This window comes from Hyphomonadaceae bacterium BL14 (assembly GCA_027627705.1).
In the GTDB taxonomy this organism is placed as follows: Bacteria; Pseudomonadota; Alphaproteobacteria; order Caulobacterales; family Maricaulaceae; genus Oceanicaulis.
Genome location: CP091242.1, coordinates 115,343 through 172,468 on the forward strand (window position 1 = coordinate 115,343; position 57,126 = coordinate 172,468).

The following is a 57,126-nucleotide window of genomic DNA, read 5'->3' on the forward strand; positions in this document are numbered from 1 at the left end:
TGAAGACGGCGGGCTGGAGCATGTGAAGTTCGGGACGGTCAATGGCCCGGACGGCAAGCGCCTGCGTACCCGCGATGGCGGCACGTTCCGCCTGGCTGACCTGATCGGTCAGGCCCGCGAGCGCGCCCGCGCCCGTCTGACCGAGGCGGGGCTGGGAACCGAACTGCCGGCCGAGGCTTTCGAGGATGTGGCGCGCAAGGTCGCCAATGCGGCGATCAAATTCTCCGACCTGCAGAACGTGCGCACCACCAATTACGTCTTTGATCTGGACCGGTTCGTCAGCTTTGAGGGCAAGACCGGTCCGTACTTGCTGTATCAGGCCGTGCGCATTGGCTCGCTCTTGCGCAAGGCCGCAGGCGAGGGTCTGAAAGATGGCCCGGTGCAGATCAGCCATGACGCCGAGGCCGCGCTGGTGCGCCGGCTGGACGGATTCGATGCGGCGGTGCAACGGGCCGAAAGCGGGCGTGCGCCGCACATATTGTGCGAGCACGCCTTCAACCTCGCCCAGGCGTTTTCCGCCTTCTACACCCAGTGCCCGATCCTGCCGGAGAAGGACGAAGCGGTTCGCGCCGCCCGCCTGACCCTGGCGCGTACCACACTGACCCAGTTGCGCACCGTGCTGGACCTGATCGGCCTGGATGTGCCGGAGCGGATGTAGGCGCGCCTTCCCGATTGACTCGACTCTGCGTCTGGCTAGTTTGGCGCGTCGGTTGCGAGCGCCGGGAGGCGGACGGGATCGGGTATGCATGAAGGCCCCCTGCGGGAGAGACCGGCCAAAGACGCCGGCGCCGAAGGCGCAACCGCCCCGGAAACGCTCAGGCGACAGGACCGCAGGATGATGGCCGACGCTGGAAAGCGGGCGCGGGTGCATGGCATCCGCCGCCCCACCGAAGGAGCAATGCGCCGCAGGCCCGGGGTCTGTGGACGCAGGAATCTCTCAGGTCTCGGGACAGCGGGGGCGCATACGGTACCGGCTCACGCCGGATCGTAGCCGCCAACCCGCGCTTGAGGATTCCGACGAGATGGCCGACGACGCAAGCCTTCACAAGACCCCGCTTTACGACCTCCATGTTGAGCTCGGCGCGCGCATGGTGCCGTTCGCGGGCTATGCCATGCCGGTTCAGTATGACGGCGTCATGGCCGAACACAACCATACCCGCGCCGCCGCGGGGCTGTTTGACGTGTCCCATATGGGTCAGGCGCGCGTGTCGGGTGACGAAGCCGCCTTCGAGGCGCTGATCACCGCCGATCTCGGCGCGCTGGGCGTGGGCGAGCAGAAATACACCCTCCTGCTCAATGACCAGGGCGGGATCATGGACGATCTGATGATCTCGCGGCCGGACGACGGCGATCTGTTCATGGTGGTCAACGCTGCGTGCAAGGACAGCGACTTCGCCCACATGCGTTCGCGCTTCGGCTCGCGCGCCGGGCTTCACGAACTGAACGACCGCGCATTGCTGGCTCTGCAGGGGCCGCAGGCGGGCGCGGTGATGGCCGATCTGTGCCCGGATGCGGCCAAGCTGGTGTTCATGCAGGCGAGTGCGGTCACGCTGGACGGTATGGACTTGCTGGTGTCGCGCTCGGGTTATACCGGCGAGGACGGGTTCGAGATTTCGGTGGCCGCCCATCAGGCCGACGCGCTGGCACGCCGTCTCCTGAGCGATGAGCGGGTCAAGCCCATTGGCCTGGGCGCGCGTGATTCGCTGCGGCTGGAGGCCGGCCTGTGCCTCTATGGCCATGACATGGACGAGACGATCACGCCGGTGGAGGCGAGCCTAGTCTGGGCGCTCGCCAAGTCGCGCCGCGAGCGGGGTGATTTCCCCGGCTCCGCGCGCATCCTGGCCCAGCTGGAGGCTGGCGCAGAGAAGAAGCGTGTCGGCATTCTGCCCGGCGACCGCGCCCCGGCCCGCGAGGGTACGCAGATTGTCGTGGGCGGTGAAACCGTTGGGGTGATCACCTCGGGCGGGTTCGGCCCGACCGTGGGCGGGCCTGTCGCCATGGGCTATGTCCGCACGGATCTGGCCAAACCCGGCCAGCCCGTCGAGCTGATGGTGCGCGGCAAATCGCGCCCGGCCGAAATCGCCAAAACCCCATTTGCGCCGCACCGCTTCTATCGCGGCTGATCTGATTGTCTGGAGGAGACGCACCATGACCACCCGTTACACCAAGGACCATGAATGGATACGCATCGATGGCGATTTCGCTGTTGTGGGGATCACCGCCTACGCCGCCGAGCAGCTGGGCGATGTGGTGTTCGTCGAGCTGCCCGAAATCGGCAAAACCCTGTCCCAGGGCGATGAAATGGCCGTGGTCGAGAGCGTCAAGGCGGCCTCGGAGGTTTACGCCCCGGCCTCGGGCGAAGTGGTCGCGGTCAATGACGCGCTGGAAGGCACGCCGGCCATGGTCAACGAGGCACCGGACGGGGAGGGCTGGTTCGTCAAGCTCAAGCTGTCCGACCCTGCCCAGCTTGAGGCCATGATGGATGACGCTGCCTACAAGGCGCACACGAGTTAGAAGGGCTGATCGCGCGATGAGCTGGCCGCCGCACGCCTTTGCTGTCACCGACCGGGCCGAAGCGGCGTCTGTGATCGCGGCCTGGCCCTTCGCTACGATCGTGGTGAATGGCCCGGACGGCCTGGTGGCGGCGCGCACGCCAGTGGCGCTGGAGCACGCCGCAGATGGCGGGCTGGAGGCGCTGGTGGGCCATGTATCGCGGGCCAACCCGATCTGGTGCGCTATAGGCGAGGGCGCTCCGGCGATGGCATTGTTTTCCGGGCCGCACGCCTATGTCAGTGCCTCGGCCTACCCGTCCAAGGCGGTGCATCGACGCGCGGTGCCAACCTGGAATTACGTTGCCGCCGAAGCCCATGGCGATGCGGTTGTGTTCGAGGACGAGGCGCAGCTGCACGCGCTGGTCGAGGCGCTGACGCAGCGCTTTGAATCGGGCCGCGCGCAGCCCTGGTCTGTCGCCGACGCGCCGGCGGACTATGTGTCGGCGCTCATGAAAGGAATTGTGGGCCTGCGCCTGACAGTGCGCGAGGTCCATGCGACGAAAAAGCTCAGCCAGAACAAGGCGGGCGCAGACTTTGACGGGGTGAAGGCGTTTCTGAACGCCGAACCTGAACCGGGCGCCCGCCAGACGGCGGCGCTGATGAGCGAACTGGAGCGAGGCTGATGCGCTATCTGCCGCTGACACCTGAAGACCGCAAAGACATGCTGGAGACGATCGGGGCACCCAGCGTGGACGCGCTGTTCGCCGACGTGCCCGAAGCGGCGCGGCTGAAAGGCCCCGTGGACCTGCCGCGCAGGGCCACCGAGCTGGAAGTGGAGCGCGCCTTCACCGCAATGGCGGGACGAAACCTGAGCGCCTCCACCGCGCCGTTCTTCGTGGGCGCGGGCGCTTACAAGCACCATGTGCCCGCGACGGTGGATCATCTGATCCAGCGCTCGGAGTTTCTGACCAGCTACACGCCCTACCAGCCTGAAATCAGCCAGGGCACGCTGCAGACGCTGTTCGAATTCCAGACCCAGGTGGCGCTGCTGACCGGGACCGATGTGGCCAATGCGTCCATGTATGACGGGTCCACAGCCTGCGCCGAGGCGGTGCTGATGGCCTGCCGCATCACCAAGCGCCAGCGCGCCGTGCTCAGCGGCAATCTGCATCCCCATTATGCAGAAGCCACGCGCACGCTGGCCAAATACATGGATATCGAGATCGAGGCGGCGGCACCGGTGCCCGGCGGGCTCGACGCGGTCAGCGACGCGCTGACCGACGATGTCGCCTGCGTGGTGGTGCAGAACCCGGACGTGTTCGGCCAGGTTCATGACCTGCGGCCGCTGGCCGAAGCCGCCCATGCCAAAGGTGCGCTGCTGATTGCCGTGTTCACAGAAGTGGTGTCGCTGGGCCTGATCGAAAGCCCCGGGGCCATGGGTGCCGACATCGTGGTGGGCGAGGGCCAGTCGCTGGGCGTGGGCCTGCAGTTTGGCGGGCCGTATGTGGGCCTGTTCGCCTGCCGCGACGACCGCAATTTCATCCGCAACCTGCCCGGCCGCCTGGCCGGTGAGACGGTGGATGCCGACGGGCGGCGCGGCTTTGTGCTGACCCTGTCAACGCGCGAGCAGCACATCCGGCGCGACAAGGCGACGTCGAATATCTGCACCAACTCCGGGCTGATGGCGCTGGCCTTTACCATCCACATGACGTTGCTGGGCGAGACGGGCCTGCGCACGCTGGCCCGTCTGAACCATGAGCGCGCGTGCGAGATGGCTGACCGGCTCGCCGCCCTGCCGGGCGTGGAGGTGCTCAACAGCGCCTTCTTCAACGAGATCACTGTCCGCCTGCCCAAACCCGCCGCGGGCGTCGTGGAGGCGCTGGCCGCCAAGGGGATACTGGCAGGCGTGCCCGCCAGCCGGTTGTTCCCCAAAGGCGGACTGGACGATCTTCTGATGCTGGCCGCGACCGAAACCACTACCCAAGCCGACCTCGACGCGCTCGAGGCGGGCCTGAAAGAGGTGCTGTAATGAGCATGAACGCACAAGGCCGCCCCTCCCGTCCGCTCCACGCCCATGATGCGGGTGCGTATCAGGACACGTTCTCCGGCTCGCGCGGGTTGGACCAGGCCGAGCCGCTGATCTTTGAGCGCGGGCGTGTGGACGTGACGGGTGTGGATCTGCCCGACCCGACCGGCGCGCCATCGCGCATTGGCGGACTGGAGCGCAAGGCCGAGATTGGCCTGCCGGGTCTGGCCGAGCCTGAAACCATGCGCCATTACGTGCGGCTGAGCCGGAAGAATTACGCCATCGATCTGGGGCTTTATCCGCTGGGTTCGTGCACCATGAAGCACAATCCGCGCCTGAATGAGAAAATGGCGCGCCTGCCGGGCTTTGGCGATATCCACCCGCTGCAGCCCCAGTCCACAGTTCAGGGCGCGCTGGAGCTGATCGGTGAGCTGGCACACTGGCTGATGGTCCTGACCAACACGCCGTGCGTGGCGATGAGCCCGAAGGCCGGTGCCCATGGCGAGTTGTGCGGCATGATGGCGATCCGTGCGGCGCTGGACGCGCGCGGCGAAACCGGACGCCGGCGTGTGCTGGTGCCCGAAAGCGCCCATGGCACCAACCCGGCCACCGCCGTGCAGTGCGGCTTCTTCTGCGACGAGATTCCCGCCGACACTACGGGCCGCGTGGACATGGAGGCGTTCAAGGCCAAGCTGGGGCCTGACGTGGCCGCCATCATGCTGACCAATCCCAACACGTGCGGATTGTTCGAGCGCGATATCAAGGAAATCGCCGACCTGATCCATGAGGCGGGCGGGTATTTCTATTGCGACGGCGCGAACTTCAACGCCATCGTGGGCCGCGTGCGGCCGGGCGATCTGGGCATCGATGCGATGCACATCAATCTGCACAAGACCTTCTCGACTCCCCATGGCGGCGGCGGTCCGGGCTCGGGTCCCACCGTGTTTTCGCAGGCGCTCGCGCCCTTCGTGCCCGTGCCTTTCGTGGTGCGTGAGGGCGAAACCTGGCACCTGGTGGAGCACGAGCACGAAGCCGAGGGTCAGCCCTTCGGCCGCATGGTCGCCTTCCACGGCCAGATGGGCATGTTCACGCGGGCGCTGAGCTACATGATGAGCCACGGCTCGGACGGCCTCAGACAGGCCGCCGAGGATGCGGTATTGAACGCCAACTACGTGCTGGCGCGCCTGCGCCATGTGATGACGGCGGCGTTCGACGGTACCTGCATGCACGAAGCCCTGTTCGATGACCGCTTCCTGAAAGGCACGGGCGTGTCCACCCTGGATTTCGCCAAGGCGATGATCGACGAGGGCTATCACCCGATGACCATGTACTTCCCGCTGGTGGTCCACGGTGCCATGCTGATCGAGCCGACCGAAACCGAAAGCAAGGCCTCGCTGGACCGGTTTTGCGATACGCTGGAAGGACTTGCCCTGGCCGCCAAGGCCGGCGAGGCCGAGCGCTTCACCGCTGCGCCGCGCCATGCGCCGGCCAAGCGCCTGGACGAGACACGCGCTGCGCGCAGCCCGGTCCTGCGCTGGAGTCCGCCGGCGCAAACGCCGCAGGCGGCCGAGTAACGGGCGCGGCGCCAGAGACACGGCGCCACAAATTCGCCCCGCGATCCGTTCACTGACTGCACAAACCGGCCCGGCCCCCTTGGTCAGGCCGGGTTTGGCGCTCTAGATTGATGTCCCTCCCGTCAGTGACCGGCCGGGACGCGGGAGCTGGAATGTGGTGGCGATGAACGATCATCTCAACGGCTGGGGGAAAAACGGGGTTGTGCAGATCGTCCAGGCGGTGCTGCGCGCTATTGGCGTGGCCTTGGGCCTGTTCATGTTGGCCATTGCCATACCGTTGTTTTTCCTGCCTATTCCGCTCGGGCTGCCGCTCGCGATCCTGGCGCTGATCCTGTTGGCAGCCACCTCCAAGACCGCCCACCGCGCGATCACGGGCTGGTTGCGCCGCCATCCGAAAGTCTGGGAGAAGGTCAAGCATTTGTTTGACCGAGGCGAAAAGGACTGAATTTCGCCGGTCAGAAATTTAATTTAAGATCCAAGGGGTTCGCCCATGACAATCATCCTGCACCATCTCGGTCAGTCGCGTTCCGAGCGCATTGTCTGGCTGCTGGAGGAGCTGGGGACCCCCTATGAGCTGGTCCGCCACAGCCGTGACCCGCAGACCCGTCTGGCACCCGCGGCGCTGGGGGATATCCATCCGCTGGGCAAGGCCCCGGTTCTGGTGTTCGACGATGGGCGCACGCTCGCCGAAACAGGTGCTATTGCGCAGTATTTACTGGAGAAATTCGATCTGGCGAACCGGCTTCATCCGGTTCCGGGCAGCGCGGCCTGGCCGGTATTTCTCGAATGGATGCACGCCAGCGAGGGCGCGGTCTTCCTGCCCTTCCTGATGAACGCGTATCTGCGCCCCAGCGGGCTGATGGAGAGCCCGCTGGGGCAGTTCATGGCGGCCGAGCGGGCCAAGGTGCTGCGCCATGTGGAGGCTCACCTCAAACGCCATAGCTGGTTTGCTGGCGAGGCGTTCAGCGCGGCGGACTGCCTGATGGGATTCCAGCTGGAAGCAGCAGAAAAAGCCGGTGTGATTTCAGAAGGTTCGTCCGTTCACGACTGGCTGACCCGCGCCCGCGCCCGGCCCGCCCACCAGGCGATGCGTCAGGTGACGGCGCAGGACTGATTGACGGCTCCGCCTATCCCCACCCCACACCCTCACTTGTCCCCTTCCCGTGGGGTCGTCTGGCACCTCTTTTCGGGTCGAAAACCGGCCTCTGAATGTCCAGAACCGGCCCTGAGGGGTTCAAAACGGCCATTTTCGGGTTCAAGCGCACCGGACGCCCTCACCTCACCCCATCGCTTCGCTGGCGAGCGCCGCGCTGGCGTCTTCCAGGATGGCGTCGCCGGCCTCGCCGAACACCGCCTCGCGCCCGACCTCGAGCATGACGGGGACGGCCAGCGGCGAGATTTTGGCGAGCGCCATGTGATCGACCCGGCCCGCGACTTTGGCGAGCCGGTCGGCGAGGCGGCGGATGTCCAGAAGGCCGGACGCGGCGTCCTGCCAGGCCGCTTCGAGCAGGATGTGGCCCGGCTCATGCTCGCGCAGGACCTTGTAAATGAGGTCGGCGGAAAACGTGACCTGACGGCCGGTTTTCTCCTGACCGGGCAGGCGGCGCTCGATCAGGCCGGCGATCAGGGCGCAGTTGCGGAAGGTGCGCTGCATCAGCGCGCTTTCAGCCAGCCAGGCGTCGAGATCGTCGCCCAGCATGTCTTCGCTGAACAGGGCCGCCATATCGCAATCGGCCATGTCGGACAGGCCCCAGACCGCCAGCGCATATTCATTGGCGACAAAGCCCAGAGGCCGCTTGCGTGCCCGCTCCAGCCGGCGGGTCAGCAGCATGCCCAGGGTCTGGTGAGCCAGGCGGCCCTCGAACGGATAGCAGACCAGATAGAATTTGCCGCCGCGCGGGAAGGTCTCCACCAGCAGCCGGTCAGGCTCGGGCAGGCGCGAGCGCTCTTTCTGCAGGGCCAGCCACTCGCGCACCTGGGCGGGCAGGCCGTCCCAGGCGTCGGGCGTGTGGACCAGCTCGCGCACCCGCTCGGCCAGGAAGGTGGTGTAGGGAAATTTGCCGCCCTGCCAGCTGGGGATTTTCGGGTCGGTGCCGCTGGCGCGGCTGACCAGGCATTCGGTTCCGCTGACCCCTTCAAAGCGCAGCATCTGGCCGGCGAACAGGAAGGTGTCGCCGGGGGTGAGCTGGTCGGCAAACCATTCCTCCACCTGACCCAGGCGCGGGCCGCCGCCGCGCAGGGCAGGCGTGCGGGCGATTCCAGAAGCGGCGGGCAGGGGTGCCCCGGCGGCGTAGGACGGCGGGGCGGTGAGGCGCGCGGGCGCGGCGCGCTGGCTGAGGCTGGCGGTCTGCGGTGGAGGCGCTGGCGTGGTGGCACCCTTGCGCCCGGCGGCCAGGCGCACGTCCAGCATCGGGCTTTCGATGATCACGCCGATATTGAGCCGGTGGCGCTGGGCGGTGTCGCGATTGCGGGCGCGCCAGAGCCCGTCGCGCCCCTTCACGATGCGCCGGAACCGGTCATAGGAGCCCAGCGCATAGCCGCCCGTGGCCACGAACGCCAGCACCCGGTCAAACACATCGCGCTGAAGGCCCGCATAGGGCGCGGCCCGGCGCACCTCGTCATACAGCGCATCAGCCTCGAACGGATCACCGCAGGCGCGGCCCATGACATGCTGGGCCAGCACGTCCAGCGCGCCGTCGCGCAAGGGTTCCCCGTCCAGCGCGCCGGCGTTCACCGCGTCGCGCGCGCAGGCGCATTCGAGGTGCTCGAACCGGTTGGTGGGGACCAGCACGGCACGCGAGGGCGCATCGAGCCGGTGATTGGCCCGGCCCAGGCGCTGCATCAGGCGCGCGGCACCCTTGGGCGCGCCCATCTGGATGACCAGGTCCACATCGCCCCAGTCAATGCCGAGATCGAGGGTGGAGGTGCACACCACCGCGCGCAGTTTTCCCGCCGCCATGGCCGCCTCCACCTTGCGGCGCTGCTCCACCGACAGCGACCCGTGGTGCAGGGCGATGGGCAGGGCGTCCTCATTCACGCCCCACAGCATCTGGAACACGAACTCGGCCTGGGAGCGGGTGTTGACGAAGACCAGCGTCAGGCGCGCGTCGCGGATGCGGGCATAGACATCGTCAATGGCGTGGCGGCCCGAATGGCCCGCCCAGGGGATGCGCGCCGCGTCGGGGGTCATGATCTCGACCACCGGCGCGGCACCCGGCGCGCCCCGGATGATGCGGGCCTGACGGCTTTCGCTTGGGCTTTGACGCGCCAGCCAGCTTGCATGGCCCGCCTCATCCATCACGGTGGCCGACAGCCCCACCCGGCGCGCGTGCGGCGCGTAGGTGGACAGCGCCGCCAGACCCAGCGCCAGCAGATCGCCGCGCTTGCCCGGTGCCAGCGCATGCACCTCGTCAATGATCACGGCCCTGAGGTCGGCAAAGAACGCCGCACCGTTTTCCTGTGCACAGAACAGGGCGAGCTGTTCGGGCGTGGTCAGCAGCATGTCGGGCGGGGAGGCGCGCTGGCGGGTGCGGCGCGATGGCGGCGTATCGCCGGTGCGCGTCTCGATGCGCAGGTTCAAACCCATCTCCGCCACCGGATTGGTGAGATTGCGCGCCACATCATAGGACAGCGCCTTGAGCGGCGAGACATAAAGCGTGTGCAGGCGGTGCGGCCGGTCCGCGCCCGCGCCCTCGGTCAGGTCGGCCAGCTCGGTGAGGCTGCCCAGAAACCCGCCCAGCGTCTTGCCCGCGCCGGTGGGCGCGATCAGCAGCGCATCCTCGCCCGCCTGCGCCGCCGCCAGCATGTCCAGCTGATGGGCCCGCGGCGCCCAGCCACGCGCGTCGAACCAGGCTTCAAAACGGGCGGGCAGGGCGCTCATGGGACATGAGATAGCGCAAGGGGCGGGGAAAGGGGATGGGGGAGGAAGACTGATCAGACACCCTCACGCCGGTTTTCCCGGAAGCCGCGACGCGGCGGTCCGGGACCCATCCCGCTGTGTTTGAACCGCCGCGACGGCGGACAAGATCGGTGGATGGGTCCCGGCTCTCCCCCGGATCAAGTCCGGGGTCGGCCGGGACGGCAGTGTTGGAGACCCACCGCTGCACCTGCCCGCCCGGCCTGACTTGAAGGGGCGGGTGCGGGGCTCCACTTGTGTCTGCACACGAAGCGGGCGACGCTGGCCCGCATGGCATGATGGCGCCCGGACGCGTATCGTCACGGGCGCGGAGAACCAAGCTGATGACCGAGACCCGGACCCTTCCCCTTCTGCCGCTGCGCGATATCGTGGTGTTTCCGCACATGATCGTGCCCCTGTTTGTGGGCCGCGAGAAATCCGTGCGCGCGCTGGAAGAAGTCATGCGCGGCGACAAGCAGATCCTGCTGGCCACCCAATTGAGCGCGGCGGACGATGACCCGTCGTCCGAGGCGATTTATGGCCAGGGCGTGATCGCCTCTGTGCTGCAGCTTCTGAAACTGCCTGACGGCACGGTGAAGGTTCTGGTCGAGGGCGGGCGGCGCATGGACGTGCTGCGCTATCTCGACAACCAGGCCTATTTCGAGGCCGAGGCGCGCCTGGTTGATGAAACCGGCGGCGATGCGGCCGAGATGGAAGCGCTGATGCGCGCGGCCGGCGACAAGTTTGAAGACTACGTCAAGCTCAACAAGAAAGTGCCGCCCGAGGCGCTGGCCGCGGTGGGCGAGATCGCCGATCCGGCCAAGATGGCCGACACGATCGCCGCGCATCTGGCGGTGAAGATCACCGACAAGCAGGAGCTGCTCGGCAATCCGGACGTGGCCCAGCGGCTGGAGAAGGTGTTTGCGCTGATGGAGGGGGAGATTTCCGTCCTCCAGGTTGAGACCAAGATCCGCAACCGCGTGAAGCGGCAGATGGAGAAGACCCAGCGCGAATATTATCTCAACGAACAGATGAAGGCGATCCAGCGCGAGCTGGGCGAGGGCGATGACGGCCGCGAGGAAATGGCCGAGCTCGAAGAGCGCATCGAGGCGACCAAGCTGTCGAAAGAAGCCCGCGCCAAGGTCGATGCGGAGATGAAAAAGCTGCGCCAGATGAGCCCCATGTCGGCCGAGGCCACCGTGGTGCGCAATTATCTCGACTGGATCCTGTCCATCCCGTGGAACAAGCGCAAGAAGGTCCGCAATGACCTGAAAAAGGCCGAGGACACGCTCGAGCGTGACCATTACGGGCTGGAGAAGGTCAAGGAGCGCATTATCGAGCACCTGGCCGTTCAGGCGCGCACCCGCAAGCTGCGCGGGCCGATCCTGTGCCTGGTCGGACCGCCGGGCGTGGGCAAGACGTCGCTCGGCCGTTCCATCGCCGAAGCCACGGGGCGCGAGTTCGTGCGCATGTCGCTGGGCGGCGTGCGTGACGAGGCCGAGATTCGCGGCCACCGGCGCACCTATATCGGCTCCATGCCGGGCCGGGTGATCCAGTCGATGAAGAAGGCCAAGAGTTCCAACCCGCTCTTCCTGCTCGACGAGATCGACAAGCTGGGTGCCGATTACCGCGGCGACCCGTCTGCGGCCCTGCTCGAAGTGCTCGACCCTGAACAGAACAGCTCGTTCAACGACCATTATCTGGAGGTCGATTACGATCTGTCGGACGTGATGTTCATCACCACGGCCAACACGCTCAACATGCCCCAGCCGCTTCTGGACCGCATGGAGATCATCCGGATCGCGGGTTACACCGAGGACGAGAAGCTGGAGATCGCGCGCCGCCACCTCATTCCCAAAGTGATGAAGGCGCACGCCCTCAAAGGCGATGACTGGGTCGTGGAAGATGGCGCGCTGCGCGATCTCATCCGCTATTACACGCGCGAATCCGGCGTGCGCAATCTGGAGCGGGAAATCTCGCGCCTGGCCCGCAAGGCGGTGCGCAAGCTGGTGGGCGGCGAGGCCGAAACCATCACGGTGACCAGCGAGAATCTGGCCGACTTTGCCGGCGTGCGCAAACACCGCTTTGGCGAGACCGAGCTGGAGGACCGCGTGGGTCTGGTCACGGGTCTGGCCTGGACCGAGGTGGGCGGCGATTTGCTGACCATCGAGGCGGTCAAGATGCCCGGACGCGGCAAGATGACGGTCACCGGCAATCTGCGCGATGTGATGAAGGAATCCATCTCGGCGGCCAATTCCTACGTGCAGTCACGCGCGCCCGCCCTGGGCGTGAAGCCGCCGGTGTTTCGCACCACCGACATTCACGTGCACGTGCCTGAAGGCGCCACGCCCAAGGACGGCCCGTCAGCGGGCGGTGCCATGATCACGGCCATTGTCTCGGCGCTCACCGGCATTCCGGTGCGCAAGGACGTGGCCATGACCGGCGAGATCACGCTGCGCGGCCGGGTGCTGCCGATTGGCGGCCTGAAAGAGAAGCTGCTGGCGGCGCTGCGCGGCGGGGTCAAGACGGTGCTGATCCCCAAGGACAATGAAAAGGATCTCGCCGAGATCCCGGACAATGTGAAACAGGGCCTGCACATCATCCCGGTGGAAACCGTGGACCAGGTGCTCGAACACGCCCTGGCCGGCAAGGTCCAGCCGGTGGAATGGAGCGAAGCCGACGAAGCCGCGTTTGCGGCGGCGGCAAGGGCGGAAGCGGCGCCGGGCGAAGCGCGGGCGCATTAGGCCGGGCTTCCCCGTAACGGCAGTCATCTCATGGTGCCGTCCCGGACGCCCCGGCCTTGAGCCGGGGTGATCCGGGTGCCGCCGCCCCCTAATCGCGTCCGGCTCTCGCCGCCTCGATCCGTTCGCGGCGCTGGGCGAGCCAGATCTCGCGCAGCAGGACATAGGGGTCTTGCGCCGTCCCGGCCTCGCGCTCGTCCGTGCCATCTTGCGCCATGCGCTCGAACGTTTCCTCCAACTCCAGCCGGATCTCGCCCACGCGCAGGACCCGTTCGGTCCAGCGTATGGCGTCATCGGGCTCGTGGGTGCTCCAGTTGAACGGGTGGGCGTAGCGGTCGGCGACGCGCCCGCCGGTATCACGCACCGTGGACGGCCCCAGGAAGGGCAGGACCACATAAGGGCCCTCGCCCACGCCCCAGACCGCCATCGTCTCGCCGAAATCGGCGTCGTGGCGTGGAACGCCTTCGCCGCCGGCCACATCGAACAGCCCGCCCAGACCCACCGTGGTATTGGCGGCGAAGCGGAAGGCGCTGTCGGCGGCGGGGCCGGGCTGGCCCTGCAGGATCAGATTGGCGAACACTACCGGCTCACGCAGGTTTCGCAGCACATTGCCGATACCGGCGCGCACAAAGCCCGGCGTGTAGTCGCGATAGGCGCGCGCCGCCGGGCCGACCACGGCACGGTCGGCCGCGACATTGAAGCCCAGCGTGGCGCGGTTGACCGGCTCGAACGGGTCATTGGCGTGGCCGGGTGCGCCATCGGGGGTGCCGGCGCAGGCCGACAGGCTCAAGGCGGTGGCAAGGGCGAGCATCAAAGCGGGCAGGGCGGGGCGCATGGCGTCTCCGGTTGAAAAGGGTCGCGGACGGACAATCGGTCGCAGGTGGACATGGATCATATAAGACGCCGGTCAAGCTTTCGCTGATGCAGCGCATGTTCACCATCGTGTGCGCGGCGTGCCCGTTGAACCTGGACGGATAATCGCATAAAGATATCTTTATATGGACCGGCCTGCGCCGGGGAGTCTGACCGGAGCCGATCATGTCTCAAGGGGATGTTGCAAATTCAGGCGCGCCGCGCGTTTCGTTCGAGTTCTTCCCGCCGAAGACCGAGGACATGGAGACGCGGCTGTGGGAGTCCATTGGGCGGCTGGCGCCGCTGGGCCCGGCCTTCGTGTCGGTGACCTATGGCGCGGGCGGCTCGACGCGCGAGCGCACCCACCGCACGGTCAAGCGTATCGTGGAGGAAACCGATCTCCTGCCCGCGGCGCACCTGACCTGCGTCAGCGCCACCAGGGCCGAGATCAATGACGTCATCCAGAGCTACTGGGATGCGGGCGTGCGCCATATCGTGTCGCTGCGCGGCGATCCGCCCGAGGGCATTGGTGAACGCTATGCGCCCCATCCGGGCGGCTATGAAAACGCGGCCGACCTGAGCGCGGGCATCCGCGCCATCGGCGATTTCGAGATCTCCGTGGGCTGCTATCCGGAAAAGCACCCGGAAAGCGCCAGCCTGCAGGCCGATATCGATCACCTGAAACGCAAGATCGACAATGGCGCGACCCGCGCGATCAGCCAGTTCTTCTTCGATGCCGGCGTGTTCCTGCGCTATGTGGATACGGTGCGCGCGGCGGGCATCACCATCCCCATCGTGCCGGGCATCATGCTGCAGCCCAATTTCAAGGGCCTCAAGCGCATGGCCAGGCTGTGCGGTGCCTCGATCCCCCAGCGTCTGGATGCTGTGTTCGACGGCATGGAGGGGGACGAGAAAACCCGCGAGCTGGTCACCGCCCATATCGCCGCTGATCTGTGCCATGCGCTCAAGGCAGGCGGCGTAGAGCAGTTCCATTTCTACACGCTCAACCGCGCCGAGCTGGCGCTGGCGACCTGCGCGCTGCTGGGCGTCAAACCCGAACCGGCGAAGGCGGCCTGAACACATGACACGGCAAGATCGCATCAAGGCGCTCGAAGCGCTGGCACGGGACCGTATTCTGGTGCTCGACGGGGCCATGGGCACCATGATCCAGCGCCTGAAGCTGTCGGAAGAGGATTATCGCGGCGCGCGCTTTGCCGGCTGGAAGACGGCGGTGCAGGGCAATAACGATCTGCTCAATCTGAGCCGGCCCGACGCCATTCGCGACATCCACGCGGCCTATTTCGCGTCCGGATCGGACCTGGTGGAGACCAATACGTTTTCGGCCACCACCATCGCCCAGGCCGATTACCATATGGAAGATATCGCCGCCGAAATTGCGAGCGAGGGCGCGCGCCTGGCGCGCGAGGCCGCTGACGCCGCCGAGGCCGAAACCGGCCAGCCCAAGGCCGTTCTGGGTGCCATCGGGCCGACCAACCGCACGCTCTCGCTGTCGCCCGACGTGGAGGATCCCGGCTATCGCGCCGTGACCTTTGACGAGGTGCGCGAAACCTATGCCGAGCAGGCGAAAGCCATGGCGCCGTTCGTGGATTTCTTCCTGATCGAGACGATTTTTGACACCCTCAACGCCAAGGCGGCGATCAAGGCGCTTCTGGACCTGCGCGCCGAGGGCGGAGTGGACGCCGATATTCCGATCATGCTGTCAGGTACCATCACCGACGCGTCGGGCCGCACCCTGTCGGGCCAGACCACCGAAGCCTTCTACAACTCCGTGCGTCATGCCCGGCCCTGGGCCATCGGGCTCAATTGCGCGCTGGGTGCCGACCAGCTGCGTCCCTATTTGGCCGAGATGAGCCGCATCGCCGAGACACGCGTCATCGCCTATCCCAATGCGGGCCTGCCCAACGCGTTCGGTGAATATGACGAGACGCCCGAAGAGACCGCCGGCTTCATCGGTGACTGGGCGCAATCGGGGCTGGTGAACATTGTCGGCGGGTGCTGCGGCACCACGCCTGAGCACATCGCCCGCATCGCCAGAGCCGCCTTCGCAGGCCGCCCGCGCGAGATCGCCAAACGCCCGCCCGCCATGCGGCTGTCGGGCCTAGAACCGTTTGAACTGGCATAATCGATGACCGAGAAATCCCCCTCCCGCGCTGTGTTCGTCAATGTGGGCGAGCGCACCAATGTCACCGGATCGGCAAAGTTCCGAAACCTGATCCGCGAGGGCGATTACGCGACTGCGCTGGATGTGGCCCGCCAGCAGGTGGAAAGCGGCGCACAGATCATTGACGTGAACATGGATGAGGGTCTGCTCGACTCCAAACAGGCCATGGTCACCTTCCTCAATCTGATCGCGGCCGAGCCTGACATCGCGCGTGTGCCGCTGATGATCGACAGCTCCAAGTGGGAGGTGATCGAGGCGGGCCTGAAATGCGTGCAGGGCAAGGCCATCGTCAATTCCATCAGCCTGAAGGAAGGCGAGGACCAGTTCCTGGAGCAGGCGCGGGCGTGCCTGGCCTATGGGGCCGCCGTGGTGGTGATGGCGTTCGACGAGGGCGGCCAGGCCGAGACGGCCCAGCACAAGTTTGACATCTGCAAGCGCGCCTATGATTTGCTGGTCGACACGGTCGGGTTTGATCCCAACGATATTATCTTCGATCCGAACATTTTCGCGGTCGCCACCGGGATCGAAGAGCATAACGACTACGCCGTCGCCTTTATCGACGCGACGCGGCGCATCCGCGCCGAGCTGCCCGGTGCCCATGTGTCGGGCGGGCTGTCCAACATCTCCTTCAGCTTCCGCGGCAATGAGCCGGTGCGCCGGGCCATGCACTCGGTCTTCCTCTATCACGCCATCAAGGCAGGGATGGACATGGGGATCGTCAATGCCGGCCAGCTCGACATTTATGACGAGATTGATCCCGAGCTGCGTGAGCTGGCCGAGGACGTAATCCTCAACCGGCGCGACGATTCAACCGAGCGCCTCTTGCAGGCCGCCGACCGCTTCAAAGGCGATGGTGTGGTTGCGAAGAAGGAGGACGCCGAATGGCGCTCGCGCCCCGTCGCCGAGCGTCTGAAACATGCCCTCGTGAAGGGCATTGACGAGTTTGTCGTCGAGGACACCGAGGAAGCGCGCCAGCAGTTCGACCGCCCGCTGCACGTCATCGAAGGCCCGCTGATGGACGGGATGAACGTGGTCGGCGATCTGTTCGGCGAGGGCAAGATGTTCCTGCCCCAGGTGGTGAAATCGGCGCGCGTGATGAAAAAGGCCGTGGCCCATCTGATCCCGTACATGGAGGCTGAACGCGCCGCCAGCGGCGAGGAGAAGCAGTCGGCCGGGCGCGTGGTGATGGCCACGGTGAAGGGCGATGTCCACGATATCGGCAAGAATATTGTCGGCGTGGTGCTGCAATGTAACGGCTATGACGTCATCGATCTGGGCGTGATGGTGCCGGCGGAGAAAATCCTGGAGACCGCGCGCAAGGAGAACGCCCATATCATCGGCCTGTCCGGCCTGATCACGCCATCACTGGACGAGATGGTGCATGTGGCCGCCGAGATGCAGCGTCTGGGCCTGGACCTGCCGCTGATGATTGGCGGCGCCACCACCAGCCCGGCGCACACGGCGGTGAAGATCGAGCCCGCTTACGGCCGCGCGCCGGTGGTGCATGTCCATGACGCCAGCCGGGCGGTGGGCGTGGTGTCGCGCCTGATGTCGCCCGAACAGCGTGCGCCGTACTGGGACGATTTGAAAGCCGCCCACGAAAAGACCCGCATCACCCGCGCCCGCACCCAGGCCAGCCGTGACCGCGTGCCTTTGAAAGATGCCCGCGAAAAGGCATTTGATGCGGATGCGAACGATTATACGCCGGTGACCCCGAAACGGCCCGGTCTGACCACCATCGACGATGTGCGTCTGGCGGATTTGGCCCCCTATATCGACTGGACGCCCTTCTTCATGGCCTGGGACATCAAGGGCGTGTATCCGAAAATCCTGGACGATCCCAAACGCGGCGAGGCGGCGCGGGCCTTGTTCGCCGATGCCCAGGCCATGCTGAAAACAATGATCGCCGAAGACTGGCTGCAGCCGCGCGGTGTGGTCGGCCTGTGGCCGGCCCGGCGCGAGGGCGATGACGTGATCGTCTACACCGACGAGAGCCGCCAGAGCGAGGCCGGGCGTTTTTACGGCCTGCGCCAGCAGCTGCGCAAGGAAGGCGACAAGCCGCATTACAATATCTGCGACTTCATCAGCGCCACCAAGCCGGACTGGATCGGCGGCTTCGCCGTCACGGCCGGGTCTGCCGAGGGCGAGATTGCGGAGCGTTTCCGCAAGGCCAATGATGATTATTCGGAGATCCTGTTCAAGGCGCTGGCCGATCGTTTCGCCGAGGCTTTCGCCGAATATCTCCATGCCCGCGTCCGCCGCGAAATCTGGGGCTATGCGCCGGATGAGGCGCTGACTACGGACGAGCTGATCGCAGAGACCTATCAGGGCATCCGACCGGCGCCGGGCTATCCCGCGCAGCCTGACCATACCGAGAAGGACGCGCTGTTCCGCCTGCTCGAAGCACCTGCGCGCACCGGCATCGAACTCACCGAAAGCCGGGCCATGAACCCGGCGGCCTCGGTTTCGGGCATGTATCTGGCGCATCCTGACAGCGTGTACTTCGCTGTGGGGCGCATCGCGCTCGATCAGGTGCAGGACTATGCCCGGCGCAAGGGCTGGAGCCTGGAAGAGGCGGAAAAGGCGCTGGCGCCCATCCTGGGCTATGACCCGGACGCGCCCGCAGCGGCTGCGGCGGAGTAGGGGGCGGACCCTATTCGGGCTCGCCCTGACGATGATCGCATTTGGGTCAGGTTTATCGGACTGAGGTGACTTAGGGCCTGTCTCTTCTCCCTCCCCCTTGGGGGAGGGTCGGGGTGGGGGGATGCAGTTTCAGCCACCTGTACGTCACCCGTCACCGCCTCACACCCCACCCCAACCCTCCCCTCAAGGGGAGGGAGTAAAAGTTCCAGCCTCAAACCCGATAGTCCTTCCCTCAAGGGGAGGGGGTCAGTGCTCAATTCTCAAAGGCGATAGCTTTGGGCTCGCCCCAGCCGCCCCCGCCCGGGGTTTCGATCTCCAGAATATCGCCCGCTTCCACGTCCACCCGGAACAGGGCCGGCAGGGTCTCGACCGCTCCACTGGTGCGGATCAGGCGCTGGGCACCGGGCTTGCCCGCCTCCCCACCCTTGAGGCCTGGCGGGGCGACGCTGCGCCGTCCTGACAGGAGCGCCGCCTCCATGGGTTCGAGGAACTGGATGCGGCGCACTGTGCCGTCGCCGCCGCGCCAGCGTCCCGCGCCGCCCGATCCGGGGCGCAGGTGGTGGGCCAGGATGCGTACCGGATAGCGCAGTTCCAGCACCTCGGGATCCGTCATGCGCGAATTGGTCATGTGGGTGTGGACGCCCGATGCACCGTCAAATCCTTTGCCGTCGGCGAACACGCCCGCCCCGGCACCGCCGCAGATCGTCTCGTAATACTGACGCCGGTCATCGCCGAAGGTGAGGTTATTCATCGTGCCCTGGCTGGGCGCCAGGCGGCCCGTGGCGGCGAACAGGGCGTCCACGATGAGCTGGCTGGTCTCCACATTGCCCGCGACGACGGCGGCGGGCGGCTGCGGCGCGATCAGGCTGCCCTCGGGGATGATCAGGCGGATGGGTTTGAGACAGCCCTCATTGAGCGGGATCACGTCATTGACCAGGCAGCGCAGCACGTAGAGTACGGCGGCGCGGGCCACGGCGCTGGGGGCGTTGAAATTATCGCTCAGCTGGGCGCTGGTGCCGGCAAAATCGATCACCGCCTCGCGCGCTGCCCGGTCGACGCGGATGGCCACGCGGATGACGCCGCCGCCATCCATGTGCATCTCCGCCGCACCATCCTCCAGCGCGCCGATCACCCGGCGCACGGCGCGTTCGGCATTGTCCTGCACATGGCCCATATAGGCGCGCACCTTGGCCAGACCCTCGCGTGTGACCATGTCCGTGAGCGCCCGTCCGCCGGCGGCACAGGCGGCGAGCTGGGCCTTGAGATCGGCGACATTCTGGTCGGGATTGCGGGCGGGATAGTGTCCGGTGCCAAGCGCTGCGCGCACGCCGGTTGCATCAAACTTTCCGCCCTTCAGGATGCGCACCGCGTCCAGCACCACGCCCTCTTCCTCGATCGTGCGGGAGAAGGGCGGCATGGAGCCCGGTGCAATGCCGCCCACATCGGCGTGGTGGCCGCGCGCCGCCACGAAGAACAGGCGCGTCCCGTCCTGATCGCACACGGGCTGGATCACCGTGATGTCAGGCAGATGCGTGCCGCCATTCCAGGGCGCGTTGAGGGCGATGGCGTCCTGCGGTCCCAGATCGGGATGGGCGTCCAGCGCGGCGCGCACGCTGGCCGACATGGAGCCCAGATGCACCGGCATGTGGGGCGCGTTGGCGACTAGCCCGCCGTCTGCGTCGAATACCGCGCAGGAAAAATCCAGCCGCTCCTTGATATTGACCGAGTGGGCGGTGCGCTCGAGCACGGCACCCATCTGCTCGGCCACGGCCATGAAGCGCCGGTTGAAAAGCTCCAGCGTCACCGGATCGGCTTGCGTATTGTCATCGCCGTGCCGGGCAACCGTGTCCGCGTCAGCCTGCCGGGTGAGGACCAGCATGCCGTCCGCGCTGCGCCGCGCACCCCAGCCGGGATCTACCACAACGGTCTGGTGATCATCCACGATCAGGGCCGGGCCGGTGATGGCGTGACCCGGTGCGATATCGCGTAAGGGATAGACCGGCGTGGCACTTGCGCGGCCTGCGAAGTGAGTTTCCACCTCGCCGGCCTGCACCAGCGGGCCATCGGCCTGCGCCAGCTCTGCCGCCGCCGCGCCTGCGCCTGGCGACGCGCCTTCTGCCGCTGCGGCTGCAGATTCCAGGATCAGGGTGGCACCGGCTTCGGGCGCGAAGCCGAACAGGCGCTCATGGGCCTCACCGAAGGCGGCACGGATATCATCCTGGTTACCTGCCGGAACCGGGATCGCGGTGTCAGATCCGGCCGCGCGCAGGCGCAATTCAGTTCGCATACGAATATTGTCGCCGCCCTGATCGGCGACGCTGGCGCGGGCCTGACCGGACAGCGCATCCAGCAGGTCTTGCGCGGCTTTCAGGCCCGCTGCGTCCAGCGCCCGCTCCAGACCCGCCTCGTGCAGCGCGCGGATGGGTGCCAGGCCGATGCCGTAGGCGGACAGCAACCCCGCTTGCGGGTGGATCAGTGCCGTGGTCATGCCCAGCGCATCGGCGACCAGACAGGCATGCTGCCCCCCTGCGCCGCCGAACGCGTTGAGGGCATAGCCACGCGGGTCCACGCCCTCGGCGGTGGTGATCTGGCGGATCGCGCCGGCCATGGCCTCCACAGCCACGGCGAGGAATCCCTCAGCAGCGGCTTGCGGGCTGGCAAGGCCCATGGCGTCAGCGAGTTTGCAGAGGGCGGTGCGGGATGCGCCTGCGTCCAGGCCCTGGTCCTGGTCAGGGCCGAACACGCGCGGGAACCAGTCAGGCTGGATGCGGCCCAGCACCAGATTGGCGTCGGTCACCGCCGCCGGCCCGCCGCGCCCATAGCAGGCCGGTCCCGGATCCGCCCCGGCACTGTGCGGTCCGACCCGCGCACGCTCGCCGTCAAAGCTCAGGATCGAGCCGCCTCCCGCCGCCACAGTGTGCACCGCCAGCATGGGCGCGCGCAGCACGCGGCCATCGAGGCGCGCAAGGTCGGTGCGGGCATAGTCCCCGCCATCATGCCGCGACACGTCGGTGGAGGTGCCGCCCATGTCAAACCCGATGACCTTCCCGAACCCGGCGGCCTTCGCGGTGACCGCCATCCCCACCACGCCGCCCGCCGGGCCGGACAGGACAGCATTGCGGGCTGCAAACATATTCGCATCCGAAAGACCGCCGCCTGACTGCATGAAATAGAGCGGCGCACCGTCCAGCCCCCGGGCCACGCGCGCCACATAATCCTGCAAGACCGGCTGGAGATAGGCGTCGATCACGGCGGTGGAGGCGCGCGGGATCAGGCGGATCAGCGGGCTCGCGGCGCTGGACAGCGTGACATGGTCGAAACCGGCCTCGCGGGCGAGGCTGGCGAGGCGCTGCTCCTGCTTGTCATTCGCGTGCGAATTGATCAGCACGATGGCGACAGATTCGAACCCGTCAGCGCGCGCCGCGTCCAGCACGGCGCGGGCGTGCGCCTCGTCCAGCGCATCGGCGATCTGGCCGTCGGGCGTCATGCGGCCGGTCAGGCCGCACACACGCGCCGCCAGCGGCTCGGGGCGGTCAATGCGCAGGGCGAAAATGTCCGGCCGCGTCTGGTCGGCGATGGTCAGGGCGTCTTCAAAGCCCCCGGTCACCAGAAACAGCGTACGCGCGCCCTTGAGTTCCAGCAGGGCATTGGTGGCCACGGTGGTGCCCATCTTGACCGCCGACAGCGCGCCGGCCGGGATGGGCGCATTGGGGGCAAGACCGAGCGCCCGGCGCACGCCGGCGCTGGCCGCGTCGTCATAGGCGGGCGACTGGGACAGGAGCTTGAAGGCGTCCAGGCGGCCATCGCCGTGGCGCGCCAGAATGTCGGTAAACGTGCCGCCCCGGTCGATCCAGATCTCCAGAGCCTTGGTCACGCGCATCTCCTGCAGCCGCTGAGGGGACGGGTTATGCAGCACAGCGCGGCCACCCCTGCAAGGGTGCGAGGGACCGGACCGGCTTGACGCGCCCGCCCCCGGGCGTCAATCAGGATGGCCGCGCACGCTGGCAGCCCTGCGGCGGCGCCCCCTTTGAGACCCCACGGACCCGCCATGGACTTCTGGCGCAAGCTCGCCGCCCTTCTGACCGGATCGCAAGACCCGTTCGACTGCGCGGAGGAGGACTGCCCGCCGGGCCGGCGCGTGGATGATGCCGAGTTTGCCATGGCGCTGATCGGGCTGGGCGCCAAGATGGCCAAGGCCGATGGCGAGGTCAGCCGCGAGGAAGTTGCCGCCTTCGCCCAGGTGTTCCGCGCCCCGGCAGGCTTCGAGGCACCGCTGGCGCGGGCGTTCGATCTGGCCAAGCAGACCACGCTGGGCTTTGACGGCTATGCACGGCGTCTGGCGCGCCGCTTCCAGCATCATCCGGCGGTGCTGGAGGATGTGCTGGACGGTCTGTTCCATATCGCCAAGGCCGACGGGCGTGTGACCGCGCAGGAGGAAGCCTATCTGGAAGCGGTGGCGGAGATTTTCGGCTTCGACGCGCAGGGCTTCGAGCGGATCAAGTACACCCATATCGCCGCGCCTCATGATGATCCGTACGTGATCCTGGGCGTCAGCCGCGCCGCCAGCGACGCAGAGGTCAAGAGCGCCTATCGCGCCATCGCCTCGCAGAACCATCCCGACAGGCTGATCGCGCGGGGTGCCCCGGCGGAGTTGCAGCGCATCGCGGTGGAGAAGATGGCGGTGATCAATGCGGCCTATGACGCTGTGATGCAGGCGCGCGGCGTGCGCCCGCGCCGCCTCGAAGCCCGGACGGTGTGAGGCAGTCCGCCAAATCGTCCCTGCCCCGAACAGGGGATATGCCGCTCTGGGCCGCGCCCTCAATACTGCGCGCAGACCGGGACGGCGCTCTGCCGGCCCGGCTTGTGGGCAAAAGGGGACAGAACCATGGTGCCGACGCTGACCAAGACCGTGAAGATGATGCTGATCGCTGCGGCCGTCACGCTGGTGGCGGGCTGCGAGAGCATGATCACCGGAGGGCCGCTGATCCGTCCGGGCGAACCGACCGGCGTGATCGAAGTGGTGAACAATTCCGGGCGCACCCTGAACGCCGTGCTGATTTCCACCTGCTCGGCCAGCACATATGGGCTCAATCGCCTGCCCAGCGGCCTGGTGATCCCCCACGGGCGCAGCTTCGCCTTCCCCGTGTCGGCGGGCTGCTGGGACATCAATGCGGGCCATTCCACGTCTGATTTTGCGTATGCAGATGTGCGCCGCCGGGTCAATGTCGCGCCGAACCAGCGTTTGCGCTTCCATGTGAATGACGGGCGCTAGCGCGCTTCAAGGCTCGAAAGCCCTGCTGCGCAGCCCGCGCGGCGGGGTTTCTGCCTTTCATGGCGTTTTTGTAAGGCGCCAGGCATTGACGGGGGGCATGGAAACCCCAACCTTGTGTGGGTCGCGTGTTCGCGCGCGCAGCATGCGTTCCGTTTCCGGCGCAGGAGCCCGCCCATGACCCAGACCCAGGCGTTTCCGTCCCATGGCCTCTTGGCCGCGATGAGAGCCATCCTTGCGGCGATGATCGCGGGCGCGGTGATTGCCATGGGCGTCATCCTGGCAGCCTTCCTGACCATGGCCGCCCTGGCCGTCGCGGCGGTGTCGATCGCTGGCGCAGGCGCCTGGTGGCTTTACGCCAAGGTGCGCGGACGCCGTCCGGCCCGGCGCGATCCCAATGTGCTGGAGGCCCATCGCGGGCCCCATGGCTGGACCGTCGACGGCGACCAGCCGGAAGAACGCGCCTGAGCGGTTCAGTCTTCACTGCGCAATTTCAGGGACGTGCGCCGCATAGCCGGTGAGGCGTTCCTTTTCACAATCGCGTGACGGTGCCGCGTGCGCGGCCTTGAAGCCGGGCGTGCGCTTCGATAGAGCCACGCCATGAGCTTGCGCCATTTCGCCCTTCTGTTCGTCATCTGCCTGATCTGGGGCGTCAATTTCGTGGTTGCGAAATGGTCGCTGTCCGGCACGCCGGTGATTGTGGAAGGGTTTGAGGGCGCGCCGCCGCTCTTCTTTGCCTTCCTGAGATTCGCCCTGCTGTATGCGATGCTGGCACCCTGGTTGCTGCCCGTACCGCGGCCCTTCGGGCCGGTGATCGGCGCGGCGCTGACCATGGGCGCCGTGCAATTTGCGCTGCTGTTCATCGGCCTGCGCTACGCCACCCCGTCAGCCATCGCCATCGTGGTGCAGCTGTCCGTGCCGTTCACCACATTCCTGTCGGTATTGTTCCTGTCCGAACGCGTAGGCTGGATCCGGGCGTCGGGCATGGCCATTGCGTTCGCCGGCGCGGCGCTGGTGGTGTTCAAGCCGGCCGAGTTCTCCTTCACCATCGGTTTGTGGGCCGGTGTGGGCGCGGCCATGGCCGCTGCCGCCGGTGCCATTTTCATCAAGCGCACGCCCGCGCCGGCGCTCAAGCTCCAGGCCTGGATCGGACTGATTTCGTTTCCGCCGCTGGCGCTGTTGTCACTGCTCACAGAGCGCGACCAGATCAGCGCCTCGCTGGCGGGCGGCTGGCCGTTCGTCGCCACGCTGGTGTTCACCGTGGTGCTGGTCAATGTGTTCGGCCATGGCGCGTTCTACTGGCTGCTGCGCCGCTATGACGCTTCGCTGATCGCGCCGCTGACCCTGATGGCTCCCCTGGTCGGGGTGATCAGCGGGGTGGCGCTGCTGGGCGATGAAATCACCTGGCAACTGGTCACCGGCGGCTTGATGGCGCTGGCCGGTGTTGGCATTGTCGCAGCGCGCCGCTCGCGCACGGCGCCGGTGGAGACGGTGCTCAGGAAGCCGCGATGACCCTCACGCTGATCGACGCGCCCTCGCCGAACTTCAATGCGCGCACTCAGCCGGTCTCCATTCTGGTGCTGCACTATACCGGGATGGAGAGCGGGCCGGCCGCGCTTGACCGTCTGCGCGATCCCGGGGCCCAGGTCAGCGCGCATTATCTGGTCGAAGAGGACGGGCGCGTCTTTGCCCTGGTGCCCGAAGACCAGCGCGCCTGGCATGCGGGCCGGGGGTCGTGGCGCGGCCGGGCCGATGTCAATTCGGCCTCCATCGGGATCGAGATCGTCAATGGCGGCCATGATTTCGGCTTGCCCGAGTTTCCCGACGCCCAGATCGAGGCGGTGATCGCGCTCTCGCGCGCCATCCTCTCGCGCCACGCCATTGCGCCGGGCAATGTCATCGGCCACAGCGACATGGCCCCGTCACGCAAAAGCGATCCGGGCGAGAAATTTCCCTGGCGCCGCCTGGCCCGGGCCGGGGTGGGCCTGTGGCCGGAAGACCCCGTCCCGTCAATCGCCGCTGCGGATGCGCTCTGGGGCTTGGCCACCATCGGCTATCCGGTGCAGGACGATGCGCTGGATCATGTGGTGCGCGCCTTCCAGCGCCGCTACCGGCCGGCACGGGTCGACGGGCATCTGGACGCCGAGACGCTGGGCCTGATCGGCGCAGTCAAGGCGCTGTGCGCTTGACGCGAAGGGTGCAAACCCCGACTTAAGGGCGGTGTCAGGCGGCCGGGCGGTCGCTTCCGTCCAATGGCGAAAGCCGGGCGGGAGAGGAAAGTCCGGGCTCCATGGAGGCAAGGCGCCGGGGAAAGCCCGGCGGGCCGGGCAACCGGTTCAGGGACAGCGCCGCAGAAATCAGACCGCCAGACCCGGCTTCGGCCCCGTCTGGCAAGGGTGAAACGGTGGGGTAAGAGCCCACCGCCCCGACCGCAAGGAAGGGGGCACGGCAAGCCCCGCCTGGAGCAAGACCGAATAGGGACGGGCGTTCCGGTTCTGCCGGAACAGGCGCGCCTCCGCGCTGCCGTCCGGGTAGGTCGCTTGAGGCGGCGCGCAAGCGCCGTCCCAGAGGAATGGCCGCCGCGTTCTTTCCGTTCCGGAAAGAGCGGCACAGAACCCGGCTTACAGGCCGCCTGACACGCTTCATCCAGCTCCGGCGATCACCCTCCCGCGCACCCGCGCGCCGAGGCGCGTTAACCTGTTCTTTCTCTGTTCTTGGAATGAGCGTCTTCGCCTGTGCTGCTTGACTGTTGTGCACAAGCAAAACCCGCCTCCCGGAGAGGTTTACGCATTGTGTCCCATGGCATCCCATGTTATCCCATAGTTAACCACGCAAATTGGGGGCGTGGGCGAGCGGGGACTCCAGAACGGCCATGTTCGTCTCGACGACCACGAACGCGATTGACGCGAAGGGACGGGTTTCCGTCCCCGCCGATTTCCGCGCGAGTGTGGCCGCCCAGGGTTTCAATGGTGTTTATGTCTGGCGCTCGTTCAACGGCCCCTTCCTGGAAGGTGGCGGCCAGCGCCTGCTGGAAGACTATGCCGAGGCCATCGAGGAGATGGACCCCTATGACGATGCGCGCACCGCGTTCGAGCGGGTGATTTTCGGCGGCGCGCGGGCGCTGGCGTTTGAATCCACCGGCCGGGTGTCGCTGCCGCGTGATCTGATCGAGCATGCGGGGCTCAGCTCCAGCGCCGTGTTCGTGGGCATGGGCCGCCGCTTTGAGATCTGGGACGCCAAGGCCCATGGCGAGCAGGCGGGCAAAGACCTCAGCTATGCGCGCGAGCACAAGGCCGCGCTGCGCCGTCCGCGCCGGCGCGAGGGGGCGTGATGACCGGCGCGCCCCATACCCCTGTCATGCTGGACGAAGTCCTCCACGCGCTGATGCCGCGCGATGGCGGGCTTTACATTGACGGCACGTTCGGCGCGGGCGGCTACACGCGCGCCATCCTGGGCGGGGCGGACTGCCGGGTGCTGGGCATCGACCGCGATCCCACGGTGCGCGAGAACGCCAACATCATGCAGGGCGCCTTCAAGGGGCGCTTCGCCTTCGCCTTCGGACCATTCTCCCTGATGGAGGATGTCATCCAAGCCGCCGGGTCGTCCGGCGCTGACGGGGTGGTGCTGGACCTGGGCGTTTCGTCCATGCAGATCGACGAGGCCGAGCGCGGCTTCTCCTTCCAGCAGGACGGGCCGCTGGACATGCGTATGGCGCGCTCCGGCCCCAGCGCCGCCGATGCGGTCAACCAGCTGGACGCCAGCGAGCTGGCCGCGATCTTCCGCTACTATGGCGAGGAGCGTCATGCCGGGCGCATCGCGCGCGCCATTGTCGAAGCGCGTCAGGACGCGCCGATCACCCGCACGCTGGCGCTGGCCGAGCTGGTGGCGCGTGTCATGCCGGGCAAGCCCATGCGCATCCATCCGGCCACGCGCGTGTTTCAGGCCTTGCGCATTTTCATCAATGACGAGCTGGGCGAGCTGACACGCGGGCTGGAAGCGGCCGAGCGCATCTTGCGCCCCGCGGGCCGGCTGGTGGTGGTCAGCTTCCACTCGCTGGAGGACCGCATCGTGAAGACCTTCCTGCGCGCGCGCTGCGGGTTGGAGGGTGCGGGCTCGCGCCATCAGCCCGAACAATTCCCGGCCCACGCGCCGAGCTTCTCCCTGCTCACCCGCAAGGCGCTCACCGCCAGCGAGGCCGAGGCGCAGGACAATCCGCGCGCCCGCTCTGCCAAGCTGCGTGCCGCCGTGCGCTCGTCCGCCCCCGCCTGGCCGCGTGATGCGGCCGGTGCATCCCGTTTGCCCGATCTGTCCCGTCTTGTGGAGGCCCGCTCATGATCCGCCTGGTCAATTTTGTCGCTTTACTGGTCGCCGTCGCCCTGCTCGCGGCGCTCTTTGTGGCCAAGACCGGCACGGCCAGCGACCAGCAGAGGCTGGCCGAGCTACAGGCCGATCTGGCGCGCGAGCGCGGGCGCATCAGCGCCCTGGAAGCCGAGATCGCGCTGCAGGAAGATCACGAGAACCTGCGCCGCCTGGCGCGCATCTATCTGGGCTTCGAGCCGGTGCGCCATGATCAGGAAATCATCTTCAGCGAGCTGCCGCGGGTCGCGGCAACCGTCCCCGGCGAGCCGGTGCAGGCGGCCTATCGGGAGGCGATCCGGCGGTAAATGGGCTCCTGGCGCAGGAAAATCCGGGCGATCAATGTCCGCACCCAGCCGCGCCGCGCGGCACCGGGCGAGCGCGCGCCTGCGGGCATGTCGCGCCAGGTCCATGTGGCCGGCGGACGCGCCGGTCAGGAGGCGCGCCAGCGCGGCCGCCTGCGCATCGCGGGCCTGGTGCTGGCGGCCGGGTTCATCATTGTCGCCGCGCGGGCTCTGGATGTGTCGCTGGTAAGTGGCGCGACGGCAGGGCCAGGCTTGCAGGCGGCAGGCGAAGCCACCGTGCGCCGTGCGGCGCTGACGGACCGCCATGGCCAGGTGCTGGCCTCGACCCTGGATTTCCACGCCGCCTATGCAAATGGCCAGCACATCCCGCGCGAGCTGGTGGACGAGACGGTGGCGCGCTTGCAGAGCGTGCTGCCGGATATCGACGCGGAACGGATGGCCGCGCGCATGCGCGCGCGCAACGCCTACATCCTCATCGCGGACGGTCTGACGCCGCGCGCGCGCCAGTCCATCCATCATCTCGGCCTGCCCGGTGTGTATTTTCAGACCCAGCCCGGGCGCGTCTATCCGCGCCAGAGCGCGGCGGCCCATGTGGTCGGCTATGCCGGGCGTGAAATGCGCGGCCTGTCCGGTGCGGAGCTGGCGTTTGACGCCGAGCTCAATGATCCGTCGGGCCGGCCCGTCGCCCTGTCCATCGACCTGACCGCCCAGCACCGGGTGGAGAGCGTGCTGGCCGAGCACATGGCACGCCATCAGGCCCAGGGCGCAGCCGCGATCCTGATGCGCGTGGGCACGGGCGAAGTCATCGCCATGGCCTCGCTGCCGGACTATGACGTGAACCGCTATACCGAGGTTCGCCCGTCTGCGGCGGACGGTGTCGATCCGCGCTTCAATCGCGCCAGCGTGGGCGTGTACGAACTGGGTTCGGTGTTCAAGCCGCTGGCCCTGGCCGCAGGGCTGGAGAGTGGCCGGGTCGCGCTCGATGACCTGTTCGATGTGCGCCAGCCGCTCCGGGTGGCCGGACACTCCATCGATGATTTCCGGGGTCAGCGCCGGGAGCTGACCGCGCGCGAGGTGATCATCCACTCGTCCAATATCGGCTCTGCCCTGATGGCCCGGCAAATGGGCGCAGAGACCCTGCGGCCCTTCTATGAGGCGCTGCGTCTGCATGAGCGTCCGCCGCTGGAATTGTCGGAAAGCGCCCATCCGCGCATGCCGCGCAACTGGGGCCGGACCGAGACCATGACGGCCGCCTTCGGTCACGGCCTGGCCGTCAGCCCGCTGGCGCTGACGTCGGCCTATGCGGCCCTGGCCAATGGCGGGGTCTACGTCCCGCCGACGCTGCGCCCGGTGGCACCCGGCGAGATCATTGCAGGTGATCCGGTGATGAGCGCGCGCACCGCCGCCCAGGTGCTGGCGGTGATGCGCGAGACGGTTGCCCGCTCTCAGGCCGGCGGTCCAGACGTGGAGGGCCTGGCGGTAGCGGGCAAGACCGGCACGGCGCTGCAGGCCGGTCCCGGCGGCTATGACCGCGATCACCGGGTGACGACATTCGTGGCGGTGTTCCCGTTTGATGATCCCCAATACGTGCTGACCGTGACCTTCGACCGCCCCCGTCCGAGCCGCGCGACCCATGGATTCGCCACAGCCGGCTGGAACGCCGCCCCCGCTGCCGGTGACATTCTGCGCCAGCTGGCCGGCGTACTGGAACTGCGCCGCCGCGACGCGGACCCGTCTGCGCGCGCCGAGCAGGTCGCCGCCCTGTTCGCTCCGCGTGTGCGGGCCGTGGTGCCATCAGAAGAGCCCGTCCTTCTCACCTCCGGGGAGCCGCAATGATGACCCGCCGCCTTGCCGATCTTCTGCCCGACGGGCTGGCTGCGCCGCAGGGCGCGCACGGGCTGATCGTCACGGGTCTGGCCCTGGACAGCCGCAAGGTGCGGCCCGGCGATCTGTTCGCCGCGCTGCCCGGCGTGCGCGTGGACGGTCGCCAGTTCATCGACGCCGCCATCGAAAAGGGTGCCGTCTGCGTGCTGGCACCGCGCGGCACATCCGCGCCGGTTCCGGTCATCGAGACCGATGATCCCGCCGGGGCGCTGGCGGCGATCGCCGCGGCATTCCATCCGCGCCAGCCCGGACACATCGCTGCGGTCACCGGCACCAATGGCAAAAGCTCCACCGTGGAGTTCCTGCGCCAGATCTGGGCGTCGGCGGGCATCAGCGCGGCCGCGCTGGGCACGCTCGGCGTGACACGCGAAGCCGGGCGCACGGAGGTGGGTTACACCACGCCGGATGCCATCGCGCTGCATGCGGCGCTGGATGCGCTGGCAGGCGAGGGGGTGTCGCACCTGGCCATGGAAGCGTCGTCCCACGGGCTCAAGCAGCGGCGCATGGATGGCGTGCGGGTAGCGGTCAGCGCGTTTACCAACCTCACCCAGGACCATCTCGACTATCACCCGGACTTTGAAGATTACTTCGCCGCCAAGATGCGGCTGTTCACAGCGCTGACGCCGGCAGGCGGGCGCGTGGTGATCAATATGGATTCCGACTGGTCGGCTCGGGTGGAGCAGACGGCTCTGGCCGCCGGGCTGGAGGTGATGACGCTGGGCTGGCGCGGCCGGGATCTGGCTGTGCGTGAAATCACGCCGCGTCCGGCCAGCCAGGCGGTGCGCTTTGCGTGGCGCGGCGGGGAGCGCGTGGCCGAGTTGCCGCTAATCGGCGAGTTCCAGACCGCCAATGCGCTGGGGGCCGCGGTGATGGCGATTGCGTCAGGCATGGACGCGGACACAGCCTTTGCGGCGCTGGAAAACCTGACGGGCGTGGCCGGTCGCCTGCAACAGGCGGGCATTACGCGTCAGGGCGCGCCGATCCTGCTCGACTACGCCCACACGCCTGACGGGCTGGACAAGCTGCTGCGCGCGGCGCGCCCCCATACGCGCGGGCGGGTCGTGCTGGTGTTCGGCGCGGGCGGCGACCGCGACCCCACCAAGCGCGCGAAGATGGGTGCCGTGGCGGCCCAGCTGGCAGACGTCTGCATCGTGACCGACGACAATCCGCGCAGCGAGGATCCGGCTTCGATCCGGGCGGCGATCCTGTCGGCGTGTCCGGGCGCGCAAGAGATCGGCGACCGTGAAAGCGCGATGCGCGCCGGCATCGCCATGCTGGAGGCGGGCGACACGCTGCTGATCGCGGGCAAGGGCCACGAGATCGGCCAGATTGTCGGCGACCGTATCATTCCGTTTGACGAGCCGGCCATCGTCACGCGCCTGCTGCAAGAGCTGGAGACGCGATCATGACCGCGCCGCTGTGGACCTCTGCCGAGGCCGCGCTCGCCACAGGCGGGCACCCGATCGGTGAGGGCTGGGCTGCCACCGGCGTCTCCATCGACACCCGCACGCTGCAGCCGGGCGATCTGTTTGTGGCGCTGAGCGATGTCCGCGACGGCCATGAGTTCGCGCAAGCCGCGCTGGACAAGGGCGCGTGCGCGGTGCTGGTCTCACGCGCCGATTGCTGTAACGGCCCGCGCCTGGTGGTTGATGACACGCTGGCAGCCTTGCAGGCGCTGGGTCAGGGCGCGCGCCTGCGGTCACCGGCGCTGCGCATCGGCGTCACCGGGTCGGTGGGCAAGACCAGCGTGAAAGAGGCGCTGGCCGTGGTGCTGCGCGCGGCCGGTCCGGCCCACTGGAGCGTGGCCAGTTACAATAATCACTGGGGCGTGCCGCTGACCCTGGCGCGCATGCCGCAAGAGACACGCGCGGCGGTGTTTGAAATGGGCATGAACCATGCCGGCGAGATCGCGGCCCTGTCGGCGCAGGTGCGCCCCCATGTGGCGCTGATCACCAAAATCGCGCCTGCGCATCTGGAAAATCTCGGCTCCATGGAGGCCATTGCTGACGCCAAGGCGGAGATATTCACCGGGCTGGAGGTCGACGGCGTGGCGGTCATCCCCGCTGACGATGATTTTGCCCCGCATCTGACGCAAGCGGTGAACGCCTCGCACGCCGCCTTCCTGATCAATTTCGGCCTGGCGCGTGGTGCCGCTGTGCGGGTGCTGAGCTATACGGCGGACGGGGAAGGCGGATCGGGTGACATGGACGTTATGGGCAAGGTGCGCCCGTTCCGGCTCAGCCAGCCGGGTGCCCATCAGGCGGTGAATGCCGCCGGCGTGGTGGCGGCCGCGTTTGCCGCGGGCATTGATGCTGAACTGGTGCTGGATGCGCTGGCCGGGCTTGCCGCCCAGGCGGGCCGGGGTGCGCGCTTTGATGTGCAGCTGAGCGACGGGCGCGCCCTGACGCTGATCGATGACAGCTATAACGCCAACCCCGCCTCCATGCGCGCGGCGTTCGCCAGCCTGTGCGCGCGTACCCCGTCTGCGGGCGCACGGCGCATCGCGGTGCTGGGCGAAATGCTGGAGCTGGGCCCGGATGCGTCGGCGCTGCATGCGGCGCTCGCCGGTCCGCTGGCAGAGGCGGGCGTGAGCGCCGTGATCGGCGTTGGCAAAGGCATGGGCGCGCTTCTGGAGGCGTTGCCCTCACAGGTCGAAGCGGTTCACGCTGCAGACTGGAGCGCTGGCATTGAACAGCTGGACGCACTGGCGCGCGAGGGGGATGTCGTGCTCATCAAGGGCTCCAATGCCTCGGGCGTTCACAGGATCGCCGCTGCCCTGAAATCCGCGCGCGCCGGCGCGTCAACACAGGCCTGAACGCCCATGCTGTACCTGTTGCTGTCACCGCTCGCTGAACAATTCACCCTGTTCAATGTCCTCAATTACCTGACCTTCCGCACCGGCGCGGCGATCATGACCGCCTTCGTGGTGGCGCTGGTGGTGGGCATGCCGTTCATCGGATGGCTCAGGAAGCAGGGCTCTCAGCCGATCCGCGATGACGGCCCTGAAAGCCATGTGCTGACCAAGGCCGGGACGCCCACCATGGGCGGCTTTATCATCCTGACCGGCATCGTGTCGGGCACGCTGCTCTGGGGCGATTTGTCCAACGCCTATCTGTGGGTGGTGATGTTCGTGACCATCAGCTACGGCGCGATCGGCTTCCTCGATGACTGGCGCAAGGTCACCAAGCGTTCCCACCACGGTCTGTCGGGCAAGGGCAAGCTGGCGCTGCAGGGCGTGGTGGCGCTGATCGCGGTGATCTGGATGGTCAATCTGCTGGATGGTGCGCCCAATACGCCGGACGATTTCTCCACCTCGGTTGCAGTGCCCTTTTTCAAAGATGTGCTGATCCCGCTGGGCCTGGTCTTCTTTGCCTTCGGGGTGCTGGTGATTGTCGGAGCCTCCAATGCGGTGAACCTCACCGACGGGCTGGACGGGCTGGCCATCGTGCCGGTGATGATCGCGGCGGGCGCGTTCGGCGTGATCGCCTACATGGTCGGGTCATCGGTCTATTCCAATTACCTGTTTTTGAATTTCACCCCCGGCACCGGCGAGCTGGCCGTGATCTGCGGCGCGATGATCGGCGCCGGGCTGGGCTTTCTCTGGTATAACGCGCCGCCGGCCATGGTCTTCATGGGCGATACCGGCTCGCTGTCGCTGGGCGGCGCGATCGGCGCCATCGCGGTGGCGGTCAAGCACGAGATCGTCCTGGTCATCATTGGCGGGCTGTTCGTGCTCGAAGCCGTGTCGGTGATGGTGCAGGTGGCCAGCTTCAAGCTGACCGGAAAGCGCGTGTTCCTGATGGCCCCCATCCACCACCATTTTGAAAAGCTGGGCTGGTCTGAATCCACAATCGTGGTGCGGTTCTGGATCATCGCCTTTGTCCTCGCCCTGATCGGTCTGTCTACGCTGAAGCTGCGCTAGCCAAGGAGGCGTCATGATTCCCGTTCGCGCCAGCGGCGAAGGCCGGGCCGCCGTCATGGGCCTGGGCTTGCGCGGGCGTGCCATGGCGCGGGCTTTGGCGGCGGGCGGCATGGCGGCATCGGGCTGGGATGAGGACGCAGACACACGCGCCGCTGCGGCACGCCACGGCGTGGTGATCGAGGACCCGACGACGCGCGACTGGGGCGACCTGTCGGCGCTGGTGATCGACGATGTCAGCCGCCTGGATGGGCCGGAGTCCGGTCCGGTGGGGCTGGCCCGGATCACCGGCACGCCGGTCCTCACCGAGTTGGCCCTGTTTGGCCGCGCCCTGACAAGCACCGGTGGCGCGCGCGCGGCTCTGGTCCTGGGCGGCGATAAGGCGGACGCGGCGGCCGAGCTGGCCGGAGCCTGCCTTTCGCGCTGCGGGCTGGATGTGCGCCGGGGCGGTGCCGGGGTTGCGCTGTTCGACGCGCCGCCGTTGCGCGCCGGGTCCATCACGCTGATCGCTGCCAGTGCCGCCGAATGCGCGGCCGCGCCGGATTTCCATGCTCACGCCTTGCTGGTCATGGCGGACGCGGCGATCAGCACCGCTGATCTCGAAGCCCTTGCCATGCGCGTGTCCGGCCCGGTCCTTCTGGACATGGATGCGCCCGACGCCGGCGCGCGTCTGGCGGCGCTGCGCCGTGGCGGCGTGGATCGCGCGCGCGTGACCGCATGTTCGGGCCGGATGGTGCTGGGCGATGGCTTCTATCTGGTGGGCAGCCGCCTGCATGATGCGCGGTCCGGCGCGCCGCGCCGCCCGCTTCAGACAGCGGGGCCGGGCCTGGCCGGGCTGACGCCGGGACTGATCGCAGGCGCGGGCGGTCTGGCGCTGGCGCTGGGCGGCGAGCCCGACGCGCTGGAAGCGGCGATGGCTTTCTTTCCCGGTGTGCAGGGCTGGCGCAACCCTGTGACGGGCCTCGGGCGGGTGCAGGTGTTTGATTATGCGGCCGCACAAGACCCGAAGACGGCCCTGGCCGGGTTCACCGGCGCCGCACCGATATGGTGGATCGCGCACGCCGGGCTGGACGCGGCCGAGCTGCCCGACACCCTGCCCGCTGCCCTGCAGGGGGTGATCCTGTGCGGCCCCGATGCGCGCGCGGAGCGGCGTCTGGCATCACGCATGGCCTGCCGTCAGGCGGACAGTCTGGACGATGCGCTGGCGCGGTCGCTGCATGCGGCTGCGCTGACCGGCAAGGACGCGCGCATTCTATACGCTCCGTCAACCCGGTGCGGCCCAGAGGAGAGACGGGTGCGCAGCCAGACCTTCACGGCGGCGCTGGAGCGGCTGACCGGATTGATCCGCAAGGGGCACGCAGCATGAGCCTGACACGGCAGTATTCAAGGGTCCTGCGTGAGCTCGACAAGCCGCTTCTTGTGGTGATCCTGTGCCTGCTGGGCATGGGGTTCATGCTCGTTTTTGCCGCCAGTCCGGCGGTGTCCAGCGACGCCGATCCCTTCTTTTATGTGCGCCGTCAGGTGATGTTCATGACCGCGGGTGTGGTCATCATGATGACCGCTGCCGCCTTCTCGCTGACCGGCGTGCGGCGCATGTCTGGTCTGGCGCTGCTGGGGTCGCTGGTCTTGCTGGTCCTGGTCCTCGTGGTGGGCCAGCCCATCAACGGCTCCACGCGCTGGCTGCACCTGCCGGGGTTCTCGCTGCAGCCCAGCGAGATCTTCAAGCCGGCCTTCATCGTGTTCACCGCCTGGCTGTTCAGCGAGGAAGACCGCGGCGCGCCTGCCCCCGGGCGCCTTCTGGCGCTGGGGATTTACGGCGTGGCGGCGGTGCTTCTGAGGCTGCAGCCCGATATCGGCCAAACCGCGCTGATCACGCTGATTTTTGCCGCAATGCTGTGGATTGGCGGCCTGTCCTGGCGCTGGACCATCGGGCTGGGTGCCGGCATGGCCGCAGGCGCGGCGGCGGCGGTGAATTTCGTGCCGTACATTCAGACCCGCGTTGCCACCTTCCTGTCCAGCGGTGGCGGCCCGCGCAACCAGACCGACATCGCCTTGGATGCCATCGGCAGTGGTGGTCTGTGGGGTCTGGGGCCGGGAGAGGGGCGCATCAAGCACGTGCTGCCCGAGGCCCACAATGACTATATTTTTGCGGTGGCGGGCGAGGAGTTCGGCGCGCTGGCCATGTTGCTGATCATCGCGCTGTACGCGCTTTTGTTCCTGCGCGCCTGGACGCTGGCCATGCGGCTCAATGATCCCTTCGCGCGGCTGGCGACGGCGGGTCTGGCGCTGCTGTTCGCGCTGCAGGCGCTGGTCAATATTGCGGTCAATCTCGATCTGGCGCCCTCGACGGGCATGACGCTGCCTTTCCTGTCCTATGGCGGCTCGTCCATGCTGGCGCTGGCCTTCTCGGCGGGGCTGATGCTGGCGCTGACGCGGCACCGGCCCGGTGCCTATAAGCCCATGCGCCAGCGCCTGGTGAGTGCGCCGGCATGACCGGCAAGCGTCTTGTCATGGCGGCAGGCGGCACGGGCGGGCATATTTTCCCGGCGCGCGCGGCAGCTGAAACCCTGATCAAACGCGGCTGGCGGGTGCGCCTGGTGACCGATGTGCGCGGCGCACGCCACACCGAAGGCTTTCCCGGAGACGGCGTCAGCGTCATCCGCGCGGCCAGCCCGTTCCAGTCCAATCCGCGCCGGGTGCCCGGTGCGCTGGCAGACCTGGCGGCGGGTCTGCGGGCCACGCGCGCCCTGGTGAAGGATTTCGAGCCGGACGTGGCTGCCGGGTTTGGCGGCTATCCCGCCTTTGCGCTTCTGGCCTCGGCGCGCATTGCCTCGCTGCCCTTCGTGATCCATGAGCAGAACGCAGTGCTGGGCCGGGTCAATCGGCTGTTCGCCAGATCGGCGCACACGGTCGCCTCGGGCTTCGAGCGGCTGGACCGCTTGCCCCGCAAGGCACGCCACGCCGTTACCGGCAATCCGGTGCGCGCTGCCGTTCTGGTCGCGCGCGACACGCCCTATGCGCCGCCTTCAGACGACGGTGAGATACGGCTTCTGGTGCTGGGCGGCAGTCTGGGCGCGCGCATCCTGTCCGAGACGGTGCCCGCTGCCATCGCGCGCCTGCCAGCAGCCCTGCGCGCCCGCCTGGTGGTGGTGCAGCAGACCCGTGATGAAAGTCTGGAGGCGGCCCGCGCCGCTTATGAAACGGCGGGTGTGCGCGCCGAGCTGTCGGCCTTTTTTGACGATATGGGTGCGCGCTATGCGGCGGCCCACCTGGTGATTTCGCGCGCGGGCGCATCATCGGTGTCAGAGCTTGCCGCCATCGGGCGCCCCTCGATTCTGGTGCCGCTGGCGATCGCCATGGACGATCACCAGACCGCCAACGCCCAGGGCCTGGTGCACGCCGGCGCCGCCGACGCCATGGCCGAGGCCGACCTTACGGCAGACAGCCTGTCACAGCGCCTTGAATCGCTGCTGGCGGACGGCGAAGCTCTCGCCGCGCGGGCTGCTGCGGCCCGCGGCACCGGCCGGCCCGACGCGCATGAGGCGCTGGCCGATCTCATCGAACGCGCCGCGGAGTAGCGATTCATGCCCCCCAGAGACCTCGCCGCCGCGGCTTCGCCCGTCCATTTTGTCGGGATTGGCGGGATCGGGATGAGCGGCATCGCCGAGGTGATGCTCAATCTGGGCTATCAGGTCACCGGGTCGGACATTTCCGAAAGCGCCAATGTGCAGCGCCTGCGGGCCAAGGGCGCGGTCATCCATATCGGCCATGATGGCGAGAACGTCACGGGTGCCGGGGCGCTGGTGGTGTCCAGTGCCGTGCGCCGGGACAATCCCGAGCTGGTCGCGGCCCGCGCCCGGCGCATCCCGGTGGTGCGCCGCGCCGAAATGCTGGCCGAGCTGATGCGTCTGAAGCAATGCGTCGCCGTGGCCGGTACCCATGGCAAGACCACCACCACCTCGCTGGTGGCGGCGCTGATGGATGCAGCCGGGTTCGATCCCACCGTGATCAATGGCGGCATCATCTCGGCCTATGGCTCCAATGCCAAGATGGGCGAAGGCGAGTGGATGGTGGTGGAGGCCGACGAGAGCGACGGCTCTTTCCTGAAACTGCGCGGCACGGTGGGCATCATCACCAATATCGATCCCGAGCATATGGAGCATTACGGCGATTTCGACACGCTGCGCGAAGCCTTCCGGCAATTCGTCGAGAACCTGCCCTTCTACGGCTTCGCCGTGCTGTGCGTGGATCATCCCGAGGTGCAGGCGCTGGCCGCGCGCATCGAGGACCGGCGCGTGATCACCTATGGATTTTCGCCCCAGGCCGATGTGCGGATCGTCAATCATTCCGGCGACGCTGCGGGGGCCCGCTTTGATCTGCGCTTCCAGGCGCGCGGTGCCGAGCCGGCTGTCTGGGCGGGCCTGAGCCTGCCCATGATGGGCGAGCACAATGTGCTCAACGCTGCGGCGGCCCTGGCGGTCGTGCAGGCGCTGGGCGGGCAGGAGGACGAGGCGCGTCAGGGCCTCGCGGGGTTTGCCGGCGTGAAGCGGCGCTTCACCCTGGTGGGCGAGCCCGGCCGCGTGGCGGTGATTGATGATTACGGCCACCACCCGGTAGAGATCGCCGCCGTCCTCAAAGCCGCGCGCCAGCGCGCGGGCGAGGGCCGGGTGATCGCCGTGGTCCAGCCTCATCGCTATACGCGCCTTGCCGATCTGTTCGAGGATTTTTGCACCTGTTTCAACGATGCCGACAGCGTGCTGGTCACGCCGGTCTACACGGCCGGCGAAACGCCCATCGAAGGGGCCGATCAGGACAGCCTGGTGGCCGGGCTGCAGCGCCATTCGCACCGCGACGCGTCGGCCACCACGCGCGAGACGCTGGCCGCTGACCTCAAATCCCGCATCCAGCCCGGTGATGTCGTGGTGTGCCTGGGTGCCGGCGATATCACCGCCTGGGCGGCGGAGCTGCCTCAACGGCTGGAGCAGGGGTGATGGCAGGGGTCGCCGACCGCCTCCCGCCCGTGCGCGGCAAGCTGATCGAAGGCGCGCCACTGGCCGACATCACCTGGCTGCGCGTCGGCGGACCGGCCGAGGTGCTGTTCCTTCCCGCCGACGAGGCGGACCTGGCGCGCTTTCTGGCCGAGACGCCGCGCGACATTCCCGTTCAGGTGCTGGGCGCAGGCTCCAATACGCTGGTGCGCGATGGCGGATTGCCGGGCGTGACTGTGAGGCTCACCCCGGCCTTCGGGCAGATCACAGCCGACGGCGTGCGCCTGCGCGCCGGGGCGGCGGCGCTGGACAAGGCCGTGGCGAAAGCGGCGGCCAAAGCCGGCATTGCGGGCCTGGAATTTTTCGTCGGCGTGCCGGGCACGATTGGCGGCGCGCTGCGTATGAATGCCGGCTGTTATGAGCGCGAAACACGCGATGTGCTGGTGGAGGCCGTCGCGCTGGACCGGCGCGGGCGGCGGATCATCGCGCCGCTGGAGGAGCTGGGCTATGCCTATCGCCACAGCGACGCGCCGGGCGAGTGGATATTCGTGGAGGCCGTGTTTGAAGGCCGCGCCGACGACCCCGCCGCGATCACGCAGCGCATGGATGCCATCACGGCCCGGCGCGAGAGCACCCAGCCGATCCGGGAAAAGACGTCCGGCTCCACCTTCAAGAACCCGGACCCGGCGCAGTCAGGCGGACGCTCGGCCTGGCAGCTGATCGAAGCGTCGGGCTGGCGCGGCAAGCCGATGGGCGGTGCGCGCTTTTCCGAGCAGCACTGCAATTTCCTGATCAATGACGGGACGGCCACCGCCAGCGATCTCGAAACGCTGGGCGAGACGGTGCGGGCCGAGGTGAAGGCGCAATTCGGCGTGGAGCTCGAATGGGAGGTCCGGCGCGTGGGGGAGAGATCATGAGCAAGCGCATCGCCGTCCTGTCCGGCGGGTTGAGCCCGGAACGTGATGTCTCGGCCGTCTCCGGCGCGCAGGTGGCCAGGGCGCTGCGCGCGCGCGGCCATGAGGTGATGGAGATTGATCCGGCGCAGGCCTTCTGGCCGGAGACGCTGAAGGCATTCGCCCCGGATCTTGCCTTCAACGCCCTGCATGGCGAGTGGGGCGAGGACGGGCGCATTCAGGGCGTGCTGGAGTATATGCGCCTGCCCTATACCCATTCAGGCGTGCTGGCGTCGGCGCTGGCCATGGACAAGCAGCGCGCCAAGGCGGTGCTGCGCACAGCGGGGCTGAACTGCCCGGCCGGCCTGATCGCCAACCGGTTCGAGGCCGCGCGCGATCATCTGATGAAACCGCCCTATGTGGCCAAGCCCAATGCACAAGGTTCCTCGGTGGGTGTGGTCATTGTGCCGGAAGGCGCAAACCGCCCGCCGTCTGTGCTGGCGTCGGCAGACTGGCCCTATGGCGACGAGGTGCTGATCGAGCGCTTCATTCCGGGCCGGGAGCTGACTGTGGCGGTGCTGGGCGACCGTGCGCTGACGGTGACCGAGATTGTGCCCAAGACCGCCTTCTATGATTACGAGGCCAAATACGCCGATGGCGGGTCGGTGCACCAGCTGCCCGCTGACATCCCGCAGGCTGTAGCCGACGAGGCGATGACAGCGGCCCTGATCGCGCATAAGACGCTGGGATGCCGGGGACTGACGCGCTCTGACTTCCGGTATGATCCGGCTGTAAACGGACTGTGGTTACTGGAAATTAACACCCAGCCGGGCATGACTCCGACATCACTCGCGCCCGAACAAGCGGCGTATTGCGGGATCGAATTTGCTGATCTCGTGGAGTGGATGGCGGAGGATGCGTCGTGCCCAAGGTAACGCGCGTCAGGGCCAGCGGCTCCGCTCAAGGCCGGCGACGGGCTCCCAAGCGCGCACCGGTCCGGACGTCGCCAGCTGGGCGTATGAAGCTGTCGCACTGGCTGGCTGCCCGCTTGCGCGCGGCGCGGCACCGGGCGAGCTATGCCTTGCGTCTTTCCATCATGACTGCTGCGATCATCGCCTGCGGGGCACTTTCCCTGACGGCGGCAACCGGACGCCTCGGTGATGCCGGCGCAGCGCTTGAACGCTGGATCGAGGCGCGTCTCGACAATGCCGGCTATGTGGTCGCCTGGGTGGATGTGGCGGGCGCCCGGCGCGTCAATGCCAGTGAGGTGGCCGAGCTGATCGGTGCTGCGCCGGGTGCGGGCCTGGCCGGGATTGATCCGCAGGAAGCGCGCGCGCGGCTGGAAGCGCTGAGCTGGGTGGAACACGCCCAGGTTCTGCGCCTGTGGCCGGACCGGGTGGGGGTGATCCTCACCGAGCGCGAACCCTTCGCCCTGTGGCAAAACAATCAGGTTCATCATGTGATTGACCGCTCCGGCGTCGTCATCGAGGCTGCCGACCCGGCCGATTTTGTAGAGCTGCCCATCGTGATCGGAGAGGGTGCCCCGCAAGAGACGGCAGCCCTGATCGCGATCCTGGACCTGCATCCCGAGATCGCCTCGCGCACCACGCACCGGGTGCGGGTGGGCGACCGCCGCTGGTCGTTGCGCCTTGCCAGTGGCGGGGAGGTGCTGCTGCCCGAAGCCGATCCGGGCGGGGCGCTGGCGCATTTATCCGCCATGCATGCAGAGCGCGGCGTGCTCGATTACGAAGCCCAGATCATTGATCTGCGCGTGGATGGCGAGATGGTATTGCGGCCCTGGCCCGACCGCACCACAGAGCCGGGCCGGGGAGCGTGATGAGCGTGATCGATCTGTTCCGCACCCAGCCTGGAGAGGCCTCCGCCGCGCGCAAACCGGCGATCTATGCTGCGCTTGATCTGGGCGCGGCCAAGACCGTGTGCTTTATCGCGCGCACCGAGCCAACCCTGGCCGGCCTGCGCCCGCGGGTGATCGGGGTGGGACATGTCTCCACCAAGGGTGTGCGCGCGGGCGCTGTCGTGGATATGGAGGCGGCTGCCGCCTCGATCCGCGCCGCGGTGGACAATGCCGAGCGCATGGCCGGCCAGACGGTGAGCGAGCTGCATATCTCGGCGGCGTGCGGCGGGCTTTCGAGCACGCGTATCGCGGTGGACATGGAGCTCGATCAGCGCGAGGTGCGTGACCGGGATCTGCGCCGTATCATTCACGAGGCCGCTGGCGTGTTTGACGAGCCGGGCCGCACCATCCTGCACGCGCTGGCCCTGTCCTGGCGTGTGGACGGCCATCGCGGCGTGCGCGACCCGCGCGCCATGGTCGGCGAGGTGCTGGGCGTGGACCTGCATCTGGTCAGCTGCGCTGCGGACCCGCTTCATAATCTGGCGGCTTGCGTGGAGCGGGCGGGTTATTCGGTCGCCGGCGTGGCGGCGACGCCATATGTGTCGGGTCTGGCGGCGCTGACGCGCGACGAGCTGGAGCTGGGCGTGATGGTGCTCGATCTGGGTGCCCAGATGACCTCGCTGGCCGTGTTCGCCGAAGGTGTGCTGCAGCATGTGGACGCCATGCCTGTGGGCGGGGCCCATGTCACCAGCGATATCGCGCGCGGCCTGTCTACGCCGATGTCGGCGGCCGAACGCATCAAGGCGCTCAATGGCAGCGCGCTGGACAGTCCCGAAGACGATCAGGTGATGATCGAGGCACCGCCTTTGTCGGGCGGGCCGGCCTCGACCATGACCCAGCATCCGCGGGCCATGCTCAACGCCATCATCCGCCCGCGCCTGGAAGAGATTTTCGAGATGGCCCGCGACCGGGTCAAATCCGCCGACGCCGCCAGTGCCGCCGGGCGCGGACTTGTGCTGACCGGCGGTGCCGCGCAGATGCCCGGCATCGCCCAGCTGGCCGGCCGGGTGATGAGCAAGCAGGTGCGCCTGGGCCGTCCCGAAACCCTCAATGGCCTGGGCGATGCGGTCAGCGGCCCGGCCTTCAGCGCCTGCGCCGGTCTGATCCAGCGCGCCGTTCACGGCCCGGGCGAAGCGCTGGCCGGGCTGCCGCGCATGCTGACCCCCGCCGACCGCCAGCGCCGCACCCATACGCCGGGCGAACGCGGTCCGGCGGCCGTCTGGCGCTGGTTCGCGGAGAGTTTCTAGGCTCTCAGAACTCCGCTTCCTCCCAGTCGGGGACATCGTCTTCATCGGCGCCGATATGGCGCAGATACGACATCACCAGCGAGGAATAGGGCGGCACGGGGATCGAGCTGGCGGTGAAGCTGCCGTCGGGATCGATGGTGTCGCGAATCTCGAAATGGAGATGGTCAGTCGTCATGGAGCGCTGGCACGACCCGCCGCGCCACCCAATGCCGAACCAGTTGGAGACCCGGCCGATGGGATCTCCGGCGCTGACGTCCTGACCGGGCTCCACCTGCAGCGCCGAGCGGGTGCACACGCTGGGCAGGTTGGAAGCGGTGCACTGGGCCGGCGTGGTGAGCTGGGTGAGGTCGCAATCTTCCCAGTGCTCCAGATGCAGATACCAGTAATTCCGGCCGTCATCGCCGCGCAGGCGCACGGTCATGGACGCGATGGAGGAGATATAGCCGTCGGCCACCGCCACCGCCATCTGGCGGTCCTCCAGATTGAAATTACGGGTGCAGACCTCTGGCCGGATGTCCTGGCCGACATGGTGGCCCGTGCTGTTGTCCGGGCAAAACAGGCTGCGGGTGGACGAGCTGCGGATTTCGCAGAAATTGTCCTCGAACGGGTAGTCGAAATTGCGCGCGTCGCACTCGCCCGATCCGCCGGCACCACCGACGCCGGACCCGCTGCCGCCGGGGCGGTAAACCTGGGTGTTGGCGTAGCCGGCGCCATCGAGGGGCCAGGTCAGGTTCGGCGCGAACACGAAATTGCGCGACAGATCGCCGGACCCTGCCCAGCCGGTACCGGAGCGGCCGGCCACGTCCACATTATTGCGATAGTCGAAGGTGGGCAGATCGCCCGGCGGATTCCAGACGAACAGCGTCCCGTCCGGGTCGATTGGTCCGGAGCCGGGCGCCTCGGGCGCTGGCTCTTCTGGCCCCGGTTCCTCCGGAGCGGGCTCTTCGGGAGCAGGTTCTTCGGGCTCGGGCTCTTCTGGCCCAGGCTCTTCGGGGCCGGGTTCTTCCGGCGCTGGCTCTTCCGGTCCAGGAGGCGGCGGTGGAGCGGGTGGAAGGGTGTCCAGCGGATAGAAGACCAGCGCCGCGCCTCCGGCCACGGCCACAACCGCCGCTAGCACATAGTCACGCATGGCTCTCACACCCCCCTCAGATCAGGTCCGGAGTTCTCACTCCTCCGGATTGCCGCCGGCCACCACAAGGCTCCGGACGATGCCGCGAACAGTGTCTTCGGACTGGCACCGTGGATCGCGCGCGGTCGCGCATTCGATGGTCACCGTGTAGGCCGCGCCATAGCGGGAAAAATTCGCGGTATAGCCCCCGCTTTCATCGGCCTGCACCTGAACGCCGTCCGCATCGCGGCCGATATTCATGGTGCGGCGCATCTCCGGCGCGTTCATGCGGTGATGGATGATGCGCGTGCCTGAAATGGCCACGCTCATGCCGTCCAGATCGTACGAGGCGTCGTAGAAATTCGCCCTCGTGCGCAGCATCAGGCCGGGCTCGCCACCCGGCCGGGTCGAAATCACACCGTTCACCCGCGGCAGAAGCACCGGCATGTGCACCGGCTCCAGCCGGCCGGCCAGGCCACGCGACACGAAAGGCGTGTAGCTCTCGGTGGTCACGACCCGCGTCTCCGTCGCCTGGGTTTGCTGGCGGAATTCGCCAAGCTGGCGCTCCATGTCGGAGCGCGCCGCATCCCAATCGATCTCGGCCAGGCGCGGATCGCGCTCACGCGGCGCAGTTTGCGCTGTATCGGTTCGACCCTGCGCGGCCTGTTCAGCGCCACGGCGGATCACCTCCATCTGCCGGAAGCGCTCAATGTCGAAGCGCTCCGGCAAGGGCCGCTGAAGATCACGCTGGGCAGGCACCCGGGCCGGCTCATCACGCTGCTGGGCGAAGGCTGGGGGCGCAATGAGCATGCACGTCAGAAGCGCTGCGCCTATAGCACCCAACCCCTGATGTGTCCGGTTGTTACACGGCTGAGCCATGAATTCCCCCTCCCGGTATTGGTTAATAGATAGCATGAAGGGGTACCCCGAGCCTAGGCCGGAATTGAACGCGGCCAGCCCCGCGCGTTCGCGTGGCGCGATCAGGGCAGGTTTATGGCCGCTTCAACGCCAGACGCCCCGGCGCAGCGCGCCGGGGTCCTGACGTGCTGATCCGGGGCTGGCGTGCTCAGTGCGCGCGGCGCAGGCGCTGTCCGGCAATCTCGTCCATTTCGGCCTGTTCAGCCATCCGCACTGCGTCCTGCAAACGGCTCAGCCGGCGTTCCTCAAGCAGCTCGTACTTCTTGAGATCACCGAAGGCCTGCTCCAGCCGGGACCGCAAGCCATCGGCCTCCATGTCCACATCATGGAGCGAGGTGCGCAGCTTGTCCTTGCGCTGGATGACCGAGCGGGCATAGCTGCCATAGGCCAGATAGCCTTCGCGCGATTCAACCGCCACGCTCTGCTCTTCAGGCACGCTTTCTTCCAGCCGGTCGATCTGCTCGTGGATCGACGCGCGGATGCGCTCGATCTCGGCCATCTGTTTTTGTAGTTCTTCCACCTTGAACCGGGCCAGCCGGATCAGGGGCGCGTGGGACCGCACCGCCATTGTCTATCCCTCCTGTTCCACCACAATATCTGCCAGCTGCGCGAAGCTGGCCTCGATGGAGGCCGCCTCGTCTTTTGTCTGCGCCAGCAATCGTTCAAGCGGTTCGTTGACCGCAATCGCCCGGTCCACCTCCGGGTTTGTTCCGCGGGTGTAGGCACCCAGCCGGATTAGTTCCTCCATGTCGGCATACGCCGCCAGGAGCCTGCGCGCCTCGATCGCCAGGGGCACCTCATGGGGCGCGTAAACCTCTGGCGCGGTGCGCGAGATTGATTTGAGAACATCGATGGCCGGAAACCGGCCGCGCTCGGCAATGGCCCGGCTCATCACCACATGGCCATCCAGAATGCCGCGTACAGCGTCAGCGATCGGCTCGTTGTGATCGTCGCCATCCACCAGCACCGTGAACAGGCCGGTGATTGTGCCCGAGCCTTCGGCGCCGGGCCCGGCGCGCTCCAGAAGCCCTGGCAGTTCGGCGAACACGGACGGCGTGTAACCGCGCGTGGTCGGCGGTTCGCCAGCGGCCAGGCCGATCTCGCGCTGGGCCAGCGCAAAGCGCGTCACCGAATCCATCAGGCAGAGCACGTTCAGGCCCTGATCGCGGAAAAACTCTGCCGTGGCCATGGTGACATAGGCCGCGCGCCGGCGCGCCAGGGCCGGGGCGTCGGACGTTTCGGTGATCACCACAGCGCGCGCGCGCCCGTCCGGACCCAGCACGTCCTCGACAAATTCGCGCGCCTCCCGGCCCCGCTCGCCGATCAGGCCGATGACGATCACATCCGCACCAGAGCCCCGCGCCAGCATGCTCATCAGAACCGATTTGCCCACGCCCGATCCGGCGAACACGCCCAGACGCTGGCCCAGCCGCATGGGCGTGAAAATGTTGAGCGCCCGTACACCCAGCTCCAGCCGCTCGCCCAGACGGGCGCGGCCATGGGCACTGGGCGGACGGCCCTTCAAGGGATAATCGGCCGGACCGTCGGGCAGGGCACCAAGCCCGTCCTGCGGGCGGGCAAAACTGTCGAGCACACGGCCGAGCCAGGCGCGGCTGGGGCGCACCGCCCCTCCATCCGGTTCGATCAGCGCGCGCCCCCCCGGGCGCACCCCGGCCAGATCGCCATAGGCCATCATGAGAGCGGTTTCGCCGCGAAACCCCACCACTTCGCACGTGGTCGGCTCGCCGCCGGGCGCGGCCTCGAGCGTGGCGTGGGCGCCCAGCCGCAGCGCCGCACCGGGCCCCTGAACTTCGATCAGCAGTCCGTTGACCGCGCTGACGCGGCCTTTGAACGTACGGGTCTCGAGCCCCTCGACTCTCTCGATCAAGCTTTGCACAGGGCGTTCCGCCTGTTGTCCGGGCGCGTTTTGCGCCGTTTGGAAACCGGTCTTAACCCAAATGCGGTTTCAGCCGCGTAAACGCCGTGTGCGATTGGGCGATTTATACTGGCGAGGCGGCAAATAGCTGCCAGCCGGTTCCATTTGCGCCGAAAATCACTATTTTCCGCCTCACGCCGCCGCAGGCCGCCCTCATCGTACAGGTGGGCCCGGCGCCGGGTCCATACAGATCGTTCGCGCCCCGGGGGCGTGCGGCCCGAGACACACAACCGTTGGCGCAATCGCCGCCGCCGAGCCATCGACGACGAGGAGGAGCCATGCCGTTTGATAACCGGCCCGAGCCCGTGGCGGGATCCCGCCCCAAGCTGAAAGCGGTATCGCGCCGCCACAAGGACAATGTCTACGCCCGGATCGATGAGACCCGGTTCAACCGCTATATCGTCCACGATATCGCGCGCTATCGCGAGTATGTCGCGCAAGGCGGAGCGGCGGTGTATTCGCAAGGCGAACTCGATGCGCTTGAAGCCTCCGGCGTGTCCGACCGCCTGCCGCCTCGGGCCACGGGCTATTACCTCGATCTCGCCATCCGCTCGCGCGCCGTGCGCAATCTGATCAAGGCGCGCCCCGAAGAGATGGAGGATCTGTCAGGCGAGGCTGATCCGTCCAACCAGCTCAAATACAGCCCCGTGCCGGGCCTTTTGCACAAGTACGAGCTGGTACTGCTCTATGTGGTGCGCGCGTGCTCAAGCTGGTGCCGCTATTGCTACCGGTCCGACTTCCTGACCGGCAAGACCTCCAAGGATACCGGCTCCATCCACGAGATCCGGCAGTATATCGAGGGTCATAACGAAGCCGTCGAGCGCGGCGAGATCACGGACAAGCCGAAAATCCGCGAGGCGCTTTTGTCGGGCGGCGACCCGATGGTTTTGTCCAACCGCAATCTGTTCGATTACCTCAATGGCCTCGCCGAGGCCGGGCTGGAGGTGATCCGCATCGGGACCAAGGAGATGGCCTTCTTCCCCGAGCGCTTCGACGAAAACTTCATGGAAATGCTGGACCTGTTCCACGAGCTGCACCCGCAAGTCCTGCTCGCCTTCATGGTTCATTTCACCCATCCCGACGAGTTCCTGTTGCTGGGCGAAGAAGGCGAATATGTCCGCGGTGAGTCCGGCTGCCTGTTGCGCAATCCGCTGGTTGAGGACGCTGTCCGGCGCCTGCGCTCGCGCCCCTGGATCACGCTGGAAAACCAGACCCCGATCATTGATGACGTCAATGACGATGTTGATGTCCTGCGCCTCCTGCAGCAGGAGCTCAAGCGCATGGGTGTGAACAACCACTACTTTTTCCAGTGCCGTGAGATCGAGGGCCACCGCGCCTTCGCCGTGCCGGTGGAAAAAGCCTGGAAGCTGCATGCGCAGAGCCAGGCCAATCTGTCGGGTATCGAGCGCTCGCGCTTTGCCCTGTCCACCGAGGCGGGCAAGATGGAGATGGTGGCCGTCACCGACGGTGATGAGCGCCTGCGCTCCATTGGCGGTCCGCTGGGCGATGCGCTGGCCGAGGGCGTGGTCGTGTTCCGCCTGCACCGCACGCCTCACGCCGACGCGCAGAGCGATCTGGTGATCGCGCGGCGCAATCCCGACGCGCTCTGGATCACCGGCTATGAGGACCGCATCCTCTATGACGGGCGGGTGCGTTCTCCTGAGGATAAATGGGGGCCGCTCTTGCGCGCCCTGGCGCCGGCGCTGCTCGACGCTGCAGAATAATGCATGCGTTAACCCTTTGAGACTCCTTGCCCGTCACGGATATGGCCGGCGCCGGACTCGATTCGGCCTAATGAGTCAAACGCGCGTTAACTTCCTTTAAGGACTTCTCGCCTCACAGTGCGAACAAGGTTAACGCTTTGGACGTCAGGCGCGGGGTTGATTCGTGCCGGCTGCCTTGGGAGGGGGAACCGATGCGGGTTCTGCTAATTGAAGACGATCGCGCCACGGCGCAGGGGATCGAGCTGATGCTGAAGTCGGAAGGCTTCAACATCTACGTGACGGACCTCGGCGAAGAGGGCGTCGATCTCGGCAAGCTGTATGACTACGACATCATTCTTCTGGACCTGAACCTGCCGGACATGCCGGGTTTTGACGTGCTCAAGACCCTGCGCGTGGCCAAGGTGGACACGCCCATCCTGATCCTGTCGGGCAATGCCGACATCGACAACAAGGTGCGCGGTCTGGGCTCTGGCGCTGACGACTACATGACCAAACCCTTCCATAAAGAAGAGATGATTGCGCGCATTCACGCTGTGGTGCGCCGCTCCAAGGGTCACTCCCAGTCGATCATCCGTACCGGCGATATCGCGGTGAATCTGGACGCCAAGACGGTGGAGGTCGCCAATCAGCGCGTTCACCTGACCGGCAAGGAATACCAGATGCTCGAGCTGCTCTCCCTGCGTAAGGGCACTACGCTGACCAAGGAGATGTTCCTCAATCATCTCTATGGCGGCATGGACGAGCCGGAGCTGAAAATCATCGACGTCTTCATCTGCAAGCTGCGCAAGAAGCTGTCAGCTGCCACGGGCGGCGACAACCATATCGAAACGGTCTGGGGCCGCGGCTATGTGCTGCGCGATCCCGTCGCCGAACAGCGCGCCGCCAGCGCCTGAGGCCTGGCCTGACGCCAACGCAATCGAAAAAGCCCTGGCAGCAATGCCGGGGCTTTTTTCGCGCCGGGCTCGCCCGGATGCAGGGGCGGTGCTATAATCAAACGCCATGAGATACGCACCAATTGTCCTGCTTTCCTGTGTTCTGGCGGCGGCCGCCGCGCCGCAAACCCGCGCCCAGATCGTTATGGGCTCCAGCCAGGCCGAAGCCTGCTATAATGCAGTTGAAGCCGGTGATCGCGGGCGCGCGGCGACCATTGCGCGGTGCCAGGATGCGTTTGACGATGCGCGCCTCACCGCCCGCGACCGGGCCGCGACCCACAATAATCTGGGCATTCTGTTCCACCGTGCCGGCCGCCCGGCAGACGCGCTGGCGCAGTTCGACCGGGCGCTGGCCATCAGTGCCGATCACGCCGCGTTCTGGCATAATCGCGGCGTGGCGCTGATGGGGGCCGAGGATTACGCAGACGCCGTCACGCATTTCACCCGGGCGCTGGACCTGGGCTTCGAGCCGGCGGCCCATGCGCTCTACAACCGGGCCCTGTCGCGCGAACAGACTGGCGATCTGGCTGGCGCCTACCGCGATCTGCGCGCCTCCCTGGACTCCAACCCCGCCTTCGCCCTGGCCCGCGAGGAGCTGACACGGTTTGTGGTAGAGCCGTCGGGGTAGGGGACGGCGGTGCCGTCCCCCGTCCGTCAGTTTCGCCGACACCTCCCCCGCGGGCAGGGGAAGGTAACGCCGCGCCCGCCTACTGCGCCGGCACCAGGCGGATCACTTCGCCGTCGATGTCGTCGACCAGCACGTAGATGAAGCCGTCCGGGCCGATGCGCACATCGCGGAAGCGCTGTTCGCGGTCGGTGAGGAGGTCTTCGACGCCGATCACGCGGTCGCCGCTGATTTCCATGCGCTGCAGGGTCATGCCGGCCAGCGCGGCGTGGAACAGATCCCCCTGCCAGTGCTCGAAGGCATCGCCGGTATAAAACGCCATGCCTGCCGGCGCGATGGAGGGGCGCCAATACCAGATCGGCGGCTCGAACCCGGGCCGGTCGCGCTCTTCGGTAATCACCGAGCCATTGTAGTTGATGCCATAGGTTACCGTGGGCCAGCCGAAATTCGCGCCGGGCTGGAGGATATTGATCTCATCGCCGCCGCGCGGTCCGTGCTCGGTGGTCCAGACCGATCCGGTGGCCGGGTTGCGGTCAATGCCCTGGACATTGCGGTGGCCGAAGCTGAACACCCCTGCCGCACCGGCCTCGATGTCCGGATTGCCGGCGGGAATCGAGCCGTCGGGATTGAGGCGCACCACGGTGCCCAGATGATTGGAGGGATCTTGCGCCTCCTCGATCGTGCGGCCGCCATCGCCCAGGGTCAGGAAGAGTGTGCCGTCCTCATTGAACAGGATGCGCCCGCCGAAGTGAAAGCCAGCAGCCTTGTCGATATTGGCGCGGAACAGCACCTCCACGTCTTCCAGTGCGGTCATGCCGGTATTCAGTACGCCGCGGGCCAGCGCCGTGCCGTTGGCACCTTCAGTGCCTTGGGCGTAGCTGAAATAGACGTGTCGGGAGGTTTCAAAGTCCGGGGCGATGCGCACATCCATCAGACCGCCCTGACGGACGACGATCAGATCCTCTGGCAGGCCGGCAACCGGGTCGGTGCGCAGGCTGCCGTCCGCTTCGATCACGCGCAGCCGGCCCTCGCGTTCGGTGACCAGCATGGCCCCGTCCGGCAGGAAATCGATCGACCAGGGAAACTCGAGGCCTTCAACCACCGTCTCGACGGTGAAATTTGCCTGCTCGCTCTCTTGGACCTCGCTGGCGAGGGCCGGGGCGGTGAGCACAAGCGCGATGGCGCTGGCGCTGGCGAGGTGACGCATGGGGTCTCTCCCTTCGGCTGCAAACGGTTACGCCCACTACATAGGGGCTCGTCCGAGAAAGGGAACTGACGATTGCGTCAGATGCTTGCGGTGTCAGCCTGCGGCGGCCAGGCGCCGGGGCGCGTTGGAAAACGCACCGGCCATGCGCCGCATCCGGCCCGAGAGGTCCGGTTCAATGGCGGCGGTGTGCGTCCAGCGCCGGCGCAGACGCACCGGGGCGCTGGCCAGCGGTTCGGGCAGAATGGAGCTGGCGGCTTCAGCCATGGCCCACAGGCCGGCACCGGCGGCAGCCACGCCCGGACGCAAGGCACGTCCGGTGCTGAGCGGGGTTTCATAATCGGTGTAGTAGGTTTTGTAGACCTGCTCCCCGCGGCCCAGATCAACGCGGTCGATGCCCATCGCCCCCGCCTGCTCCAGAATCCCGTGCAGCAAGAGGAGGCCTGGAGACACGCTGGCAAAGCGCGCATCATAGGCCGGTATCCAGGAATGATAGACGCCCCCGGCGGCCATCCCCATCTCTACCGCCGCCAACTCGTCACCCAGATAGAGCGAGGCCACAAGGCCCCGGAACGGCCCGAAGGCGCGCGCTGCCGTCCCCGCCAGTACGGCATTGATCCAGCTGACATCGAACAGATCGACCAGGCCGGAGGCGCGGTATTGCGCGCTCTTCCAGGCTTTCAGCGCGGCGAAGCGCTCGCCCAGCGGGTCGCCGAACACAACGCGTATGTCGCCAAACTCACGCTCGGCCTTGCGGCGGCGCTGATCTATTTTCTTGAAATGCGAGCGGTACAAGTTGCGGCGCGCCGCAAACCAGGCCTCGGCACCGCCGGTCAGGTCAATCACCGCCGACCCGCCACGCGCGCTGACCTTGCCCGGTGCCGGCCCGATCCAGTTTTCGTACACCAGGCTGCGCGCCCCCAGCGTGCGCAGCAGCGCTTCCTCACTCACCTGAAGGCCGGGGCGGCCGGCGAAACCCTGGTAGTCCGACAGCGGTGCGCCCACCGGGCGCGCCACGCCATCAGCGCCTACATGGCAGGCGAAAAAGCCGACGGGCGCGCCCTTTTCCTCGGCGATCATGACACGGACATCCCCGCGTTCGGTGTCCACCATGTCGGCGAATTCGGGCATGAGATAGGGGCTGATCAACTGGCCGTGGGACAGGGCCAAAGCCCGCCAGGCGTCACGGTCGCGTGCGCTCAACTCGCTCAGCGGTGTGTCAAACAGGCGCATGACAGGCCTCCCGGGGTTGTCCTGGGCCATGTCCTGCAAGGGGCGCGCCGCTTGAACGCGGGCGGCGCATACCGTATTTATTCTTTATGACCGTACGCACGATCCTGACCGTCCCCGATCCGCGCCTGAAACTGGTGTCAAAGCCGGTGGCGGGCGTCGATGATGAATTGCGCGCGCTCATGGATGACATGGTCGAGACCATGTACGCCGCTGACGGAATCGGGCTGGCGGCAATCCAGATCGGCGTGGACAAGCGCGTCATCGTCATGGACCTGTCCGATTCGCGCAATGAGCCGCGTTATTTCGTCAATCCGGTCATTACGCCCCTCACCGGGGAACTGAAACCCTATTCGGAGGGTTGTCTCTCTGTGCCGGAGATTTATGACGAGGTTGAACGACCCGTGCGAGTGAAGGTCAACTATCTCGACTATGACGGGTCAGCCCGCGAGGAGATCGCTGAAGATCTGTTCGCCGTGTGCATTCAGCACGAAATGGATCATCTAGAAGGCGTGGTCTTTATCGACTACCTGTCCCGGCTCAAGCGCGAGCGCGCCGTCCGGCGTGTTCAGAAACTGATGAAATCCAAAGGGGAGGCCGCCTGATATGAGACATTTGCTTTTGATGACGAGCGCTTGCGCGCTGGCGCTGGCTGCGTGCGAAGACGCGCCGGAGCGCGAAGAGATCGAAGAGTCCGCGGCTGACGCCATTGAACAGGTCCAGGAGGCCGGCGAAGACGCGCTGGACGCGCTGGACGGTGCCATGGACGATGCCGGCGACGAGATCGACGCCATGATGGACTCTGACGATGCGGCGTCCGCCGGGCTGATCGAAGGCCTCGGCGCGCTGTGCGGCCAGTCCTTCGCCGGGTCCATAACCAGCGCCGAGGATCCGCGAGATGATGGTTTTGCCGGACGTGATCTGATCATGCATGTGCGCGAGTGCATGGATGACGAGGTCCGCGTGCCTTTCCATGTCGGCGATAACCATTCGCGAACCTGGCTGATCACCCGGCTGGAAGACGGTCGCCTGCGCCTGAAGCATGATCACCGCATGGAAGACGGATCAGAAGACGTGCTGACCCAGTATGGCGGCGAGACCGAAGCGCCGCCCGCGGGTGCCCGCGCCGAGTTCGTGGTTGATACGTTCAGCCAGGAATTGTTCGTTCGCGAGGACATTCCGGAATCGGCTACCAATATCTGGATCATGGAGCTGACCGACACGGCGTTCTATTACCGCCTGACCCGGGAGAACCGCTTCTTCGAGGTGACGTTCGACCTGACCCAACCGGTCGATACCCCGCCCACCCCGTGGGGCTGGGAAGACTAGGTCTTTTCAGATCGCAGCCTGAAATCACCCCCGGCGCGCCGCGCCGGGGGTGTTTCATGTCAGCGCGGGCGCCCGCCGCGATACGGCTCCACCGAGCGGGCGGTCATGGAATAGGCGATTGCCGCCAGCTCGGTGTCCACGCGTTCGATCTGCATGCGCCCCTCGATCCAGACCGGGTCCCACAGGGCATTGAACTGGATAGGGTCGATAGAGCGCAGATAGACAATCTGGTTGGGCGGAGGCGCGGGCGTGTGAATGCAGGCACCATGATAGGGCAGGAACAGAAACTCCCGCGCCGAGCCTCGCTCGACATAGTCGAGCGGCAAGAGATAGCCCGGCATGCGCACGATCAGCCCGTCGAGATCCTCCACCACATTGAATGACCCGACCTGGCCCTCCACCAGGCCTTCGCCCAGAAAGCGGCCCATCAGCGACGGATCGCGCCGGCCCTCATTGAGCGCCGCCAGCGCCTCCAGCTCGTCATCGGGTATCAGGTCGCTCCAGCCGAGCAGTTCAGCCGGCGCGTCCGGGTCCACCGGAACCAGGCCGGCCATGGCGTCCGACGCGCCGGGCGCGTCGTCGCCACTGCACCCCGCCGCCGGCAGGGCGATGAGGACGAGAGCGGCGAGCAAAGCTCGGATCATGGCGATTGGCTCCAACTTGGCAGGGCGGATTGGGCGATTTCCAGATGATAAACGCACCATGCACCCTGTTTTAAGACCTATAGGGCACGATTGTCGTGTCAGAACCGCACACAGAGGCGGTCGCAGGAAGGGTGTTGGGATGGGTATGCAGGCGAACCGCGCCGTTGAGCGCGACGACGACATCTCCATGAGGGTGCGGGACGCGCGGCTCCGGCTGATCGCGCGCAGCGGGCTGGCCTCCGGGCCGTTGAACGTGCTCAATGCCGGCTTGCTGGCAGTGTTTCTCGCAGGCGGGGTCAGTCCCTGGATCCTGGGTGTCTGGCTGGCGGCGGTGGTTGCCGTGTCGGGGGCCCGGATGGTTGTGCTGCTGCCGGCCCGCAAGCCGGGCCGCGCGCTGAGCCCGCGCATGATGGCCACGTTCATCTTCCTCTCGTGCGCCATGGGTGCCCTTTGGGGCGCAGCGCCATGGATGGTCGGCGAGGGGGCGTCGCCTTACGCGCTGACGGCCGCTCTGGTCTTTGTCGCCGGGATGACGGCGGGCTCGGCCCTCACATCGGCTGCCGCGCCGTCCGCCGTTCTGGCCTACAATGCTCCGGCGATTCTCATCAGCGCCGCGAACCTGGTCTATATGGGCGGGTTTTTCGGTTTCCTGTTCGCCGGCGTCCTCACCTTGTTCCTGGTGGTGACGTTCAAGCTGGCGCGCACCTTCTCGGACACCTTGACCGACGCGGTGCGCAGCAATTTCGATCTTGAAGAGGCCCGCCGCCAGACCGAGGCCCAGGCAGCGGCCATGACGCGCCTGGCTGAACATAATGACCTGGCGGCGCGCCGGGCCGAGGATCAGGCCCGCGCCAACGCTGCAGTGCTGGCCAATATGAGCCATGAGCTGCGCACGCCGCTCAATGGGGTGCTGGGCATGGCGCACCTGCTGGAGGAGGCAGGCCTGGAAGGCGAGCCGGCGCGCATGGCTGCGCGCGTGCGCGAATCCGGCCAGGCGCTGGCGCGCATGCTGGGCGATGTTGTGGACGTGGCGCGCATCGAGGCGGGCCATGTGGAACTGAATATCGAGGACATGACGGCGCAGGGGCTGGGCGAACGCATCCGCCGCGCCGCCGGGCCGGAAGCGGCCTGTAAAGGCCTCGCCCTGACTGTAGGATATGAAGGCGAAACGGACCGGGCGCTGCGCGCGGACTCAGGGCGCCTGTTCCAGATGGCGCAGATCTTTCTTTCCCACGCCCTGCGCACGACCGGCGAAGGCGGCGTGGATGTGACCGTGGCCACCCGGTTGGATGATGCGGGGGCGGCGCGCCTGCGTGTCACAGTGCGCGATACCGGCGAAGGTGTGCCGGAATCGGCCCGCAACCGCCTGTTTGATTCCCTCGCTCAGGATAGCGTCGACCCCTATATCCGCGCCAATGGTGCCGGTCTTGGCCTGCACCTGGCCAAGCGCCTGGCCGGGCTGATGCAGGGCCGGGTCGGCTATGAACCTGGACCCGCGCAGGAAGGCTCTGTGTTCTGGTTCGAGGTCACCTTGCCCGTGTCGTGCAAGGCGGACCGCTATGCCGATGGCGAGACCTTCAGCCTGACCACGCGCCGGCTGCGTATGCTGGTCGCAGAGCGCGATGCGGCCCGGCGTTCGGTGCTGCTGGGCTATCTCAAATCGTTCAACTGCGTGGTGACATGCGTCGGCTCCAGCGCCGAGCTGGTGTCGGTGCTTGGCGCTGCGGCCTATGACTCGGTCGTGGTCGGGCTCAGCCTCGAGGACTGCGAACCTGAAGACGCCTGTGATGACGTGCGTTCGCTGGCGTCCACAGCCGCCATGACCCCGGTGGTGCGCCTGGTGCGCGATCTTGAAGCGCCGGTGCAGACCGGCGCGGCGGAAACCCTGGTGCGCGCGCCGGTGTCGGCGGACAATCTCAAAGCTGCGCTGGTCGAGGCGCTCGCCAGCGATCTGGCGGCCTCGGCCACGTTGCGGCGGATCGCCTGATCCGTCAGCCCGGTCTTGAGCTCGCCTCGCCGCGCACCCAGGCCAGGAAACCGGGCGCGCTGCCGGTTTCGTCCACGTTCAGCGCAATCACGCACGGTTCGTCATACGGGTGCAGACGCGCCAGACGCTCGCCGAGGCTGGCAGCCTTGCCTGCCGAGGTCTTGAACAGGGCAATCACCTCTCTCTCCCGGCGCATCTCGCCTTCCCACAGGAACAGCGACTGGCTCTCGCCCAGAATGTTGGCGCACGCGCACAGGCCTTCGGCGAGCACCGCCTCGGCAGCGCTCTCGGCGCTCCCGGCATCCGGC

49 protein-coding genes, 1 other RNA gene and 1 riboswitch (2 of these 51 only partly in view) are annotated in these 57,126 nt (G+C 67.1%); of the genes, 39 read left to right on the top strand and 11 right to left on the bottom strand.

Annotated features, from left to right (window positions below):
• The 8 genes from argS to L2D00_00550 form a co-directional block, all read left to right on the top strand.
• Positions 1–658: the end of an arginine--tRNA ligase gene (gene argS / locus L2D00_00515; protein WBQ13185.1), read on the top strand. 1,106 nt of this gene lie to the left of the window's left edge; the window shows 658 of its 1,764 coding nt (coding positions 1,107–1,764); its start codon lies beyond the left edge, outside the window; its stop codon occupies positions 656–658.
• Positions 659–750: 92 nt separating this feature from the next.
• Positions 751–841, top strand: a riboswitch (glycine riboswitch).
• A gap of 181 nt (positions 842–1,022) precedes the next feature.
• Entirely contained in the window at positions 1,023–2,123 is a 1,101-nt protein-coding gene (gene gcvT, locus L2D00_00520) for a glycine cleavage system aminomethyltransferase GcvT (protein ID WBQ13186.1), read from the top strand.
• 25 nt (positions 2,124–2,148) lie between these two features.
• Entirely contained in the window at positions 2,149–2,514 is a 366-nt protein-coding gene (gene gcvH, locus L2D00_00525) for a glycine cleavage system protein GcvH (protein ID WBQ13187.1), read from the top strand.
• A gap of 16 nt (positions 2,515–2,530) precedes the next feature.
• Positions 2,531–3,175, top strand: a complete 645-nt coding sequence (locus L2D00_00530; protein WBQ13188.1) for an FMN-binding negative transcriptional regulator — start codon at positions 2,531–2,533, stop codon at positions 3,173–3,175.
• The gene (gcvPA, locus tag L2D00_00535; GenBank protein ID WBQ13189.1) at positions 3,175–4,521 is read left to right on the top strand and encodes an aminomethyl-transferring glycine dehydrogenase subunit GcvPA; all 1,347 of its coding nucleotides are present in this window, start codon (positions 3,175–3,177) and stop codon (positions 4,519–4,521) included. The genes L2D00_00530 and gcvPA overlap by 1 nt, the downstream gene beginning before the upstream one ends.
• On the top strand, positions 4,521–6,092 hold the full coding sequence (gcvPB, locus tag L2D00_00540) for an aminomethyl-transferring glycine dehydrogenase subunit GcvPB (protein ID WBQ13190.1): 1,572 nt from the start codon (positions 4,521–4,523) through the stop codon (positions 6,090–6,092). Before gcvPA ends, gcvPB begins: the two co-directional genes overlap by 1 nt.
• 163 nt (positions 6,093–6,255) lie before the next feature.
• Entirely contained in the window at positions 6,256–6,537 is a 282-nt protein-coding gene (locus L2D00_00545; GenBank protein ID WBQ13191.1) for a hypothetical protein, read from the top strand.
• 45 nt (positions 6,538–6,582) lie between these two features.
• The gene (locus tag L2D00_00550; protein WBQ13192.1) at positions 6,583–7,206 is read left to right on the top strand and encodes a glutathione S-transferase; all 624 of its coding nucleotides are present in this window, start codon (positions 6,583–6,585) and stop codon (positions 7,204–7,206) included.
• A gap of 165 nt (positions 7,207–7,371) precedes the next feature.
• On the opposite strand, the gene L2D00_00555 is transcribed toward L2D00_00550, so the two are convergent.
• Complete coding sequence (locus L2D00_00555) at positions 7,372–9,972, bottom strand: ligase-associated DNA damage response DEXH box helicase (GenBank protein WBQ13193.1); 2,601 nt, start codon at positions 9,970–9,972, stop codon at positions 7,372–7,374.
• Between the two features lie 359 nt (positions 9,973–10,331).
• Between L2D00_00555 and lon the strand changes: the two genes are divergently transcribed.
• Entirely contained in the window at positions 10,332–12,731 is a 2,400-nt protein-coding gene (lon, locus tag L2D00_00560; GenBank protein WBQ13194.1) for an endopeptidase La, read from the top strand.
• An 88-nt stretch (positions 12,732–12,819) separates the two neighbouring features.
• Here the strand turns inward: lon and L2D00_00565 are convergent, their stop codons facing one another.
• The gene (locus tag L2D00_00565) at positions 12,820–13,563 is read right to left on the bottom strand and encodes a VacJ family lipoprotein (protein ID WBQ13195.1); all 744 of its coding nucleotides are present in this window, start codon (positions 13,561–13,563) and stop codon (positions 12,820–12,822) included.
• 203 nt (positions 13,564–13,766) lie between these two features.
• Here L2D00_00565 and metF point away from each other — a divergent pair, with 203 nt between their 5' ends.
• Genes metF through metH form a run of 3 tightly spaced genes read left to right on the top strand, consistent with a single transcriptional unit; the run spans position 13,767 to position 18,405 of the window.
• Positions 13,767–14,657, top strand: a complete 891-nt coding sequence (gene metF / locus L2D00_00570; protein WBQ13196.1) for a methylenetetrahydrofolate reductase [NAD(P)H] — start codon at positions 13,767–13,769, stop codon at positions 14,655–14,657.
• A 4-nt stretch (positions 14,658–14,661) separates the two neighbouring features.
• Entirely contained in the window at positions 14,662–15,723 is a 1,062-nt protein-coding gene (locus L2D00_00575; protein WBQ13197.1) for a homocysteine S-methyltransferase family protein, read from the top strand.
• 3 nt (positions 15,724–15,726) lie between these two features.
• Positions 15,727–18,405, top strand: coding sequence for a methionine synthase (gene metH / locus L2D00_00580; protein ID WBQ13198.1), 2,679 nt, complete (start codon positions 15,727–15,729; stop codon positions 18,403–18,405).
• Between the two features lie 253 nt (positions 18,406–18,658).
• Here the strand turns inward: metH and L2D00_00585 are convergent, their stop codons facing one another.
• A complete protein-coding gene (locus L2D00_00585) occupies positions 18,659–22,279 on the bottom strand; it encodes a hydantoinase B/oxoprolinase family protein (GenBank protein ID WBQ13199.1) in 3,621 nt (1,206 codons plus the stop codon).
• A 174-nt stretch (positions 22,280–22,453) separates the two neighbouring features.
• Between L2D00_00585 and L2D00_00590 the strand changes: the two genes are divergently transcribed.
• The 21 genes from L2D00_00590 (at position 22,454) to ftsA (ending at position 43,181) form a co-directional block, all read left to right on the top strand.
• Entirely contained in the window at positions 22,454–23,164 is a 711-nt protein-coding gene (locus L2D00_00590; protein WBQ13200.1) for a molecular chaperone DjiA, read from the top strand.
• A 126-nt stretch (positions 23,165–23,290) separates the two neighbouring features.
• Positions 23,291–23,677: a hypothetical protein gene (locus L2D00_00595; protein ID WBQ13201.1), complete on the top strand. Its 387-nt coding sequence runs from the start codon at positions 23,291–23,293 to the stop codon at positions 23,675–23,677.
• A 174-nt stretch (positions 23,678–23,851) separates the two neighbouring features.
• A complete protein-coding gene (locus L2D00_00600) occupies positions 23,852–24,142 on the top strand; it encodes a hypothetical protein (GenBank protein WBQ13202.1) in 291 nt (96 codons plus the stop codon).
• 132 nt (positions 24,143–24,274) lie between these two features.
• Entirely contained in the window at positions 24,275–25,186 is a 912-nt protein-coding gene (locus L2D00_00605) for an EamA family transporter (GenBank protein WBQ13203.1), read from the top strand.
• Entirely contained in the window at positions 25,183–25,863 is a 681-nt protein-coding gene (locus L2D00_00610; GenBank protein WBQ13204.1) for an N-acetylmuramoyl-L-alanine amidase, read from the top strand. The genes L2D00_00605 and L2D00_00610 overlap by 4 nt, the downstream gene beginning before the upstream one ends.
• Before the next feature lie 34 nt (positions 25,864–25,897).
• Positions 25,898–26,314, top strand: an RNA gene (rnpB, locus tag L2D00_00615) — RNase P RNA component class A.
• Between the two features lie 232 nt (positions 26,315–26,546).
• A complete protein-coding gene (locus tag L2D00_00620; GenBank protein ID WBQ13205.1) occupies positions 26,547–27,005 on the top strand; it encodes a division/cell wall cluster transcriptional repressor MraZ in 459 nt (152 codons plus the stop codon).
• The gene (gene rsmH, locus L2D00_00625) at positions 27,005–28,009 is read left to right on the top strand and encodes a 16S rRNA (cytosine(1402)-N(4))-methyltransferase RsmH (GenBank protein WBQ13206.1); all 1,005 of its coding nucleotides are present in this window, start codon (positions 27,005–27,007) and stop codon (positions 28,007–28,009) included. The genes L2D00_00620 and rsmH overlap by 1 nt, the downstream gene beginning before the upstream one ends.
• Positions 28,006–28,338 carry a hypothetical protein gene (locus L2D00_00630; protein ID WBQ13207.1) on the top strand — a complete coding sequence of 111 codons (333 nt, stop codon included), beginning with the start codon at positions 28,006–28,008 and terminating at the stop codon, positions 28,336–28,338. The genes rsmH and L2D00_00630 overlap by 4 nt, the downstream gene beginning before the upstream one ends.
• Positions 28,339–30,171, top strand: coding sequence for a penicillin-binding protein 2 (locus tag L2D00_00635; GenBank protein WBQ13208.1), 1,833 nt, complete (start codon positions 28,339–28,341; stop codon positions 30,169–30,171).
• Entirely contained in the window at positions 30,171–31,628 is a 1,458-nt protein-coding gene (locus L2D00_00640) for a UDP-N-acetylmuramoyl-L-alanyl-D-glutamate--2,6-diaminopimelate ligase (GenBank protein WBQ13209.1), read from the top strand. The genes L2D00_00635 and L2D00_00640 overlap by 1 nt, the downstream gene beginning before the upstream one ends.
• A complete protein-coding gene (locus L2D00_00645) occupies positions 31,625–33,034 on the top strand; it encodes a UDP-N-acetylmuramoyl-tripeptide--D-alanyl-D-alanine ligase (protein ID WBQ13210.1) in 1,410 nt (469 codons plus the stop codon). The genes L2D00_00640 and L2D00_00645 overlap by 4 nt, the downstream gene beginning before the upstream one ends.
• A gap of 6 nt (positions 33,035–33,040) precedes the next feature.
• A complete protein-coding gene (gene mraY / locus L2D00_00650; GenBank protein ID WBQ13211.1) occupies positions 33,041–34,141 on the top strand; it encodes a phospho-N-acetylmuramoyl-pentapeptide-transferase in 1,101 nt (366 codons plus the stop codon).
• Positions 34,142–34,154: 13 nt separating this feature from the next.
• Complete coding sequence (locus L2D00_00655) at positions 34,155–35,504, top strand: hypothetical protein (GenBank protein ID WBQ13212.1); 1,350 nt, start codon at positions 34,155–34,157, stop codon at positions 35,502–35,504.
• A complete protein-coding gene (locus tag L2D00_00660) occupies positions 35,501–36,631 on the top strand; it encodes an FtsW/RodA/SpoVE family cell cycle protein (GenBank protein ID WBQ13213.1) in 1,131 nt (376 codons plus the stop codon). The genes L2D00_00655 and L2D00_00660 overlap by 4 nt, the downstream gene beginning before the upstream one ends.
• Positions 36,628–37,716, top strand: a complete 1,089-nt coding sequence (gene murG / locus L2D00_00665) for an undecaprenyldiphospho-muramoylpentapeptide beta-N-acetylglucosaminyltransferase (GenBank protein ID WBQ13214.1) — start codon at positions 36,628–36,630, stop codon at positions 37,714–37,716. Before L2D00_00660 ends, murG begins: the two co-directional genes overlap by 4 nt.
• A 6-nt stretch (positions 37,717–37,722) precedes the next feature.
• The gene (gene murC, locus L2D00_00670) at positions 37,723–39,129 is read left to right on the top strand and encodes a UDP-N-acetylmuramate--L-alanine ligase (GenBank protein WBQ13215.1); all 1,407 of its coding nucleotides are present in this window, start codon (positions 37,723–37,725) and stop codon (positions 39,127–39,129) included.
• Positions 39,129–40,043 (top strand): UDP-N-acetylmuramate dehydrogenase, encoded by a 915-nt coding sequence (murB, locus tag L2D00_00675; GenBank protein ID WBQ13216.1) that lies wholly within the window; start codon positions 39,129–39,131, stop codon positions 40,041–40,043. Before murC ends, murB begins: the two co-directional genes overlap by 1 nt.
• Positions 40,040–40,954: a D-alanine--D-alanine ligase gene (locus tag L2D00_00680; GenBank protein ID WBQ13217.1), complete on the top strand. Its 915-nt coding sequence runs from the start codon at positions 40,040–40,042 to the stop codon at positions 40,952–40,954. Before murB ends, L2D00_00680 begins: the two co-directional genes overlap by 4 nt.
• Before the next feature lie 83 nt (positions 40,955–41,037).
• A complete protein-coding gene (locus tag L2D00_00685) occupies positions 41,038–41,856 on the top strand; it encodes a cell division protein FtsQ/DivIB (GenBank protein ID WBQ13218.1) in 819 nt (272 codons plus the stop codon).
• Complete coding sequence (gene ftsA / locus L2D00_00690; protein ID WBQ13219.1) at positions 41,856–43,181, top strand: cell division protein FtsA; 1,326 nt, start codon at positions 41,856–41,858, stop codon at positions 43,179–43,181. Before L2D00_00685 ends, ftsA begins: the two co-directional genes overlap by 1 nt.
• 4 nt (positions 43,182–43,185) lie before the next feature.
• On the opposite strand, the gene L2D00_00695 is transcribed toward ftsA, so the two are convergent.
• The 4 genes from L2D00_00695 to fliI all read right to left on the bottom strand — a co-directional run bounded on the left by L2D00_00695 (position 43,186) and on the right by fliI (position 47,104).
• On the bottom strand, positions 43,186–44,310 hold the full coding sequence (locus L2D00_00695; protein ID WBQ13220.1) for a M23 family metallopeptidase: 1,125 nt from the start codon (positions 44,308–44,310) through the stop codon (positions 43,186–43,188).
• A gap of 36 nt (positions 44,311–44,346) precedes the next feature.
• On the bottom strand, positions 44,347–45,099 hold the full coding sequence (locus tag L2D00_00700; GenBank protein WBQ13221.1) for a hypothetical protein: 753 nt from the start codon (positions 45,097–45,099) through the stop codon (positions 44,347–44,349).
• A 256-nt stretch (positions 45,100–45,355) separates the two neighbouring features.
• Positions 45,356–45,775 carry a flagellar export protein FliJ gene (fliJ, locus tag L2D00_00705; GenBank protein WBQ13222.1) on the bottom strand — a complete coding sequence of 140 codons (420 nt, stop codon included), beginning with the start codon at positions 45,773–45,775 and terminating at the stop codon, positions 45,356–45,358.
• Between the two features lie 3 nt (positions 45,776–45,778).
• Positions 45,779–47,104, bottom strand: coding sequence for a flagellar protein export ATPase FliI (gene fliI / locus L2D00_00710; GenBank protein ID WBQ13223.1), 1,326 nt, complete (start codon positions 47,102–47,104; stop codon positions 45,779–45,781).
• Positions 47,105–47,421: 317 nt separating this feature from the next.
• Here fliI and L2D00_00715 point away from each other — a divergent pair, with 317 nt between their 5' ends.
• The 3 genes from L2D00_00715 (at position 47,422) to L2D00_00725 (ending at position 50,427) form a co-directional block, all read left to right on the top strand.
• On the top strand, positions 47,422–48,867 hold the full coding sequence (locus L2D00_00715; GenBank protein WBQ13224.1) for a hypothetical protein: 1,446 nt from the start codon (positions 47,422–47,424) through the stop codon (positions 48,865–48,867).
• Positions 48,868–49,058: 191 nt separating this feature from the next.
• Complete coding sequence (locus L2D00_00720; GenBank protein WBQ13225.1) at positions 49,059–49,760, top strand: response regulator transcription factor; 702 nt, start codon at positions 49,059–49,061, stop codon at positions 49,758–49,760.
• Between the two features lie 106 nt (positions 49,761–49,866).
• On the top strand, positions 49,867–50,427 hold the full coding sequence (locus tag L2D00_00725; protein WBQ13226.1) for a tetratricopeptide repeat protein: 561 nt from the start codon (positions 49,867–49,869) through the stop codon (positions 50,425–50,427).
• A gap of 79 nt (positions 50,428–50,506) precedes the next feature.
• Here the strand turns inward: L2D00_00725 and L2D00_00730 are convergent, their stop codons facing one another.
• Complete coding sequence (locus tag L2D00_00730) at positions 50,507–51,631, bottom strand: PQQ-dependent sugar dehydrogenase (protein ID WBQ13227.1); 1,125 nt, start codon at positions 51,629–51,631, stop codon at positions 50,507–50,509.
• 93 nt (positions 51,632–51,724) lie between these two features.
• Positions 51,725–52,861, bottom strand: a complete 1,137-nt coding sequence (locus L2D00_00735; GenBank protein WBQ13228.1) for a GNAT family N-acetyltransferase — start codon at positions 52,859–52,861, stop codon at positions 51,725–51,727.
• An 86-nt stretch (positions 52,862–52,947) separates the two neighbouring features.
• Here L2D00_00735 and def point away from each other — a divergent pair, with 86 nt between their 5' ends.
• Positions 52,948–53,463 carry a peptide deformylase gene (gene def, locus L2D00_00740; protein ID WBQ13229.1) on the top strand — a complete coding sequence of 172 codons (516 nt, stop codon included), beginning with the start codon at positions 52,948–52,950 and terminating at the stop codon, positions 53,461–53,463.
• Positions 53,464–53,482: 19 nt separating this feature from the next.
• Positions 53,483–54,187: a hypothetical protein gene (locus L2D00_00745; GenBank protein WBQ13230.1), complete on the top strand. Its 705-nt coding sequence runs from the start codon at positions 53,483–53,485 to the stop codon at positions 54,185–54,187.
• A 59-nt stretch (positions 54,188–54,246) separates the two neighbouring features.
• On the opposite strand, the gene L2D00_00750 is transcribed toward L2D00_00745, so the two are convergent.
• On the bottom strand, positions 54,247–54,831 hold the full coding sequence (locus tag L2D00_00750) for a DUF3299 domain-containing protein (protein ID WBQ13231.1): 585 nt from the start codon (positions 54,829–54,831) through the stop codon (positions 54,247–54,249).
• Between the two features lie 139 nt (positions 54,832–54,970).
• On the opposite strand from L2D00_00750, the gene L2D00_00755 reads away from it, so the two are divergent.
• Entirely contained in the window at positions 54,971–56,818 is a 1,848-nt protein-coding gene (locus L2D00_00755; GenBank protein ID WBQ13232.1) for an ATP-binding protein, read from the top strand.
• Positions 56,819–56,822: 4 nt separating this feature from the next.
• On the opposite strand, the gene L2D00_00760 is transcribed toward L2D00_00755, so the two are convergent.
• On the bottom strand, positions 56,823–57,126 hold the 3' portion of the coding sequence (locus L2D00_00760; GenBank protein ID WBQ13233.1) for a divalent-cation tolerance protein CutA. Its footprint extends 38 nt past the window's final position; only the last 304 of its 342 coding nucleotides appear in the window; its start codon lies off the right edge, out of view; its stop codon occupies positions 56,823–56,825.

Bases quoted from the DNA above. Each gene is read 5' to 3' on its own strand.
- gcvT (WBQ13186.1), top strand. From the start codon at position 1,023: ATGGCCGACGACGCAAGCCTTCACAAGACCCCGCTTTACGACCTCCAT.
- gcvH (WBQ13187.1), top strand. From the start codon at position 2,149: ATGACCACCCGTTACACCAAGGACCATGAATGGATACGCATCGATGGC.
- L2D00_00530 (WBQ13188.1), top strand. From the start codon at position 2,531: ATGAGCTGGCCGCCGCACGCCTTTGCTGTCACCGACCGGGCCGAAGCG.
- gcvPA (WBQ13189.1), top strand. From the start codon at position 3,175: ATGCGCTATCTGCCGCTGACACCTGAAGACCGCAAAGACATGCTGGAG.
- gcvPB (WBQ13190.1), top strand. From the start codon at position 4,521: ATGAGCATGAACGCACAAGGCCGCCCCTCCCGTCCGCTCCACGCCCAT.
- L2D00_00545 (WBQ13191.1), top strand. From the start codon at position 6,256: ATGAACGATCATCTCAACGGCTGGGGGAAAAACGGGGTTGTGCAGATC.
- L2D00_00550 (WBQ13192.1), top strand. From the start codon at position 6,583: ATGACAATCATCCTGCACCATCTCGGTCAGTCGCGTTCCGAGCGCATT.
- L2D00_00555 (WBQ13193.1), bottom strand. From the start codon at position 9,972: ATGAGCGCCCTGCCCGCCCGTTTTGAAGCCTGGTTCGACGCGCGTGGC.
- lon (WBQ13194.1), top strand. From the start codon at position 10,332: ATGACCGAGACCCGGACCCTTCCCCTTCTGCCGCTGCGCGATATCGTG.
- L2D00_00565 (WBQ13195.1), bottom strand. From the start codon at position 13,563: ATGCGCCCCGCCCTGCCCGCTTTGATGCTCGCCCTTGCCACCGCCTTG.
- metF (WBQ13196.1), top strand. From the start codon at position 13,767: ATGTCTCAAGGGGATGTTGCAAATTCAGGCGCGCCGCGCGTTTCGTTC.
- L2D00_00575 (WBQ13197.1), top strand. From the start codon at position 14,662: ATGACACGGCAAGATCGCATCAAGGCGCTCGAAGCGCTGGCACGGGAC.
- metH (WBQ13198.1), top strand. From the start codon at position 15,727: ATGACCGAGAAATCCCCCTCCCGCGCTGTGTTCGTCAATGTGGGCGAG.
- L2D00_00590 (WBQ13200.1), top strand. From the start codon at position 22,454: ATGGACTTCTGGCGCAAGCTCGCCGCCCTTCTGACCGGATCGCAAGAC.
- L2D00_00595 (WBQ13201.1), top strand. From the start codon at position 23,291: ATGGTGCCGACGCTGACCAAGACCGTGAAGATGATGCTGATCGCTGCG.
- L2D00_00600 (WBQ13202.1), top strand. From the start codon at position 23,852: ATGACCCAGACCCAGGCGTTTCCGTCCCATGGCCTCTTGGCCGCGATG.
- L2D00_00605 (WBQ13203.1), top strand. From the start codon at position 24,275: ATGAGCTTGCGCCATTTCGCCCTTCTGTTCGTCATCTGCCTGATCTGG.
- L2D00_00610 (WBQ13204.1), top strand. From the start codon at position 25,183: ATGACCCTCACGCTGATCGACGCGCCCTCGCCGAACTTCAATGCGCGC.
- L2D00_00620 (WBQ13205.1), top strand. From the start codon at position 26,547: ATGTTCGTCTCGACGACCACGAACGCGATTGACGCGAAGGGACGGGTT.
- rsmH (WBQ13206.1), top strand. From the start codon at position 27,005: ATGACCGGCGCGCCCCATACCCCTGTCATGCTGGACGAAGTCCTCCAC.
- L2D00_00630 (WBQ13207.1), top strand. From the start codon at position 28,006: ATGATCCGCCTGGTCAATTTTGTCGCTTTACTGGTCGCCGTCGCCCTG.
- L2D00_00635 (WBQ13208.1), top strand. From the start codon at position 28,339: ATGGGCTCCTGGCGCAGGAAAATCCGGGCGATCAATGTCCGCACCCAG.
- L2D00_00640 (WBQ13209.1), top strand. From the start codon at position 30,171: ATGACCCGCCGCCTTGCCGATCTTCTGCCCGACGGGCTGGCTGCGCCG.
- L2D00_00645 (WBQ13210.1), top strand. From the start codon at position 31,625: ATGACCGCGCCGCTGTGGACCTCTGCCGAGGCCGCGCTCGCCACAGGC.
- mraY (WBQ13211.1), top strand. From the start codon at position 33,041: ATGCTGTACCTGTTGCTGTCACCGCTCGCTGAACAATTCACCCTGTTC.
- L2D00_00655 (WBQ13212.1), top strand. From the start codon at position 34,155: ATGATTCCCGTTCGCGCCAGCGGCGAAGGCCGGGCCGCCGTCATGGGC.
- L2D00_00660 (WBQ13213.1), top strand. From the start codon at position 35,501: ATGAGCCTGACACGGCAGTATTCAAGGGTCCTGCGTGAGCTCGACAAG.
- murG (WBQ13214.1), top strand. From the start codon at position 36,628: ATGACCGGCAAGCGTCTTGTCATGGCGGCAGGCGGCACGGGCGGGCAT.
- murC (WBQ13215.1), top strand. From the start codon at position 37,723: ATGCCCCCCAGAGACCTCGCCGCCGCGGCTTCGCCCGTCCATTTTGTC.
- murB (WBQ13216.1), top strand. From the start codon at position 39,129: ATGGCAGGGGTCGCCGACCGCCTCCCGCCCGTGCGCGGCAAGCTGATC.
- L2D00_00680 (WBQ13217.1), top strand. From the start codon at position 40,040: ATGAGCAAGCGCATCGCCGTCCTGTCCGGCGGGTTGAGCCCGGAACGT.
- L2D00_00685 (WBQ13218.1), top strand. From the start codon at position 41,038: ATGAAGCTGTCGCACTGGCTGGCTGCCCGCTTGCGCGCGGCGCGGCAC.
- ftsA (WBQ13219.1), top strand. From the start codon at position 41,856: ATGAGCGTGATCGATCTGTTCCGCACCCAGCCTGGAGAGGCCTCCGCC.
- L2D00_00695 (WBQ13220.1), bottom strand. From the start codon at position 44,310: ATGCGTGACTATGTGCTAGCGGCGGTTGTGGCCGTGGCCGGAGGCGCG.
- L2D00_00700 (WBQ13221.1), bottom strand. From the start codon at position 45,099: ATGCTCATTGCGCCCCCAGCCTTCGCCCAGCAGCGTGATGAGCCGGCC.
- fliJ (WBQ13222.1), bottom strand. From the start codon at position 45,775: ATGGCGGTGCGGTCCCACGCGCCCCTGATCCGGCTGGCCCGGTTCAAG.
- L2D00_00715 (WBQ13224.1), top strand. From the start codon at position 47,422: ATGCCGTTTGATAACCGGCCCGAGCCCGTGGCGGGATCCCGCCCCAAG.
- L2D00_00720 (WBQ13225.1), top strand. From the start codon at position 49,059: ATGCGGGTTCTGCTAATTGAAGACGATCGCGCCACGGCGCAGGGGATC.
- L2D00_00725 (WBQ13226.1), top strand. From the start codon at position 49,867: ATGAGATACGCACCAATTGTCCTGCTTTCCTGTGTTCTGGCGGCGGCC.
- L2D00_00730 (WBQ13227.1), bottom strand. From the start codon at position 51,631: ATGCGTCACCTCGCCAGCGCCAGCGCCATCGCGCTTGTGCTCACCGCC.
- L2D00_00735 (WBQ13228.1), bottom strand. From the start codon at position 52,861: ATGCGCCTGTTTGACACACCGCTGAGCGAGTTGAGCGCACGCGACCGT.
- def (WBQ13229.1), top strand. From the start codon at position 52,948: ATGACCGTACGCACGATCCTGACCGTCCCCGATCCGCGCCTGAAACTG.
- L2D00_00745 (WBQ13230.1), top strand. From the start codon at position 53,483: ATGACGAGCGCTTGCGCGCTGGCGCTGGCTGCGTGCGAAGACGCGCCG.
- L2D00_00750 (WBQ13231.1), bottom strand. From the start codon at position 54,831: ATGATCCGAGCTTTGCTCGCCGCTCTCGTCCTCATCGCCCTGCCGGCG.
- L2D00_00755 (WBQ13232.1), top strand. From the start codon at position 54,971: ATGGGTATGCAGGCGAACCGCGCCGTTGAGCGCGACGACGACATCTCC.